This window comes from Bacillus sp. EB01 (assembly GCF_000613125.1).
In the GTDB taxonomy this organism is placed as follows: domain Bacteria; phylum Bacillota; class Bacilli; order Bacillales; family Cytobacillaceae; genus Bacillus_D.
Genome location: NZ_HG964497.1, coordinates 4,925,721 through 4,983,391, shown reverse-complemented (window position 1 = coordinate 4,983,391; position 57,671 = coordinate 4,925,721). Strand labels below are relative to the sequence as shown.

The following is a 57,671-nucleotide window of genomic DNA, read 5'->3' as shown; positions in this document are numbered from 1 at the left end:
GTCGCAAGTAAAGGGAAACCGTATTTAAATAGCGCATGCTTTGTTTTATGGCGGAAGTAATTCATTCCTATCGTTGCTCCAAATGCACCTCCAGCTAATGCTGAAAGCCACAGACTTTGTTCAGATATCCTGTATTGCCCGTTTCTTGCCCTTTTTTTATCAATTCCCATCAGCGCGAAGGATATGACATTTACAACAAGCAAATATGTAAAAAACACCTTCCCCATTGAATTTCCCCCTAACTTATGAAGAAAAAGCCATTCCCAGTTATGGAAATGGCTTTATATCATTAAGATTTACTTGTTGTATTGTGCTTTAGCAACATCAGCAAGTTGTGCAAATGCTTGAGCATCGCTTACTGCAAGCTCAGCAAGCATCTTGCGGTTCACTTCGACGCCAGCAAGCTTTAGGCCATGCATCAGGCGGCTATAAGAAAGGCCGTTGATGCGTGCAGCTGCATTGATACGAGTGATCCAAAGCTTACGGAAGTCGCGCTTTTTCTGGCGACGGTCACGGTAAGCATATTGCAGGGACTTCATAACCTGCTGGTTAGCAACTTTATATAATGTATGTTTAGAACCGAAATAACCTTTAGCTAATTTAAGAACTCTTTTACGACGCTTGCGCGTTACAGTACCGCCTTTTACACGTGGCATGTAATTTCCCTCCTATATGTGAATCATCGTTCGAGATTACTTGAGATTGTCAAGCATTTGACGAATACGTCTGAAATCGCCTTTGGAAACAATTGCAGATTTGCGAAGCTTACGCTTTGCTTTTGTAGACTTGTTCGCGAACAAGTGGCTAGTATAAGCGTGGGAACGTTTCAGTTTACCAGAACCGGTCTTTTTGAAACGCTTAGCAGTTCCACGGTGAGTTTTCATTTTTGGCATTGGGATGTCCTCCTTGTTACTTTTCGATTTTAGGTGCTAAGACCAGGAACATGCTCCGGCCATCCATTTTAGGATGGGATTCAATCGTAGCAACTTCCTTGCACTCTTGGGCAAAACGGTCCAGTACACGCTGGCCGATTTCCTTATGTGTAATCGCACGGCCCTTGAAGCGGATCGATGCTTTAACCTTATCGCCCTTTTCAAGAAACTTGATTGCATTGCGAAGCTTGGTGTTAAAGTCATGCTCATCAATTGATGGGCTCAGACGAACCTCTTTAGTCGTAATGATCTTTTGGTTCTTTCGAGCTTCTTTTTCTTTCTTTTGCTGTTCGAACTTGAATTTGCCATAATCCATAATCCTGGCCACAGGTGGCTTGGCGTTAGGTGCGACAAGCACCAAGTCAAGATTTACGCGGCCTGCGATTTCAAGCGCTTCAAATTTCGATTTAATTCCCAGCTGCTCGCCGTTTTGGTCAATTAGGCGAACTTCGCGAGCACGAATGCCTTCGTTCAACAACATTTGGTCTTTGCTAATAGTTAGACACCTCCAGGGTTTAATAAACGAATACGCTGCCGCCGGCGTGCCGGACAGGTTTTTTTTTCAATAAAAAAAGTGCGGATGCATACACCCACACTTACGTACATAAATAAGGTTTGAATCAAACCATAACGTAAAACCTGCCAACAGCCAAGTGCGTCAGCCAGGTGAGAAGCGGGTGCTTCTTCTTCCCAACAATTCGTATTCTTTTTTCACCTTAGTAACTATATCACATGCCAAACCCTGTGTCAAACATGCTGTAGTTTTCTTGGCAACATACTGTATTGTATCAGACCACAAAACTTAATTCAACATGAAATTATTTTTTTCTTTCTAAAATTGTTTCCCAAAATATGGACAACCTTCCAACTATCGCTTGTTTTTCTATTCCTGATGGCGGGAATAGACTCATACGCCCCTAAATGGCGGCGATGAATGGTTACTAGGAGGTAGATTCAAATGGGTAAGCGTGTAGTTGGTGTTTATCACACAGAAGAGGAATTAATTGAAGCTGTTGAACGATATCAAAATGACGGAAACAACCTTACTAATCTTTCGGTGTATGGAAAAACGGATGGATCTATGTCCCATCTTGGCAATTTAACAGGTGTATCCGAGGCCCAGATCGTTCAGGACGATACCGATACACATAAGGATAAGGGGTTCTTCGAAAGTCTTGCCTCTGCATTTGATGGCGGGACAGATAACGGCGAATCTACCTATTATGATCGGTTAGTAGGCTATGGACTTAGTGAAGCTGAGGCAAGGGAATATGCAGGTGATCTTGAATCGGGCCGGATAATCCTGTTCGAGGAAACCGGAGGAGCTTTTGATAGCAGTCTGAAACAGAGTGGAACAAATATTGCTTCAACCACATCTGGCACACTCGAGACGGATGATGAGCGTACATTGAGACTGCGGGAAGAGCAGCTTGATGTCCACAAAGACCGCGTCCAAACGGGTGAGGTTGAAATTCGTAAAGATGTCGTCGAAGAACAAAAGACAATCAATGTTCCTGTAACAAATGAAGAGGTGTATGTTGACCGGCGCCCGGTTGATGGCAATGAGGCTAATCTAGATGCTGGTCCTATCGGTGATAACGAAACGATTCGCGTTCCTATCGTCGAGGAAAAAGTCGAGGTTACGAAAAAACCTGTTGTCAATGAAGAACTTGTTATTGGCAAAAAAGAAGTCCAGTCTACAGAACAAGTGGTTGAGAACGTTAAGCGTGAAGAGGCTCATATTGAATCTGAAGGCGACACGGATATTGATAAAAGACGCAAAGACAGGTTTTAGACTCACCTTTTAAAATAAGATGGCTGCAGGGAAAAACCGGCAGCCATCTTTCTTTTATCATCTTTATAACTAAACAGGATACTCCCCGATTAGTTTCTGTTTACTTCATTCTTTAACTGAGAAAGGAAATCGTCAAAAGACATAGTTTCTGACTTCTGCTCTCCGTATTTGCGGACATTAACGCCTTCCTCTTCTACTTCTTTGTCCCCGACAACAAGCATATAAGGAGTTTTTTGCATTTGCGCTTCACGGATTTTATAGCCGATTTTTTCATCACGGCTGTCAAGTTCGACACGGAACCCAGCTTCCTGAAGCTGCTCCTGTACCTTGCGGGCATATTCACTATGCGCAACCGGTGAAACTGGAATTACCTGTACTTGGACCGGTGCGAGCCATGCCGGGAATGCACCCTTGTATTCCTCAATCAGGAATGCGACAAAACGTTCCATTGTGGATACAACGCCGCGGTGAATAACAACCGGGCGATGCGGCTTTCCATCTTCACCGACATAAGTAAGGTCAAAGCGCTCAGGCAGCAAGAAATCAAGCTGGACAGTTGACAATGTTTCATCTTTGCCAAGGGCTGTCCTAACCTGAACGTCAAGCTTAGGCCCGTAAAAAGCAGCCTCCCCTTCAGCCTCAAAATACTCCAGGCCAAGATCATCCATTGTTTCCTTGAGCATTGACTGTGCTTTTTCCCACATGTCGTCGTCATCGAAATATTTCTCGGTATTTTCAGGATCCCGGTAAGATAATCTGAAGGAGTAATCCTTCAAATCAAAATCCTTATAAACACCTAGGATAAGATTTACAACCCGTTTAAACTCTTCCTTGATTTGGTCAGGTCTTACAAAGATATGAGCATCATTCAGAGTCATCCCACGTACGCGCTGCAAGCCGGATAGCGCTCCAGACATTTCATACCGGTGCTGAAGGCCAAGTTCAGCAATCCTTATCGGAAGCTCACGGTAGCTGTGCATCGAGTTCTTATAGACCATCATATGGTGCGGGCAGTTCATCGGGCGAAGAACCAATTGTTCATTGTCCATTTCCATTACAGGGAACATATCCTCCTGGTAATGGTCCCAGTGCCCGGAAGTTTTATACAGATCCACGCTTCCCATAACCGGAGTATAAACATGGTTATAACCAAGCCGAGTTTCTTTATCAACGATATAGCGTTCAATGATCCGGCGGATTGTCGCACCTTTTGGCAGCCAGATTGGAAGCCCCTGGCCTACTTTTTGAGAAGTAGTAAACAAATCTAGCTCCTTGCCTATTTTTCTGTGGTCGCGTTCTTTTGCTTCTTCCAGCAGACGAAGGTGCTCTTTCAGGTCTTCCTTCTTGAAGAAGGCAGTCCCGTAGATGCGCTGAAGCATTTTATTGTCGCTATTGCCCCGCCAGTATGCTCCGGCGATACTTAAAAGCTTAAATTCCTTCAGCTTGCCAGTTGAAGGGACATGAACGCCGCGGCAAAGATCAAAGAATTCTCCCTGATAATAGATTGTTACTTTTTCGTCAGCAGGAATCGCCTCAAGAAGTTCAAGCTTATATTCATCATCAATCTCTTTATAAATCTTCTCTGCTTCAGCCCTGCTAACTTCCTTGCGTTCAATATCCAGATTTTCATTGATGATTTTAGCCATTTCTTTTTCAATGGCCGGAAGATCTTCCGGAGTGAGGGACTTGTCAAGATCGATATCATAATAGAAACCGCCTTCGATAACCGGTCCGATTCCTAATTTCACTTCAGGATAAAGCCTCTTGATTGCCTGGGCCATCAAGTGTGCTGTACTATGGCGGAGAACCTCCAGTGCTTCAGAAGAATCCTGTGTGATGATTTCTACTGAAGAATCCCCTTCAATAGGCCTCCTCAGGTCATACATTTGCCCGTTTACTTTACCGGCAATTGCCTTCTTCCTAAGGCCCGGGCTAATGGATTGTGCAATATCTTCAGTTGTCGTACCTTGTGGAAACTCCTTAACTGCTCCATCAGGAAACGTAACTTTTAGCACTGACATAACTTTTCCTCCCTTTCTGCCGAATGTATACTTTTTAGCCGGCAATAGTTTTAAATAAGGTGGTGGAGCGGAGCTAAGCTACCTATCTTTCTTGTACATATCTCATAATACGTGAAATGTATCATTCGAAAAATTCGAAGCTCCGCCCCTTTCCTCCAAATAAAAAAAGCCCGTCCCTGGAAAAGGGACGAGCTGTTACACACGTGGTTCCACCCAATTTTTCATATCCTTAAAAACCCTGTGGGCAGGAGTATGACTTTGGACAGATAACGGCTGCGGCCGCCAGCAATTACTAATCCGTAAAGGACTTTTCACGGCTGGAGTTTAAAGGTGGTAAGTATTTCTTACGTGTTAGGAGGTTTGCACCGAGCCCTCCCTCTCTGGAAACCATATAGAAATACCCATGTCCTTATCATTACTTTTGCTAAGTTTAATTGCTATGTACGTTATTATAATGATTCATCTTTGAAAAATCAAGCAGTCTGAGCTTTCGTTATTAAAAAGCCCAAATTTAATTGCTTCTCCTCAATGGAAACTCCTTAATGCCTAGCAGTAAGACTCTTTCCTCAAATATATTCGCCAGCGTCCGGACTAGCGGCTCATCCTGGTCCTCAGTATAAAGGACTATTTTCTTGGGGGCAAGCGAAAGCAGTGGAGCTATTGCTACAGAATCCACATATATTGGATGATTGATCAGCAGCTTCCTGTCAATCATTTTTGCAAGCTCAGCTTTTTTTACTTCCTGCATATTCACATCATAGAAGGTGACTCCATCTTTTGCGAGCAAATGGATTTCATCTATTTTCGGGGGTCGGCCAGCCAAAAATGCTCTCAGTGATTCAATAAAAACCTGATATTCCTGTTCCATTTTGTATTCATCAATGGCCACAGCAGCTAGTTCACGCAAATACTCAAAAACTGGCCTGAGCCTGAACTTCGTAATCGAATCAAAAGAAAGCAGTGCTTCCGCACCGATAATTTCGTCAATCGATTTCCTTACTTGTTCACCTGGAAACGGTTGTTCAATAAATACAGTCAGATCTTGTCTTTCCCCATCAAGGATGGAGTACATAATATCGGTAATATGCTGCTCTTCTGCCTGATCCCGAAAAAAATAGGTATCCCTTACAATGTCCCTGAACCATTCGTCCAATTTTACAATCATAATAAATTCATAAAACGCATCTTTTAATGTATGAAGATACTCCCCCAAAGGGGAATGTATTAATAGTTTTGTGTGTTGCCGCTCTTCATGCTGCTGCATCTCTATATAGACTTTGTGTTTTTGTATATGTTTTTGCAAAAGCTGCTGAAAGCATTTTGCATCCAAATTGCTCCGGAAGTTGATCTCCGCCAACCAAATCCCCCCTATTCCTAAGAATTCTATTGTTATATATATGGGGGGCTGTCCTTGATTAGAAGAACAACGAAAGAAAACTCACTGATAACAAGCTTTCCGCAGACATACTAAATACAAAAGAAGCCACCGCAGGCCGGCAGCTTCAACATTTGTTGGGTCTATTAAGCTCTTCGGTTAGGGCCATCAAGCATAACCGGCTCGCTCAAATACTTGATCCGTTCCATAATCCTGCGGGCTTTCATTTTTTCTTCTTCTCCGCGCTGGCTATATGTTAAATGATGCTCTAACTGATCCAGATTAAAGTTTGACGTGAAGAAGGTGGGAAGCTTCTCGAGCATCCTGAATTGAAGGATTGGCCCTAGCACTTCATCCCTTGTCCAGCTCGACATCGCCTCTGCCCCGATATCGTCGAGCATAAGGATAGGTTCCTTTTTTAAAGCCTCGATCTTCTCGTTCAAGGTGTTATCACCAATCGCGCTTTTCATTTCGCGCAATAATTCAGGCACATAAACAATCATTGAAGAAATTTGCTTCTTGGCCAATTCGTTCGCTAGCGCTCCAAGAAGGTAGGATTTGCCGACACCAAATTTGCCATACAAATACAAGCCTTTTGGATTATTCCCATCGATGTAGTTCATCGCAAACATGGCAGCCTTTTCTGCTGCATCAAGACGTCCCGGTGAACCGCCAATATCCAGGCTCGCAAATGATGCTTGGAGGATTTCCCTTGGAACATGAAGGCTGCGGATCAGCTTTTCATTCTTCCTTTTCTCATCATCCATCACTTTGCGAGGGCACCTATCATATTGAACATCTATTGAATTACGCGAAAGGACAAGATCAGGATGATAGCCCTGGATAATATTCCTGCACGACTCAAGGCTTTCACAATCCCTGCATTGCTTACTTTGGCTTGTGTATTCATAGAGCTTGACAAGGCTTCTTTCAACCATTCCATCCGTGATATCGAGCTTGTTTTTCTCAAGAAATGCTCTTACATCAGGGTCTGTAACAACCTGTTCTTTCATCTGTTCATACCGCTTCATAAAGCTTTCACTTGATGCAAGCCGTCTTAACGTTTTGTCTATGCGTTCCATAAGTTCCCCTCCCTTCTGGGTATATAAGCGAAACTTCTATTACTTAATCAACAAGCTTACTAATGCCGGGTATCCTACTCCCTAAAGGCCTTTAGTTTCTCTTCTACTTCCTTTTTTCGGGCTTCAAGTTCTGCTGAGGACTCTTTGCTTTCAGGACTGGCTTTGCTTGACTCCTCATCAAACCAATCCGGAAGTATTTCCTGACGGATTGTATTTTTCTTTGGCTGGCGCTTTGTCCCGGTGGAAGCAGGTGAGCCTGAGTTTTTCCATTCAAGGTACTTTTTGTGTTCCTTCCTTGAAAGATCTACTGCTTCCTTTGCAGTCTTTAGCTGCTTCCTCGCCCAATGGCTAGCAATCCGCTCAACATAACTCTTCGTCATCTTCATATCGCTTTTAATCATAACTGTTTGAATCAAAGCATTGATAACTCCAGGCATTAGCTTCTGATTGAACATGACATCCTCGATGATTTGCAAATCAGCTTTGGATGGCTCCGCTCCTCCTGATAAATCTCTTAAAACCTGAAGTGGGGATGCCGTCTCGAAATAGTGAATTAATTTTTCATCCTGCGTCTTTGGTTCTTCAAGCTGCTCTCTGTATGCGGGAGGCTGCACCCGCTCAACAAGGGCTGGCAATTTGTCGTAATGGACGAATTGGTACCAATCCCGGGCAGCCTTCCTGAGCTCTTCCAGATCAATTTCATCATTTTCATTTATAGCGCTTAGGACTATATTCTTCATTTGCATAACATCGATTGAATACAGGAAAGCCAAATTGCTAATGGCATCCTTTACTTTTTCATTGAGTGCCTTTTTAGGTAAAAGGGAATCACTTAGGCCTGAAATAAGCAAATTGAAGTCAAACGTTTCTTTTGGAATCTGAATTGGATTAGGTTCATTCCTGCCTATGAATGTTTGTCCCTCTTCAGCATTAAGGTCGACAGCATGGTCCTGAAGGTAATGAATAGCGTCCGGCGGTGCCGAAGAGTAGACTTCCTGAAAGGCTTTTGTCACGTCCCTATACCCTTCATTCACGTCCATTGCCTTGTCACAGAAGAACTTCTTCAGTCTGGCAAAATTATTTTTTCCTATTTTCCTGTATAAATAGACATTCAGCATTCCATCCATAAAAAACTGTTCTGGACTAAGAGGCGGCTGCAATTCGTAGATAAACGAACGGGTTCCTTCTTCACTCTTTACATACGTCTTTAAAAGGCCAATGCCCTCAAGCTTTAGCCTCGCTTCATAAATTCCTTTTAGGTTCATTCCTGTCATATTCATCAGGAAATGGTGGGTCGAGGAATCAGCCCACAGCCGGTTTTCCTCCAGTTCTCCCCAAAGAGTCAAATAGACACTGAAGCAGTCCGGCCCTATCAGAGGCTGATAAAGGAAGGAGAGTATTTTTCTGTCATAATCATGAAGCAGTCCATTGGAAGCCACGACATAATGGTCTACCGGGACTAATTCCTGCCAATGTTGAGCCATATACCTTCACCTTCCAACCTAATCTATAAGTCCAGCAGTGGCAAACTTCTGGAGAAAAACGAGGCATCCGCTTTCGATTGCGAATGCCTGCAGAGCGAAGGGAAAAGAGTTCCCTTAGAATACTTATTTCTGTTCCTTTTTAATCAATTCTTTCAGCTCATCAATAAAGACATTTATATCCTTGAATTGGCGGTAAACAGATGCGAAACGGACATAGGCGACTTCATCAATAAGCGCTAGCCTATCCATCACCATTTCACCGATTGCCTCACTTTTAATTTCCGAAACACCCTGGCTCCGGAGTTCCTTTTCAACATCTGCAGTAATATCTTCAATCTCCTTGAGTGGCACGGGCCGCTTTTCACAGGCTTTTATCAGCCCACGCAGTATCTTGTCGCGGCTGAATTCTTCACGGGTTCCTTCCTTTTTTACAACAATCAAAGGGATTTCTTCCACCTTTTCAAATGTTGTAAACCGATAGCCGCACTTTTCACATTCACGACGCCTTCTTGTCGAGCGTCCTTCATCAACAGGCCTGGAGTCAAGTACACGGGTACCGCTATTTTGGCATGCCGGGCATTTCAAACTAAATCAGCTCCATCATTCCGGCCCTTCTCAAAAAAGGAGACCGGCGGTGATATTTAAATAGTTTCATCACCTTTAATCTTATTAAAAACAAACTTAATGTACAAGATTTATTCCGCGTTTTTCCCAGCGCCAATATATGTATGCGCCTTGTCTAGTTCTTGATACAATTCAAGAATTACCTTTTTCAATGCTGGATAGTTACCCAAAGGTGAAAACCGTTCAGTGGATAGATGAAAATCGACCGCGGTTTCAAATGGCCTGACAGTTACAATAGTCGCAATCAAAAATGAAGCAAATGGATTGGTTATATCAGCAGCAATTTCACCACGCTCCTTCGAGGAGTCCGTAATGACCGTGCCCTTTCTTTTCTTTATGATGCCTTCAACTGTGACGAATAGCGTATCCTTATTGGCACGATAGTAATGGGTACGCAAATCAGCATCCCCATGGCCTTCATTTGTTTCACAGCTATTTCGAAAACGCGCAAATAACTTCAAGGTTCCTACCTCCATGTCTCTCTCGGGCTGAAAATATATCAGCAACATTTATATAATAAGTGTAACTCATTTTACCAATAAAATAAAAAGAGGCGCCTTCGTTAGCGCCTCGAATAGTAGTAGTTATGAAGTTACAGGGCTTTTGCCTGTTTAATCTGGACAGGGCCCATGCCACGTGGAAGCTCAATATTCTCCCGGGTTTTTGCATTCAAGGCGGCAGCAATATAATCTGCGGCAACATTTGGATTCAAATCTCCACACGTATATACATCAATGCTTGCATAGCCGTGTTCAGGAAAACTATGAATCGTCAGATGAGATTCGGAAATAATGACTACGCCACTTACTCCCTGCGGAGCAAACTTATGGAATGCCACCTCACGGATTTCCGCACCAGACCTTAATGCAGCTTCGACAAATGTTTGTTCAATGTAATCCAGGTTGTTCAATTTCTCAAAATCGCATCCCCAAAGTTCAGAGATCACATGTCTACCTAGTGTTTCCATATTCATTATCCCCCTCTAACATTTTTGCTTCCTTCCAGAAACTTTGTGCTGACGGCAACCGGCCATTACCACGGGGGAAAGTTAGTCCAATGAGGTCCTAACCCTTTAAGTAATGAATGGATACCAGTTCCAAGAAGTTCACGATGACTAGTATACTTCCTTTATATTCATTTTGCAACCTGAGAAACTACAATACTTCGGTTTTTATTTCCTCTTTCATTCCTGCTTCTTATGAATGACATTTTGTCTTTCTGACAATGCTGAACTTCATCGCCCTTATAAATAAAACTTTGTTCTCCTGGCACCCGTGAATTGTCATTCTTCACCCTTATAAATCCCACTATGTATAACAAGAGGATTTTTTATCGCACATCAACTTGTCCAAAAAAATAAAGCTGCCGACATGTGGCAGCTTTTTAATAGCGAATTAGAGTTGAAAAGGCAGTGAAGGTTAACCAACTTTCATTTCGGACTTTTTAGAAATTTGCGATGCGACGAATTTTGCCAGTTCGACTACCCTTGAGGAATATCCCCATTCATTATCATACCAGGCTAGCACCTTTACTTTTCGGCTTCCCATTACCATGGTGGACAGCCCGTCAATGATAGCAGAATGAGGATTCGTATTGAAATCAATGGAAACCAGCGGCTCCTCAGTATATGACAAAATCCCTTTTAATTCTCCATTGGCCGCTTCAATGAACGCGGAATTTACATCATCTATAGTGACATCCTTGTTGAGGTCTACAACAAGGTCAACCAGCGAAACATTCGGAGTCGGCACCCTTAATGCCATACCATGAAGCTTGCCTTTTAATTGCGGCAGCACTAGCGCAAGAGCTTTGGCGGCACCTGTGGTAGTCGGAATAATAGACTGGCCGCACGCACGGGCCCTTCTCAGATCCGAATGTGGATTATCGATATTTTTCTGGTCATTTGTATAAGCATGTACAGTTGTCATCAAGCCATTATCAATACCAAATTTCTCATCAAGAATTTTGGCAACCGGCGCGAGGCAGTTTGTTGTGCATGAAGCATTAGAAATAATATCATGCTCATTAATGTTAAATGCTTCTTCATTCACACCCATTACAATTGTGACATCCTCATTTTTACCAGGAGCAGACAAAATAACTTTTTTCGCCCCAGCATCAAGATGGAGAGCTGCTTTTTCACGGGAATTGAATTTGCCAGTAGCTTCAATCACAATATCAATATCCAATTCACCCCATGGCAGCTGCTCAGGGTTTCTGTTAGCCAGCAATTTAACCCTTTTACCATTCACAATCAATTCGTTTTCAAGAGGAACTATGGAACCATCGAATGTACCATGGTTTGTATCATATTTTAGCAGGTGAGCCAATGTTTCCGCAGGATAACTGGCATTCACCGCGACAATTTCTATATCATTTTCAAGGATTGCTTTCCGGAAAACCATTCTTCCGATTCTTCCAAATCCATTTATTGCTATTCTCGCCTTCATGTAACGGCCCCTTCCTTCATTTATGTTATACTTTTAAAGTGGTTTTTATAGAATTAGTATAACATATTTATCAATAAAGGTGCCAAATAAAGTGTCTTTTTTAAAAAGAATTCTAAAAATAGTGTAACGTCTAGGATATGTTTAAAACTAGTCAGAATACCATGAATAGTATAACCAATTTTCCTTGACGAGTATAGTATAACCTTTGCTATATGAGGCTGGGGCTGTCCAAAAATGATGTATTGGTAACGTTTTAGGTTCTGAGGACATGCGAAATGTAACCAATAAGGTGCATTAGTAACGTTTCATGCTCTAGAGAAAGGTGAAATGTAACCAAGGAGGTGTATTGGTAACATTTTGGGGGCTTAAGAGATGTGAAATGTAACCAATAAGTGAGTTGAACATTTCCAGTCTCAATCAAATAAAAATGAGGCCTCCAAAAGTTACTTTTGGGGCCTCTTAAACTTAATATCCTGCCTGCCACCTTTCAAGTATCTCCAATAGCTGGCGTTTTGTTTCCTCTATTGTACCATTATTGTTGATGACAGCATCAGCCATGGCAGCTTTTTCCGAGAGCGGCATTTGCGAACCGATGCGCGACTCCGCCTCTTCTTTGGAAAAAGCATTCCTTTCCATCAGCCGGGTTAGCTGAACTTCACGATCCACATAAACAACAACCGTTTTATCAGCCATATACTGCAGCTTGCTTTCAAAGAGGAGCGGGATATCAAGAAAAACCGTTCGGGCTCCAACTTTTAAAGCATCCTCCTTTTTACCAAGCATCCTTCTCCTAACTTCTGGATGTACAAAAGAATTTAATAACAGCCTTTTTTCTTCATTATTAAACACAATTGAACCAAGTGCCGGCCGATCTATTCCGCCATCAGGCAAGAGAATGCTTTTTCCAAAGCTGGATACTATTTTTTCATATGCAGGTTCACCTGGCTCTACGGCGAGGCGTGCCTCAACATCGGCATCAATAACCGGAATTCCCATTTCCATACACATCCGGGAGACTGTACTTTTGCCGCTCGCGATTCCGCCAGTTAATCCAATTGTAAGTGTCACACTGTTCCCCCTTCATCCTGAAGTCTTTGGCAGTTAGGGCAAAAATGAGTGCCCCTTCCTCCAACAACACTCTTCGAAAGCGGATTCCCGCAGGCTTTGCATTCTTCATCCTTCCGTCCGTAAACAAGCAACTCCTGCTGGAACATGCCCATCTGCCCTTGAGAATTTACATAGGATCGGATTGTACTTCCACCCTTTTCAACCGCTTCCCCAAGGGTTGCGACAATCTGGACGTAGAGAACCTCAATTTCTTCCTCTGTAAGGGAGCTAGCGAGGCGCTCCGGATGAATTCTTGCCCTAAACAGCGCCTCATCTACATAAATATTGCCGAGTCCGACCAGTATTGTCTGGTCTAATAGAGCCGGCTTAATCTTTCGGTTGGTTCTTGCTAGCTTTCCTGCAAGATATTCCGGAGTGAATTCTACTGAGAAAGGCTCCGGTCCAAGCCCAAATAATGGCGCTTGTTCAAATTCTGATCCTTTAAGGAATAAATGCATCGTGCCGAATTTGCGGACATCCCGGTACCTTAGTTCGAATCCATCTTCAAAGTGAAAAATTACGTGGGTATGCTTATTAACAGGTTCCTCAGCCGAATCAAGCGAATATTTTCCCTCCATGCGCAGATGGGAAACTAAAGTAAAGTCATCAGTATAAAGAAGCAGGAACTTTCCCCGTCTGCCGATTTCAAGAAAGCTCTGTCCCATTAGGGCATCAGTGAACTGTTCTGTATCCACTGGATTTTTAACCATTTTCGGCCAAAATACCGATACATTTTTAATTGTTTTACCAATAATTAAATGTTCAAGTGTTTTTCGGACCGTTTCTACCTCTGGAAGCTCAGGCAATCGGGCACCTCCTTTTATGAAGAAACTGATTCATTATTTTGCATCGTACCATGACGGTCCGTATGAATAATCGACCTTTAGAGGCACCTTTAATTCGATTGCATTTTCCATAACTTCAGGAACAAGCTTTTCAAGTACTGTAATTTCTTCCTTGGGTGCTTCAAAAATCAATTCGTCATGTACGGAAAGAAGAAGGTTCGACTTCAGACCTTCTTTTCTTAATGCATCAGCCATCTCAACCATCGCTTTTTTAATAATATCTGCAGCAGTTCCCTGGATTGGAGTATTCATGGCTGTCCGCTCTGCAAAGCTTCTAAGGTTGAAGTTGCGGCTTGTAATTTCGGGAATATACCGCCTTCTGTGCAGCAAAGTGGTCACATAGCCCTGCTGCTTGGCGATTTTGACGATATCCTCCATATAGTCCTGGACACCCGGGTAGCTATGCAAGTAGCGTTCAATGAACTGGCCTGCTTCCTTCCTGGTAATCCCAAGGCTCTGGGAAAGACCGAAATCACTTATACCATATACAATCCCAAAGTTAACTGCCTTGGCATGGCGGCGCATATTAGAAGTGACCTCATCTGCCTCGACATGGAAAACGGCCATCGCCGTTTTCGTATGGATGTCTTCCCCAGATTTAAACGCCTCAATGAGCTTCTCATCATTTGCAATATGGGCAAGCACTCGCAGTTCAATTTGTGAATAGTCAGCAGCAAATATGACCCATCCTTCTTCAGATGGAACAAATGCTTTCCGGATTTTCCTGCCTTCCTCAAGACGGATTGGAATGTTCTGCAGATTGGGATCCGTTGAGCTAAGCCTGCCTGTAGCAGTTAGCGCTTGATTAAAGCGGGTATGGACTTTATCGGTTTTAGGGTCAACGACTTTCAAAAGCCCGTCAATATAGGTTGATTGAAGCTTTCCTAACTGTCTGTAATCAAGGATCAGCCGGATAATTTCATGATCCGCAGAAAGCTTCTCCAAGACATCAGCTGAAGTGGAGTAGCCTGTTTTTGTTTTTTTGCCATGCGCCATGCCGAGTTTTTCAAAAAGTATCGTGCCAAGCTGTTTTGGCGAATTGATGTTAAACTTCTCGCCAGCCATTTCATGGATTTGTTCTTCTATGACAGCCAATTTTTCGAGAAGCTCTTTGCCCATCGCTTTCAATTGCCCAAGGTCCACTTTTACGCCCGTAGATTCCATATCGGCAAGCACAAGCGTCAATGGCATTTCGAGCTCTGTAAAAAGTTCATACTGCCCGTTTTCCCGCAAGTCCTTTTCTAAAAGAGGCTTTAGCTCACGGATAGCAATACCTTTCCGTACAAGGTGGCCAGCAAGTTCTGCCTGTTCCGGAACTTTCCTTTTTGCCCCCCGTCCATAGAAGGTATCATCAGCTTGAACATTCTTTAACCGGTATTTCTTTTCAATTGCAGAAAGATCATCAAAGCTCGCGGTTGGGTCGGTAATATAAGCGGCAATGAATACATCGAATACGACACCCTTCAAATGAATTCCGCGGCGCCTTAGTGCAACCTCAGTACCTTTTGCATCGTACACGACTTTAAGGCTGGTTTCATCCTCTGCCCATTCCTTAAAAGCCGGCGATTTGAAGGCAATTGTTGAAGGAATAAAATAGTTTCCCTTTTCATTTACAATTGAAAAACCAATGATATCTGCATAATGGTAATTATCATCAAGAATCTCGACATAAAGCGCTGAATCATCTGTTAATAAATCAGGGGTTATTTCCGCAGGTATTTCATACTCAACCTCGGAAAGCTCAGTGTCATCCGCTCCGCCACCTTCGTCTCCCCCAAGTTTTTCTAAAAGCGAATTGAAGCCAAGCTCTTTATAAATCGAAATAAGTTTCTCCCGATCATAGCCCTCAAATGAAATATTATCGAGTTGGATCTCAACGGGAGCTTCTCTTGTAATTGTGGCCAATTCCTTGCTCATGATTGCCTGCTGCTTGAATTCTTCAAGCTTTTCACGCAGCTTTTTCCCGGAAACCTTGTCGGTCGATTCCAGTAGCTTTTCAAGCGTTTCAAATTCTTTTAACAGCTTGATTGCTGTCTTTTCACCTACACCTGGAACCCCTGGAATATTATCTGAAGAATCTCCCATAAGCCCCTTCATATCAATTATTTGCCACGGCGCAAGCCCGTATTTTTCTTTTATATGTTCCGGAGTATACTCCTCAATATCGGTGATACCCTTCCTTGTAATTCCGACAGTTGTTTTATCAGAAGAAAGCTGGGTTAAATCCTTGTCTCCGGAAATGACCCTGACATCATACCCTTCCTGTTCCGCCTTTAAGGAAAGAGTTCCAATGATATCATCCGCCTCATAATTTTCAAGTTCATATCGTGGAATTTGGTAGGCATCCAGCAATTCACGGATGAATGGGAATTGTTCGGAAAGCTCTGGCGGTGTTTTTTGCCTGCCTCCTTTATACTCGCTGAACGTGCTATGGCGGAAGGTTGTCTTCCCGGCATCAAATGCTACGAGCATATGAGTCGGTTTTTCATCCTCAAGTATTTTGTTCAGCATCATTGTAAAACCGTACACAGCGTTTGTATGGATGCCTCTTTCATTGTTGAGGAGCGGCAATGCAAAAAAAGCACGGTAGGCAATGCTGTTTCCGTCAATTAAAACTAACTTTTTCTTTTCCAAATCAATTCCTCCTCATTTCGCAAAACCCGCCAGACAACATAGCACGTTAAAAATTCGATCCTTAAACGGTCATCTTTTAGATCTGCCCCTGAATGACTTCCTAAACTCGAGAATGAATTCACTTCCTTGGCCAGGGTTGCTCTTCACGATAATTTTCCCATGATGGGCTTCCACAATATGCTTTACAATCGCAAGGCCAAGGCCAGTTCCGCCTGAATTCCTGCTTCTGTCCCTATCTACCCTGTAAAAACGTTCAAATATCCTTGGAATCTCGGCCTGTGCTATTCCCATACCATTATCCTTCACCATCAGCCTTACCCTTTTCCCGGTATCTTCAACAGTTACTTCAATTTGCCCGTCCCGAGGAGTATATGCAATGGCATTTGACATTAAATTGATGATAACTTGCTTGAGCCGGTATGGATCACCTTCCATCTCCAGTTGTTCTGGATCATTGAAGACGTCAACCGTAATATTTTTTTCGGTTGCCCTTCCTTCAAGGAGAGTCGTGACCTCCTTCACAAGGCTTACGACATCAAATTTAGAAATATCGAGCCGGAAATTATGCTGTTCTATTTTTGATAAATCAAGCAAATCCTGAATTAGATGCTGAATCCTGTCGCTTTCCTTCTGTATAATCGAAAGGAAATCCCGAAGTGCTTTTTCATCGTTCATTGCCCCGTCAAGCAATGTTTCAGTAAATCCCTTAATAGATGTAATCGGTGTCTTTAACTCGTGAGATACGTTTGCAACAAAATCCTTGCGCACTTGCTCCAGCTTCTTTAGCTCAGTAATATCATGAAATACGAGCAAGACCCCTTTCCAGACACTATGGGTACTGATAATCGGGAGTGCTGATACATCAAAATGTCTTCGTTCAATCGAGATTGGAAGGACGACCTGGGCTTGCTGCTTTTTCTCAGTGATAAAGATAGTTTCAATCATTTCATTAATTTCCGGGTATGGAATCGCCTCATAATATTGCTTATTAAGAACATCTGCCGAATCGACATCAAAGATATCGCTATATCCCCGGTTTATTAAGTTGATAAATCCGCGGCTATCAATAAGAACCAGCCCGCTTCCGATATTTTCAATCAGGGTGGTCAGCCGTTCCTGCTGCATTTCCTGAGATCTGGCCATATCCTCGAGATTCCTGGCCAAAACATTGATAGAAGAACTCAGCAGCCCTGTTTCATCAACCTTATCTTCTACATAAGTGCGTGCACGGTAATTCCCTTTGGCAAGCTCCATAGCAACATTAGCAGCCGATTCGATGGGCTTTGCATACCGCTTGGTGATTCTCATCCCCAGAAGCGTTATGATAATAAGAGCAAGGAAAAGGCTGATGGAAAGAAGCCACCATATATTTTTGTACGCATCTTTTAACTCACTTGATGCAAGACTCAGAAAAAGGTAGCCTTCGGTTATGTCCCCATTTCTTATTTCAGTCCAATAATAATGTGTATCTTGATCATCTTTTAAGTTAAAGAAACGCTTCCGCTCCTTCTTACCAGAAATGGCGTCCTTTACCATTCCGGCAGTGTTTAAAGCTGCTTCCCTGCTGCTGTATAAAATATTGCCCTTGCTGTCAGCCAGAATAATACCTGCTCCCAGATCATCGCCAAACCTGCCCAATTCCTGCTTATCGGTGCCTTCAAGGCCTCCATAGTCTTCTATATAACGGCTGACAAGGTTGCCTTCTTTTTCGAGGCGCTCATAGAACGAGTCGATATAATAATCCTTGAACAACTGTCCGAGTAAAAGTCCGAGACCAAGCAGAACTACAACAATCAGGAAGACAAGTGCAATTAAAAGCCTTGTCCTATATTTTGTCATTCTCCTTTAGGCTCCTCTAGTTTATAGCCCAACCCCCGGATTGTTTTAATATATTGCGGCTTTTTGGTATCTGACTCTATTTTTTCCCTAAGATGAGATATATGTACATCCACAATCCTTGTATCTCCTGCGAAGTCATAATTCCAGACCGTGCTAAGAAGCTGGTCTCTAGTCAGAACACGGTTTTTGTTCTGTGCCAGGCAATTGAGCAATTCGAACTCTTTAAGAGTCAGTTCGAGGACCTCTTCATTGAAAAACGCTTCAAACCGATCGGGGTAGACCTTCAATGCCCCAATCTGTATTGCTTCCTGTTCGACAGGCTCCTCCTGTTGCTTTTCCTGGAATTGAGCGGATCTTCGGAGAATTGCCTTGACACGGGCAAGAACCTCCCTCGGGCTAAATGGCTTCACCATATAATCATCCGCGCCAAGTTCAAGGCCAAGAATCTTATCAAGTTCATCATCCTTCGCTGTCAACATGAGGATGGGAATCATAATTTTTTGCTGGCGCAGCTGTTTGCACACTTCAATTCCGTCTATGCCAGGAAGCATGAGGTCCAGAATAATCATGTCCGGTTTTTCCCGCAAAGCTGTTTCTCGGCCTTCTTCTCCATCCATAGCGGTGATTACTTCATAGCCGCCTTGCTCAAGATTGTACTTCAATAACGTAACAATAGACTGTTCATCATCCACAACCAGCACTTTTTTCTTCATAATGTCCCCCGGTTCTTTTATTGTTCTTCTACTTTTAAAGTTTCTATCAATTCTATAGTATAGGAAAAAAATAATGGCTTCAAGAAAAGCGAAATCTCCTGCGTATCGCAAAATAGGTGCTGCTTTATCCAGGTTTCCTTTCTGTACACATGTTAACCAAGTATAAAGAGACTTATCGAGATTATCAGATTTCGATTATTCAGAGGGCTTAGTGTCCTCCGCTCCTTCAATAAAGGCCCTGCCCTTTGGCAATTCTTTAAGCTTTAATAGCATGGTTTAACTTCTATTTTTAGCTGAAGTGTTAGCAAAAATGCCTTCGAAATCATATGAACTCCAAACTTTTCCAAAAACAAAGAACAAAAGCGCAAGCGCCTTCGTGACAGGCAAAGTGCCGCCTGTCCCTGCGATGATTATTCTAAGGAGCTTTCCTTAGTGGTCATCGCCGTACAAACTGGAGGGACTTCGACTGAGATAAAATGAACCTTCCATCAGCGTTTGTTGCTGATGGTTAGGTGAATGAATCGGACCTTTAGGGACAGTTGACGACGTAGGAGGCCTACTGTCCTTTAAGGTGGGGTAAAGGAATCACGAAAAGCGTTAGCGATTCGATGATGACTTATCGTAGGAAGGAGGCCTGAAGTTTGCGCACGCGTAGGCGCTCCTCATTACGCTATCGCGTAATTTCGTGCGATGCTTATGCTGCCGATGCGTTCCTTGTGGAGCTAGACGTAGATACGCTCAGTAATAAAAGTTATCCACAGTCGCGAAATCTATAATTCCCTTAAACAAGAAAAAGACAGCTTTTTAGCTGCCTTAAAAGTTTTCAAGTACGCTGCCATCCATATCCGCAAGAGGATGGGGAGGACAGACTTTCACTTTTCCTGTTATAACCGGCTCTTTTTTTTCATTCGTGCCTTCAATAGAAATGGTAATCGCATGCTTCTTCTCATCTACCTCAATCACTTCAAGCAGAAAATCTACGGTTCCATAATGGTAGACTGGCTTTGGAAACTCAAGTTCCTGGGATAAGATGTGGCTTCCAGGCCCAGGAAGGTATTTTGTTATAGCTGAGGTAATAACTCCTATCAGCATGACTGCTGGAACAATTGGTTTTCCATATGGTGTTTGCGATGCATAGTCATGCTGAATATAAAGTGGGTTTGCATCATTTGTAAGGCCGAGATACAGAAGCAAATCCCTATCCTCAATTTTTTCGGTAAGGGCCAATTTTTCGCCGGGTTTTATTTCCTCAATCCTTCTGCCTAATTTGCGCTTTTTTCCTAAAATCACTGTTTGGCACCTCCAGCGGAAGCGGAATTTGGTCTTAATGCTTTTTAATGGGTGTAAGTAATTATTTTACCCAAAAGAACGACATGCATTTTAGAAAGCTGTGTTAATGTATTTTGTTTATTTATTGGAATTGTTGGTTGTACCGAAGACTCGTTCGAAAATGCATCCGCATTTTCTCCTGCGATGTCTCTACAATGAAGTCCTAACGGGAGAATAGGTTAATAAACCTTTATTGACGACTCTGCCCTTCAATTCTTTACCCGCAAAGTCGTTAAGAACCTGTATTGACGACCGTACCCTTTATCTCTTTACCTTCAAAGTCGTTAAGAACCTCTATTGACGACCGTACTCTTCATTTCTTTACCTGCAGGGTCGCCAAGAATCTCTATTGACGACCGCACTGTCCATTTCTTTAACTGCAGAGTCGCCAAGAACCAGACAAACCACGCAGACGCTAGCAGCGAAAATTAAGCGAGTTATTTCAATGCCTTTAGAAAAATTAATTTTATTCTTTTAGTGGCCTTTTGATACACAATACTATAGAAAACTTTCAAGTTAGAAAAAAATTCGGGGGCTGCCCCCCGAATTTTGTTAGGTCTGGATTTATGCTAGAACAGTCATGACATTTCTGACAGCCTCGGCAGACTTATCAAGTGCAGCCTTTTCCTCTTCCGTCAACTCAAGTTCAATAACTTTTTCGATACCGTTAGCACCAAGGATGGTTGGTACACCAAGATAGATGCCTTCATACCCATATTCGCCTTCTAGATAGGCAATGGATGGAAGAACACGCCTCTGGTCTTTCAGGATAGCTTCACACATTTCTACAAGGGAAGCGGCAGGAGCATAGTATGCACTCCCATTTCCTAAAAGGTTAACAATTTCACCGCCGCCTTTGCGAGTACGCTCTACGATACTATCCAGGCGTTCCTTTGGAATGAGCGTCTCTAGCGGAATGCCTCCAGCATAGGAATAACGGACAAGAGGTACCATTTCGTCTCCATGCCCGCCAAGAACGAAACCGGTAATATCTTTAACAGACAAGTTCAGTTCCTGGGCAATAAAGGTGCGGAAACGGGCTGTGTCAAGGACGCCGGACTGGCCAATGACTCGGTTCTTAGGGAATCCTGTTTCCTTGAATACAGTATAGGTCATGGCATCGACTGGGTTGGTCAAAACAACGATGAAACTATTTGGAGAATACTTGACGACTTCCTGAGCAACGCTTTTCATGATTTTCTGGTTTGTTTGGACAAGATCGTCACGGCTCATGCCGGGCTTACGGGCAATGCCTGCAGTAATAACGACAATATCGGAATCCTTTGTGTCTTCATAGCTTGATGTACCGGTGATGTTCGCATCAAAGCCCTGTACCGGACCTGCCTGAAGCATATCAAGAGCTTTTCCTTTAGTCGGGTTTTCCATTTGTGGAATATCAACGAGAACTACATCTCCCAATTCCTTCTGTGCCAACAGGAAAGCTGTAGTGGCACCCGTGAAACCACTTCCGATAACCGAAATCTTTTTGCGTTTCAGTGACATGAAAATATCCCCCTTGTTCTCCGCTTTTTTTAAATTGACCAACAGGCGGACAAAGCCGCCTGCTCCCATCCCTATTCCATGTTCTTAATCAGTTCGTCGCCAAATTGCGAAGTTTTAACTTCAGTGGCGCCTTCCATCAAACGAGCAAAGTCATATGTGACAACCTTGGAGGCAATAGTTTTCTCCATAGATTTTACGATTAGGCTGGCCGCTTCATTCCAGCCAAGATGTTCAAGCATCAACACACCGGATAGAATGACTGAAGAAGGATTCACTTTATCGAGACCCGCATATTTAGGTGCTGTTCCATGAGTTGCTTCAAAAATGGCGTGGCCAGTTTCATAGTTGATGTTTGCGCCAGGTGCGATACCAATTCCGCCAACCTGTGCAGCAAGAGCATCGGAAATGTAGTCACCGTTCAGGTTCATCGTTGCAACAACGTCAAACTCTTTTGGACGAGTAAGAATTTGCTGTAGGAAAATGTCAGCGATAGCGTCTTTCACGATGATTTTGCCTTCTGCTTCTGCATCAGCCTGAGCCTTATTGGCTGCTTCGGTTCCCTGTTCATCCTTGATGCGGTCGTACTGTGCCCAAGTAAACACTTTATCTCCGAATTCTTTTTCAGCCAATTCATAGCCCCAGTTCTTAAAGGCACCTTCTGTGTACTTCATGATATTACCTTTATGTACAAGTGTAAGCGACTTACGGCCTTCCTTGATTGCATAATTCAGGGCAGCACGTACAAGTCGTGTTGTACCTTCTTCCGAAACAGGCTTGATGCCAATACCGGATGTTTCCGGGAAACGGATTTTGTTTACACCCATCTCATTTTGCAGGAAGTTGATCAGCTTTTTGACCTCATCGGAACCGCTTTGGTACTCAATACCCGCATAAATGTCTTCCGTGTTTTCACGGAAAATTACCATATCAGTATCTTGGGGACGCTTAACAGGCGATGGAACACCCTCAAACCATCTTACAGGACGTAAACAAACGAACAGGTCTAGCTCCTGGCGTAGTGCAACGTTCAAGGAACGGATTCCACCACCGACTGGGGTTGTTAAAGGACCTTTAATTGCAATAAGGTACTCGTTGATTGTCTCAAGAGTTTCCTTAGGAAGCCATTCACCAGTTTGATTGAACGCTTTTTCCCCAGCAAGAACTTCCTTCCAAACTATTTTCTTTTCACCCTTATATGCTTTTTCAACCGCTGCATCAAGAACCCTTACAGACGATGCCCAGATATCAGGGCCAGTTCCGTCTCCTTCAATGAATGGAACTACTGGATTGTTAGGTACGTTCAATACCCCGTTTTGTACTGTAATTTTTTCTCCTTGCATCCTAAAAACTCCCTCCATTGTTCAAATACTAAATCAACTATTGTTTCGCCCATCATAAAGGTTAGAAGCCAAAGCTTCTAACCTTTACGGCTGCGAAGGGAACCCGGTTAAAAACATGAGTCCCTGCTAATCTATTACACCATGTGGAAACAGGAAAGTAAAATGTTCAACAATCGTTAACGCAGGCCGATTGGCACATACTTCTGCATTCCAGGGCCGTTATAATCGGCGCGCGGGCGGATTAGCCTGTTATTTTCATATTGTTCGAGAATATGGGCAAGCCAGCCTGAGACACGGCTTACTGCAAAAATAGGTGTAAACAAGTCATGGTCAATTCCAAGACTATGATATACAGAAGCGGAATAGAAATCGACGTTTGGCGGCAGATTCTTTTCGCCCGTTACAATTTCTTCAATGCGTGTACTCATCTCATACCAATGAGGCTCTCCAGTAAGCTCAGTCAACTTTTTCGACATGGCGCGAAGATGTTTTGCACGCGGGTCACCCTGGCGATAGACACGGTGGCCAAAGCCCATGATTTTCTCTTTATTCGCCAGTTTGCCCCTGACATAAGGCTCCACATTTTCAAGCGTTCCAATCTCTTTCAGCATCTTCATAACCGCTTCGTTTGCTCCCCCATGAAGAGGGCCTTTCAATGCACCAATTGCCGCTGTAACACCAGAGTAGACATCAGAAAGGGTTGCCACACAAACCCTTGCAGTGAATGTTGAGGCATTCAATTCATGGTCTGCATGGAGGACAAGTGCTTTGTCCAGGGCTTCTACAGCAATCGCATCTGGTTCATTTCCAGTAAGCATATATAGGAAGTTCGCCGCAAAGCCAAGATCCTGCCTTGGCGCTACAGGCTCCAGCCCTTTTCGAATCCTGGCAAACGCAGTAATAAGTGACGGCATTTTAGCTTGCAGCCTGACCGCCTTCCGATAGTTTGCCTCCTGATTCATGAGGTCTGCTTCTGTATCGTACAATCCTAGTAGTGAAACCGCGGATCTTAGGGCTGCCATTGGATGCACTGATTGAATTGGATACATTTTAAAATGGTCTAACACTTCCTGCGGCAGGCTTGCTTCGGCAGCCAATTGGCCCCTCAGCACTTCTAGCTCTGTTTCTGTAGGAAGTTTGCGGTGCCATAGCAAGTAAATAACTTCTTCGAAACTAGCATTCTCTGCTAAATCATCGATATCAAATCCTACATACGTCAATGTATCGTCGATGATTGAGCTGATGGAAGAGGTTGTTGCAACAACTCCTTCGAGACCGCGTGTAACTGACATCTCCAATCTCTCCTTTGCCTTTTAAATTTTCCCCATGCCTCTGTCCTATAGTGTTTATGGAATAAAAACTAAAGTTTGAGCGCTCGCTCGGAACGTCCCCGAAAAAATCAGCATATGCCGTTGGGCACATGCCAAACTTTATGGTAGCCCTTCCAGTACTGGATAGGTGCCTGCCTCATTCCTTTCCACTATACACTATACACAATTATTTAATCATAACAATAGGTTATATGTAAAAAAGATTGCGCTTACACGTTCTATTATAAACAATTATCAGATTTTTGTGAACGAAAAGGATTTGGAAAAATTAAAATTACTATATTAGTAGAAAAAAGGGCTGATAATTTAATTGCAAATGATTTACTATTTCTTCTTCCTCCCTAATATCTTTTCAAAAATTGGCTGTTCTGTATGGACAACCTGTCATATCTATTCTGATTGCCGCATATAAGGGAACAAGGGTTCATCTTCTATAGATGCAAGGCTATATTCAAAAAGTATTCTCACCGCCAATCTGCAAGTGGATCATTGATAAAATGAGCAAATCCACGAAAAATCGGGGTTAATACTCCATTTGCAAGCGTTCTTCCCTGGTTGGTCATAATTGGGCATTTAATCCCCCACTTCCTTCCTCGCATATTCGGAACTTGAGGTGGGGGTCTAACTGCCTTTTAACGAGGGATAAAATCCAGCAGCTTCATAGCTGCATATGCAATTCCAGCGCCAATTAAAGGTCCTACAGCCACCCCATTGAAAAGAGAGACGGCAAGGATTGTGCCTAATACAAGCGCAGTCGTGATATGCGGGTCTTCTGCAAGAAGCGTTACTCCACCTTTAGCAAGCATTGCTACCAGCAGACCGGAAAGCAATGCAATCCAGGCGTATGGGGATTTGAAAGCTCCTCCTAAATCCTTAAATCCTATGGTGCCATTTGCAATGGGGGCAAGCACTGCAATCGTAATGATTGTTACACCCCAATTAATGCCTCGAGTCTGCAGGTAGGAAAAAGCTTTTCCATCAAGGCCAATCATTTTTAATAAAAGCAAAACAGTGATAGCAATCATAAGCGATTGATTTTTTGCTGCAAAAGCAATGCCGAGCAGCAGAAACAAGAATAAATATGCCTGATACATGATAGGTCTTCCCTTCTTTTGGAGGTACCGAGCATTGACCTCCACTTACTTTATCTTGATTATTCAAACACTTGCGCTCTAAAAATAATCAAGATGTTTAGATTAAATCTAACCGTTGGGTATCGATATTAAACACTCTTGCCAAACGAGCCAAATTACTTACATATCCGAAAGACTACTCACACTAAATTTCAAGTTTACGCTTTATAAAGGACGACTAAACCCAGGGAGGCAATGTCATTGAACTCCGTTTATCTTAACCGGGCCATCAAATTATTATTTATTATCGTAATTTCAGTGCTTCTACTTATTTCAGTTTATTATGTGTCTGTTATTGCCTATCCGTTCCTTATTGCATTCATTATTGCTTTTCTGATGAATCCGGCTGTTAATCTTATGGAAAAAAAGGGGAGAATGCCAAGGCCGGTTGCCGTTCTTCTTACTCTCCTTTTGTTAGTTTCCATATTTGCGGGAATCATCACCCTTTTAGTCGCTGAGATTGTAAGTGGTGCCACTTATTTGGCCGCTGTGCTTCCATCCCATTTGAATACGCTTGTGCGGTTTAGCGAGAACTGGTTTGCTTCACAGGTAATCCCTCTTTACAACCAGGTGACAGGAATGTTCAACGATCTTGATGCCGGTCAGCAAGAAACTATTTTGAAAAACATTCAAAATGCAGGCCAAAAGTTCGGAACAACAGTTGGAGATTTCCTGCAAGGTTTTTTTGAAAATATACCTGCTATTCTCGGGTGGTTTCCAAATGCAGCAACTGTTCTGATCTTTTCTTTCCTTGCAACCTTTTTTATTAGTAAAGACTGGTACCGTCTTACAGCTATTGGCGGACGCCTTGTGCCTGGAAAAGCCTGGACAAGCAGCAGAAAAGTGTTTGTTGATTTAAAAAGAGCCCTTTTCGGCTTTGCAAGGGCGCAGCTGACTCTAATCTCAATTACAACAGTTATTATTTTAATCGGGCTGCTTTTCCTTCGAGTTGATTACGCAATTACAATTGCACTTGTTGCCGGCCTTGTCGATATTATTCCGTACCTTGGGACCGGAGCAGTTTTCGTTCCCTGGATTTTATTTGAAGTCATTTCGGGCGATATCAGGCTTGCCATTGGCCTTGGTGTTCTCTACATCCTTGTGCTAGTCCAACGCCAAGTCATGGAACCTAAAATTCTGTCTTCAAACATCGGGCTGGATCCACTGGCGACATTGATAGCTCTATTTGTAGGCTTTAAAATGCTAGGGTTTCTAGGACTTATCGTTGGTCCAGTTGTGCTCGTAGTTATAAACACATTAAGACGAGCAAATGTATTTAGAGATATTTGGACCTATATCAAAGGCAATCAATCTGGAAACAAGTGAAATAAAAAATATAAAAGCCGGATCTCTGTGGATTCCGGCGTTTGTTTTATTAGTAGAAAATATATCTTATTTTCAGAACTGTCTAACTTCAAAAGCAATGCTCCGGCAGGATAAGTATCGCAGAGAGACAAATAAAAGCTCCCTTGAATTAACAGCGCAGACGGCTCTTTACCTGGAACGTGGTGCCTTTGCCCGTCACAAAGGCACTTGCGATTTTGTTGTTCATCTTATTATTTTTACATTGCCTTTATTTATCCAACGTTTAATAGCAAGTGCCAGCCATCGTTTTAAAAACTTCCTGGTTAACGGCAATAGCAGGAGAATCCCGAACACATCACTAAGAAAGCCAGGCGATAGCAGCATTGTACCCCCAATCAGGATGCATATCCCGTCCAGAACAGCGTCACCGGGCATTTGGCCATAGTTGAGCTGCTGCCTTGCCTGATTGATAATCTTCATTCCCTGGCTTCGTGCCAGATACGTTCCGAGAATACCTGTCAAAATAATAAGCAGTACAGTCAAAGGGACGCCAATCTGTTTGCCTGACCAAAGCAATACACCAATTTCAGCTGCTGGTACAACTATAATTAAGATAAAGAACCATATTCGGAACAAGCGAGGCCCTCCTATTAAAATAACTTTTTATCCTTTAAGCAAGTATAACAAATATGAATGATTACGGTTATTGGCCGCATTGGCACTTTTGTAAAGCGTCAATTAGCAGGGATATCCCTGTTAACGGCCACATGCCCGTGATTTTTCTCGTAATGTGTTAAGGGAAAACGGGAACGGCGCATTCATGCGAATAAACAAAAAGAAGGGAACTCCCCCTTCTTTTTGTTTAGAATATTGTGTTAGAACTCAATAGTCTTCTTAAAGTACGCTTGCATGTCCGTCATAGATAAATCCAGTACTAGCATCTACTGTAAGTTCCTGGCCATCCTTAAAGATCGAAGTTGCGTTTTCGACACCAACGATAACTGGAATACCTACATTAAGGCCCACAACTGCTGCATGGCTTGTCAGCCCGCCTTCTTCAGTAATAAGCGCTCCGCATCTTTCAATTGCAGGCATCATATCACGATCGCTGCCGAATGTGATAAGGATATCGCCTGGCTGTACTTTTGCGTTTGCTTCCTCTGCATTTCGTGCAACTACAGCTCTTCCATAGGCTGATTTTTTGCCAATGCCCTGAGCTTTTGCAAGAATATCACCAACGATATGGATTTTCATCATATTTGTGCTTCCAGCTTCTGCAACTGGGACACCTGCAGTAATAACAACTAAATCGCCATGCTTTACAATGCCGCTGTTTAAGCTTTCGCCAACTGCAATATCGAGCATTTCGTCAGTACCTTTAACTTGTCTGCCCAACTGAGGATAAACACCCCATACAAGCCCTAGACGCCTGCGTACGCCTGCATCTGATGTTACGGCTACGATTGGAGCCTTTGGACGGTATTTGGAAACCATTTTTGCAGAGTGGCCGCTTACCGTAGGAGTGATGATAGCACTTACCTCCAGGTTAAGGGCGGTATGTGCAACCGATTGAGCAACAGCATCAGTAGTATTGTGTTCAGTATCTTTGCTGCGTGCTGTTAAGATTTCTTTATGGTTTAGCGCTTCTTCAGCTCTTGAAGCGATGTTATGCATAGTTTGGACAGCTTCAACCGGGTAAAGTCCAGCAGCTGTCTCGCCAGAAAGCATGATTGCATCTGTTCCGTCGAAAATCGCATTTGCAACGTCACTCGCTTCAGCGCGTGTTGGCCTTGGGTTCCTTTGCATAGAATCCAGCATTTGCGTAGCTGTAATAACCGGTTTGGCTTCAGCATTACATTTTTTGATGAGCAATTTTTGGACAAGCGGTACTTCCTCGGCAGGAATCTCAACACCAAGGTCTCCACGCGCTACCATCAATCCATCTGAAACTTCAAGGATTTCGTCAATATTATCAACGCCTTCCTGGTTTTCAATTTTAGGGATGATGTGAATGTGGGAAGCGTTGTTATCTTCTAGAAGCTGGCGGATTTCAAGAACATCTTTTGCCCTTCTAACAAAAGAAGCAGCGATGAAATCAATGCCCTGGCTAATACCGAATAGGATATCGTTCTTATCCTTTTCAGTAATTCCCGGTAAATTTACTGAAACACCCGGAACGTTAACACCTTTTTTATTTTTTAAAGTGCCGCTGTTCAGAATTTTTGTTTTGATTGTTTGCTTCTCTTTATTGATCTCGAGTACTTCCAGACCAATTAAGCCATCATCAAGAAGAATCCTCGAACCTGGGTGCACATCGTCAATAAGGCCAGGATAAGTTACAGAAAACATTTCCTCTGTACCTTCAACTTCAGTCATTGAAACAATGACTTCATTGCCTGATTTTAACTCAATTGCGCCATCCTTCATGTTATTGGTCCGAATTTCAGGACCTTTCGTATCCAATAGGATTGCAACATTTTTATCGGTCTTTTCAGCTGCTTCACGGATTCTTGAAATTCTAGCACCATGCTCCTCGAAGTCACCATGAGAGAAATTCAAGCGTGCTACATTCATTCCTGCTTCCATTAATGAACTGAGTTTTTCAACACTCTCACTTGCTGGTCCAATTGTACAGACAATCTTAGTTTTGCGCATTTTAGTTCCTCCTGTTAGCTAACCTTAAATAGACAATTCCTGTGATAATTTATAAATATCCAAATCACAGACATGTTTCTTTTCTTCCAACACTTCAATAATATCGTAATCAACAATGCGATTTTTTTCGATACCGACTGCCCTTCCGCCTTTTCCTTCAATTAGAAGCTCAACTGCCCTGGCACCAAGCCGGCTGGCAAGAACGCGGTCCCTGACCGTTGGAGATCCGCCGCGCTGGATATGTCCAAGAACGGAAACCCTTGTATCAAAATCGGTTAGTTCTTTTAACTCCCGGGCCAAGTCAACTCCGCTGCCCACTCCTTCAGCAATAACGATGATACTATGTTTCTTGCCTCGTTCACTGCCTCGGCGCAGCTTATCAACGATATCATTCACATCATATTTTTCTTCCGGGATCAGGATAGTTTCCGCACCTCCCGCAAGTCCAGCCCAAAGAGCAATATCACCAGCATCACGCCCCATTACTTCAATAATGAAAGTGCGTTCATGTGAGCTGGCAGTATCCCTGATTTTATCTATTGCAGCTATAACTGTATTAAGTGCTGTATCAAATCCAATCGTAAAGTCGGTGCCGGGAATATCATTATCAATTGTTCCAGGTATACCTACACACGGAAAACCTTGTTCTGTCAGAGCTTTTGCTCCACGGTAAGAACCATCTCCGCCAATGACAACCAGGCCTTCGATTCCAAACTTCTTCATTTGTTCAATTCCCTGCTGCTGACCTTCTCTTGTTTTAAATTCCAATGCTCTTGCAGATTGGAGAATCGTTCCCCCTCTTTGAATAATATCCCCAACCGAACCTATTTCAAGCTTATGGATGTTCCCGTTCATCAATCCGGCATATCCGCCATAAATTCCGTACACTTCAAGCTCATGGTAAATACCTTTACGTACAACCGCCCGAATGGCAGCATTCATTCCTGGAGAATCCCCACCGCTTGTCAGAACACCAATCTTCTTCATCCAATTCACCTCTTATCCGTTTTTAAGCATATGTATTTTTTATTTTGAAGCTATCTGAGTTATTATTCACATTTAACCCAAGGATAACTCTAAAATACCACTAAGTATGAGGTCTAACAACTTTATCGGCGGAAAAAACCAAAACACAGAATTATCCGCAAAGTGAAAGCGTTTTATTGCTATTGTTTACAAACTGGCCAAAAATATCGCAAAAAAATGGACGTGCTAAGAAAGCACGCCATTAATTTACCCCGATAAAGTTGTTTAAAAACGAATATTCGCCAATTGCCTTATATTTGTTATAACGATCGACGGTTAGTTCCGTTGGTGATAGTTTTGATAGTTCTTTTAGAGAACGGAACAACGCTTTTTCAATTTCAAGCGCCTGGCTTTCAACATCACGATGGGCGCCGCCTCTTACTTCCGGTATAATCCCATCAACGATGCCAAGGCCCTTTAAGTCCGGTGCGGTTATTTTCATTGATTCTGCAGCACGCCTTGCTTTGGAAGCATCCTTCCAAAGAATAGAGGCAGCTCCCTCTGGTGAAATAACAGAATAGGTAGAGTTCTCAAGCATAAGGATATGGTTGCCTACCCCTAGCGCCAGGGCTCCACCACTTCCTCCTTCACCAATTACAATGCAAACTATTGGAACTTGCATACTAGCCATCTCGAAAAGATTCCTTGCAATTGCTTCACTCTGGCCGCGCTCCTCGGCAGCTTTCCCGGGATATGCGCCCTTTGTATCAATAAAACAAATAATCGGGCGCCCGAACTTTTCAGCCTGCTTCATAAGCCTTAATGCCTTCCTATACCCTTCAGGGTGCGGCATGCCAAAGTTACGGCGGATATTTTCCTTTGTGTCCTTGCCACGCTGATGGCCAATGACCGTTACCGGCTTCCCCTTGAACTGTGCAATTCCGCCAACAATCGCTTCGTCATCGCCATAAAGCCTATCGCCGTGGCATTCAAAAAAGTCGGTAAACAAATAGCCAATGTAATCAAGTGTGGTCGGCCTGGACGGGTGCCTGGCAATCTGGACACGGTCCCATGGCTTTATATTTGAATATACATCATTTTCAAGCTTTTCAAGGCGGGCTGAAAGCCTGTCTATTTCTGCTGTTAAATCAACATCGGTTTTTTGGGTATATTCTTTAAGTTCAGTTATCTTTTTTCTAAGTTCTATTATAGGTTTCTCGAATTCCAGCTCACCTACCATACGAGATCCTCCCTGCCCTGATGCATTTCCAGTATTACACCAATTCTATCTTTCAAATCATGCCTGCTGATAACAGCATCAAGCTGGCCATGCTTTAACAAAAACTCTGCGGTCTGAAAATCTTTTGGAAGTTCTTCTCTGATTGTCTGCTCAATAATCCGTCTGCCCGCAAAGCCAATTAACGCACCCGGCTCAGCGATATTATAATCCCCAAGTGATGCAAAGCTGGCCGAAACCCCGCCTGTTGTCGGATGAGTCATAATTGAAATAAACAGTCCGCCCTCATCGCTGAACTTCTTTAGTGCGACACTTGTTTTAGCCATCTGCATAAGGCTTAGAACACCCTCTTGCATTCGGGCACCGCCAGAAGCAGTGAAGATGACAAAAGGAACTCGTAATTCTCCCGCCTTTTCAACGGCCCTGGTGATTTTTTCACCAACTACAGAGCCCATGCTCCCCATCCTAAAGGTGGAATCCATGACAGCCAGTACAATTTTCAGGCTATTAACCTCGCCGATTCCAGTAACAACTGCCTCATTTATATTTGTGTTCTTTCTATCCTTTTCCACTTTTTCAAGATAATCCGGAAAGTTTAAAGGATTGACAGAAACCATGTCTGCATTGAATTCATCAAAACTTCCTTCATCCAGGAAGCTATTTACCCTTTCACGGGCATTCATTGGAAAGTGATGACCGCATTGGAAACAAACTTTCAAGTTCTTTTCCAGTTCACGGGTATAAACAATTTTCTTGCAACCAGGACATTTTGTCATGATGCCTTCCGGAACATCCTGTCTAGCTGCTTCGGAAGGTATTGCTGCATACTTTCTTTTTTTGGATTTTGTTAATAATTCCTTTAGCAAGTTCGTACCTCCCTAAATAGTAACGGAATAAAAAGTTTCGCCTTCTCATGTACTTGCATCAATATAAGGCCGAACCTAAAGTGGCCAGACCACTAACCTGATTAAAAAGGCCCGGCTCTGCCTAAGCTTGCTTGACCTATAATACTATAGTTGATTTCTTATTAAAAAGATGCCGGTTCCTGTCGGCCATTAACTGACAAATTCCTCATTTTTCTGTATTGCCCAAGAACGGAAGCCTCATCCCCGGATTCAAGTTCTTTAACCAAAAGGGCATATTCTTCAGGCTTCGCGGAAAATCTTTCAAAATCCTGAGAATTATAATAGTCCTTTAAAATAACCCATATTCTTAAGAACAAGTGATTGTCTGCAAGAAGAACGACATTACGGAAAAACTCATCATCATTGACTTTTTTCTCTTTCGCCAGAGCAGCGAGTATGCCAAGTGACTGATTAGCCCCTTTTTGCAGGATGATTCTAAGGCAATCCATTTCGAGGAAGTATTTCGTTTCCCTGACATCTCTCTTGGCCTTGTCATCCTGAAGGACAAAGGTACTTAATAACTGGACTAGCTGGTTGCCTTTGAAATCACGGATAAAGGTTCCTTCGCCTCTCCGTGTTTCAATTAATCCAAGCAGCTCCAATGCCCGAAGTGCTTCTCTAACGGAGGAACGCCCGACATTCAGGCGCTCCGTTAATTCCCGTTCAGAAGGTATTTTATCTCCAGATTTAAGTCCATCCGCAGTTATCATCTCTCTTAGCTGCCTGACTATTTCGATATAAACCTTAGAATTCTGCTTGGTATCGGTCACAGGTATATTCACTGTCCTTTACTTATCATCGAAAGACGTGCAGTTCTTTCCTTAACCTCTTCGGGATCTACCTTGATTCGGGCAACGCCTGTTTCCATAGCAGCCTTTGCAACCGCTGCTGCAACCTCAGGAGCAACCCTTGGATCGAATGGGCCAGGAATAACATAATCCTCATGAAGTTCTTCCTCACTGATAAGACTTGCAATTGCTCTGACCGCGGCAATTTTCATTGCTTCATTTATATGAGTCGCGCGGGCATCAAGTGCTCCCCTGAAAATCCCGGGAAACGCCAGGACATTGTTCACCTGATTAGGGAAATCGGAACGTCCTGTCCCTACCACCCTTGCACCCGCAGCCTTTGCTTCATCAGGCATAATTTCCGGAACAGGATTGGCCATCGCAAAAATAATTGATCCTTCGTTCATCGAAGCAACCATTTCTTTTGTCACTGATCCAGCCGCGGAAACTCCAATGAAAACATCGGCGCCTTTGATAACATCAACAAGCTCCCCATGAATTCTATCACGGTTCGTGAACTTAGCGACCTGGTCCTTTATCTTGTTCATCCCAGTCGGGCGTCCTTCATAAATGGCGCCTTTTGTATCGCACATGATAATATCACGTACGCCATAATGATAAAGCAATTTAATAATGGCTATACCGGCCGCACCCGCACCATTAGCTACGACTTTAATTTCAGTCATCTTCTTGCCTGTAAGCTTCAGTGCATTCACAAGTCCCGCTGCAGTAACAATCGCAGTGCCATGCTGGTCATCATGGAATATTGGAATATTTGTTTCCTTTTTAAGGCGTTCTTCGATTTCAAAACAATTTGGCGCTGCTATGTCTTCAAGATTGACACCGCCAAAAGTTGGCTCAAGCAGCTTGACAGTTTCAATAATTTTTTCAACATCTGTTGTATTCAGGCAGATGGGAAAGGCATCGACTCCGGCAAAGCTTTTGAAAAGCACAGCCTTTCCTTCCATAACAGGAAGAGCAGCTTCAGGTCCAATATTGCCCAGGCCGAGTACTGCGGTGCCGTCGGACACGACAGCAACCATATTGCCCTTCATTGTATAATCATAAACAGTTTCGGGTTTATCATAGATTTCTTTGCAAGGTTCTGCTACTCCTGGTGAGTATGCAAGGCTTAAATCCCTGGCATTTCTTACTTCAACTTTCGACTTTGATTCCAATTTTCCTCGATGAAGGCGGTGCATATGAAGGGCTTCTTCTCGCAATGTCAAGGCAATTCACTCCTCTAGAAATGTCAGGAATTATATAAATTATTTATTCAAAAGTGGTCAGACCACGCTGTCTCTTAAACACTATACCATATCTGTAACCCTTGTAAAGTGTAATATTATTAGCTAAACAAATTTTCAAGAGAAGTCTGGGGCCGCAATTAATGGATGGGGAAACAGGTTAAGCTGCCGAGCTGATAAATAGACGGAGAAATTCAGCCTAATTAGTTCATATCGTTGAAAATGACTTGAATAAACGGAGAGATTCCGACTATTAGCCCAAAACATATGAAATTGGCTACTTTTGCTTTTCATAACCGGAAAATCTCCACTTATATACACTGATACGAGCTCAAATCCCCATCTAAGCGGAAAAGTTCCTCTTATTTTACTTTCTCTGGATACTCGATAAAAGGACCACAGTGTAAAAGTAATTTAGGATATGGTTTTTCGGTTAGGCTGTCCAATTAATCAGCCAACAGCAATACCCTCCAGTTTAGGTGGCATGTTTTTGTCGTTAAATATCCAACTAATTGTAAAGGATTGTGCTCCACATTTCATCAAGGCTTCTGTTTTAGCGGCGGGTGGTTGACGACAACATTTTCTTCACCAAGGAACCTCTTCAGCTCCTCGAGGAGTGAATCGGATGGGGTGACCTGGTGTTGCGCCCCAAGCTTCACCGTCTTATTGGCACCGTCATAATGGAGGATCACTTCGGTTGTACCTTTGTTTGAGGAAAGGATCTCCTTTAGTTCAGATAGGCGCCCAGTCTCCTGATTATAGGCAGTCAGCCTAAGGTATAATCGTTCCTTCCGATGATTTTGAAGCCATTCATCTATGTCAGCCGAATTCCGAATAATAAATTGAAGCTTGCCATTTCTTTCTTCGGTTTTCCCTTCAATAACAGCCATCCGCCCCTGGTTCAACTGCTTTGAATGTTTCCTGTATACATCCGGAAATGCGACCGCCTCCATATCACCACTCGAATCATTTATAGTCAAAAAGGCCATCGGCTCACCCTTTTTGGTACGGATTACTTTGGAACTTGTTATATAAATCCCAGCCGCAGCAAAGCCTGTTTCTTTCGCCAGCTCTGTTATGGATTTTGCCCCACACTCCTGCAAGGCCTTCTCATGCATGGAAAGAGGATGGCTGGACAGATAAAAGCCGAGCACTTCTTTTTCAAAAGCTAGCTTATCCTCTAATCTTATAGGATCTACTTCAACATATTTTGGCTCTGGCATAAAATCCTCTGTAGAAAAAAGGCCAGCCTGTCCATCCTCCTCAGGCCTCATAAGCTGTGCATGCTCGATGGCAATATCAAGGCTTGCGAGCAGCGAAGCACGATCCATTCCAAATTCATCGAAACTGCCCGAATGTACCAGCGCCTCAAGTGTTTTCCGTGAAGCGGACTTTTGTGGAAGGCGAATGCAAAAGTCAAAAAGACCCTTAAAAGGCTTTCCTCTCCTCGCCTCCGCTATATCCCTCACGACCGTCCCGCCAACGCCTTTAATACCTGCTAATGCATAACGGATCTTTCCGGATTCAACATGAAAGGAATATTTGCTCTTGTTAATGGAAGGAGGCAGCACTTCGAGTCCAAGGCCTTTCAGTTCCCTGATATATTGAGCAATTTTTGTATCATTTCCGAGGGCTGAAGTCAGCAGTCCTGCCATAAAATGAGTGGGATAGTGCGCTTTCAGGTAGGCCAGCTGGCACGATATGACACTGTACGCAACAGCATGGCTCTTATTGAAACCGTAATTGGCGAACCTGACGATTAAATCGTATACTTCGTTCGCAGCTGAAGCATCGTAACCTTTTTTCAGGGCTCCAGCCACAAAATGCTCTCTTTCTTTATCAAGTACGTCCTTTTTCTTTTTGCTTACAGCTCTTCGGAGCAGGTCGGCTTCCCCTAGTGAAAAACCAGCCATTTCCGAGGCAACCTGCATGATCTGTTCCTGATAGACTATGACACCATAGGTTGGTTCAAGAATGGGCTTGAGCACCTCATGGGGATAAGTGATTTTTTCGCGTCCATGCTTCCTGTCTATGAACAGCGGGATATTCTCCATTGGTCCAGGACGGTACAAGGCATTGACCGCGACAATATCCTCAAAACGGTTAGGCTTCAGGCGGACAAGCACTTTTCGCATGCCTTCCGATTCAAGCTGAAATATCCCTGTTGTTTCGCCTTTTGCCAGCAAGCTGAAGGTTTTTGAGTCATTAAGCGGGATTGAGCGTATATCAAGCTTCTTTCCGGTGTCCCTTCTGATTGAATCCGCTATCGCCTCCAATAAGGTCAAATTGCGAAGCCCCAGGAAATCCATTTTCAATAACCCAATATCCTCAAGGTGCTCCATCGAATATTGAGTCAGATATACTTGATTGTGCCCTCCTTGAATCGGGATGAGGTCAACAAGCTGGCTTCCAGTAATGACGACACCGGCAGCATGTGTCGACGTATGGCGCGGTAAACCTTCGAGCTTTTTTGCCGTGTCAAAAAGTTTTGTATAAGTCGGATTTTCAGCAATGATATTCCTTAGTCTTGAAGACTCGCGATACGCTTCCTCAAGCGTTATCCCATTTCTGGATGGAATGGACTTTGATAGCTGATCCAATTCTTTTGTATTCAAGCCGAATGCCCTTCCAACATCCCGGAGAGCAGCCTTAGCTGCGAGAGTCCCAAAAGTAGTAATTTGTGCAACATGGAGTTCGCCATATTTTCCGGCAACATATGCAATCATTTCATCGCGCCTGTGGTCCGGAAAGTCAATATCAATATCGGGCATAGTGATTCGTTCAGGGTTCAGGAAACGCTCGAACAAAAGCCCATGCTCAAGCGGATCGACATCGGTTATGTAAAGGGAATAAGCAACTAGCGATCCGGCAGCCGAGCCACGTCCTGGTCCAGTCAGAATGCCGTGATCACGCGCGTACTTCATAAAGTCCCAAACAATCAGGAAATAATCGCTGTACCGCATTTTCTTTATAACATCAAGTTCATAACGAAGCCTTTCAAAATACTCCTCGCCGCAGCCCGGAAGACGTTTGTTTAACCCTTCCAGGCAAAGGCTCTCCAGCTTGCTTTCGGGAGACCCCCCCTCAGGAAGAGGATAGTCAGGCATATGGAATTTTCCAAACTCGAATTCAACAGAACATTTCCCAGCAATCCCAATGGTATTTTCCAAGGCATCGGGATAACCGGCAAACAGCTCGGTCATTTCCTTTGGCTCTTTAAGATAGTATCCTGTTCCCTGCAGTTTTGGCCTGTCATCGTCCTGAAGCTTGGCCCCATCCCGGATTGCAAGCAGGCATTCATGGGCAAGAGCATCCTCAGCACTTAGGTAATGCACTGAATTGCTAGCAACGGTCCCAATTGAAAGTTCTTTAGCAAGCTCGGACAGCTGGTAGTTCAAGGTATGCTCCTGTTCAAGGCCATGATCCTGCAGGGAAAAATAAAACTCATTATTAAAAAGTCCTTTAAACAGTCCTGCAAGTAAGGCTGCCTCATCTCTTTCCTCCTTAAGAAGGAGCGTTTCAATTTCTCCTTCCAAACCAGGAGTCAGGGCAATTAGGCCAGCGGCATAAGATTTTAGCCATTTCATAGGCAATCCTTCCGCAGATTTTGTTTGAACCGCACTTGATATTTTAAGGAGATTTCCGAAGCCCAGCCGGTTTTTGGCGAGCAGGACAAGCGGAAACGCCTCTCCTTCGTTAAGGTCACTCAACACATCAACTGTAAGCCCCAAAATTGGCTTTACACCATTTTTTTTGCATTCCTTATAAAATTCAATTGCCCCGTACAGGACGTTCCGGTCGGTAAGGGCGAGTGCAAGATAGCCTTTCTTCTTCGCATCCGCCACGAGACCCGGAATAGAAGCTGTGCTTGTGAGAAGGCTGTATGCGCTATATGTTTGGAGATGGATAAACGACATAGATTCACGCCCTTATGTTTTTTCTTACTCTTATTATAGTTGTTCAGCTAGGGAAAAGAAAATATATGTTCCCCTTTTTTTACTGAGAGCTATTGAAAGTTAAAAGGTTAGGTTTGTCTCATATTGGCTCACTTCAGCCCATAAGATTAAGTATGGGATCTGGCAATGCGGTTATTTTCACCGCTATTAGAACCGCCCGCGATCTCAAAAGCGCCTCATGATATGGATTTTAAAAAGTTAAGTTTATTCTACATAGTTTAAACTTAATTTCCTCCGTCATTTCCGCTCCACAAAGGAAAGCTCCTTTGAATAATCATCCTTGAGAAAGCACCGCAGGAGAAAATGCATATTTCGGATTTCCGAACGAGTCTACGTGCCTTCCGCTCCAATTAATTAAGTACCTTCGCTTCTGTAATTATTTAGTTTAACGTATTTAGTCAGCCAATAAAAAAGGATGGATTCTATGAATCAGGCAGGTTTCTTCCCATCATTTATTGAAAGTTATTTCATTGCTCTTGGAGTTCTGCTCGGTGGTGCTATCATTGGGGGAATTGCTTCGTTCCTGACTGGACAGCCGGCACTTACGGCGATTACAAGGTTGTCATCCTCATTGAGGATATGGGCCATTGTTGCTGCAATTGGCGGTACCTTTGATGCAGTTTACCAATTTGAAAGAGGCATATTTGAGGGGCAAACTCGGGACATTTTTAAGCAAATCTTAGTAATTCTGTCCGCGCTTGGAGGAGCTCAAACCGGGGCACTCCTAATTGAATGGTTTACTCAGGAGCATATGACACCATGAGAGTTCCGCCATTGTATAATGACAGGTCCTGGCAAAGGTTCTTCGCCGGAATGGCGATTGGGGCAGCTATCAGCTGGTCTATATTCATTTATATAAACGGAGTATTTCAGGAACAGCAATCAATCCTTGTAAAGGACCAGCAGGATGAAATAAAGAAGCTCCAGGATGATATTGCTATTTGGCAGGAAGATTACAAGAACTTAAACAAGCAAAATATCGAACAGCTTCTTATCCAGAATATCCAGGTCAAAATAACAAACCATCAAAAATATCGGCTCGATCTCCTCAGCGTCCACGAGACAGAGGACGCTGTCATGGAAGATTTAAAAACTTTGAAGACAAAGGATCTGGAGGTTGCTTTTAAAAACAAAGAGTTAATAAAAAGGGTTATTGAGAATAGAAGAGTGACCATTAACGACAAGAAATATCGGCTTGAAGTGACTGAAATAATTATCTATACAACACTCGTTATCCAGCTTCATATCAATCTGGATAGATAGAAAAGCTCCAGCGCCTTGACCAGCGCCGTATGGACTGGAGGGCCTCGAAGGAGATAAAGGAAACACGATGAGCACTAGCGAATCGATGTTGACTTATCGTAACGAGAGGACCGAAGTACACTAGGCGCTAGGCGCTGGAGCTAGACAAGAAAAGCGCAAGCGCCTTCGTGACAGGCAAAATGCGCCTGTCTCTGCGATGTTAATTCGCTGGAGCTTTCCTTTGTGTCCCTGCGATGATTATTCTCAGGAGCTTTCCTTAGTGGCCAGCACCGTATGGACTCCTCGAAAATCCTCATTACGCTATCGCGTAATTTCGTGCGATGTAATTTCGAGGGAGCTTTCCTTGTGCTATCACTTTTTCTCCGTGCGATGCTGATGCTGCCGAAGCCTTCCTTGTGGAGCTAGACAGTTCTCAAAGAAGATATACTTTCTGATTTTATTAAAAAGGCTCTCGCATTTTTAGCGGGAGCCTCTATTGTTTACAACTAATTTTCCTTACAAACTTCTTTAAGCTCGTGGAGGACACTGTCTTTCTCGTTCCAAGAATAGATGGAAGCTCCTGCGGCGAGCGGGTGGCCGCCTCCATTGAATTTCTTTGCCACCCCATTGATGACAGGACCTCTGGAGCGAAGCCTTACCCTTATTTGATCTTCTTCTTCAATAAAAAACACCCACGCTTTTACACCTTCAACATTCCCCAGAGTGCTGACAAGCAGAGATGCCTCCGAAGCAACAGCGTTAAATTCAGCAAGAAGTTCCTTTGTTAAATCCACTGAGGCAACACCGTGTTCATGCATCCGGAAATGCTGGAGAATGTAGCCGTTCAGTTTTATAATAGTGGGGCTGAGCTCATACATTTTGTCATACAGCTCATTTCTGGAAAAACTGTAGCGGATCAATTCCCCGGCATAAGCAAATGTCTTATTCGTTGTACTTGGATAAAGGAACCTTCCTGTATCCCCAACAATCCCTGCGTATAACCGCCGCGCTGCTTCATCATTCATTTTCAGGCCGCGATCCTTGCCTTCCAGATAAAGCTCATAAATCATCTCGCTGGTCGAGCTTGCACCGGTATCTACCCACATGATATCACCATATTGATCTTCGTTTGGATGGTGGTCAATTTTAATTAGCATTTCACCATTTCTATACCGTTCATCACAGATGCGCTCTGTATTCGCAGTATCACAAACAATCACCAATGCTCCTTTGTACATTTCATCAGGAATTTGATCTGGCTCAAATAAAAACGACAGTGTTCTTTCCCCTTTGCCGGCAAGGTAAATTGATTTATTCGGATAAGACTCCTTAAGGATTTCAGCCAATCCCCCCTGTGACCCATAAGCATCAGGATCAGGCCTGACATGTCTATGAATAATGATTGTATCAAACGTTTCAATTGCATCAAAAATTTTAGTTTTCATAATAAACTCCTTTTCCTTATGCTTCCTCTCCAGCGAGATGGAAAGTGCATGGTAGCGCTCATCGTCATTTCCGGTTAAAATGGTATATAAAGTGAAACTTCAATCAGTGGGGGGCTTCATCCACCCACTGATTGTTAGTCGCGCAAAGCCCGATTGATTTTTCTAAGGGCTGAAGCCCCAAGAAAAATCTTATTTCACCAATCGGGCTTTTACGGGCTTTTATCCCCACCTTTGCTTCTTCGATTCCTCTAAGGTCTTGAGGTGGGGGTCATACAGCCCGTTAATGCGGGATAAAGCTACTTTTAATGGAGGTTCTCACACCATGCCTGTTCTTGTTTTCATCATTATTATTTCTTTTGTCTTTTATGTTTATTTCAAAGTCAAATATGTAAGAAGCAGACGTCCCGCGGAAAGACTTTGGCTCACATCCAAATCAGGGATTGCCCTGGGAATCTTTGTATTGGCATTTGGCATAAACCAATTATTTCTGTTCAAAACAACTGTTACATATATTGTTGCTGCCGTCTTTATTTTTCTGGGAGCAATTAATATCTGGTCTGGTATTAAGTCGTATAAATTCTATCTTCCCCACGCCATCAAGGAGGCAGAAGGAGAGAATGCATAACTTGAAAAATGCGCCAGCTGGCGCATTTTTCAGTTCTAGTCCGTGCTTAATGCTTTTGAATCTTAATGCCTGTCTATAAGCTGGCACATCATCATTGCTTTTCCAACGAGGACCCCTTCGTTGAATACCTCGATATCCACCTTCCCGAATTTCCTTCCTACTTCAAGAACTTTCGGATATATTTCAAGGCTGCTTTCAATTTGCACGGGCCTTAAAAAGTAGATAGTCATATTCTCAACAACAAGGTCACCTTTTTTGTATCCTCTTAATACCCTGCTTGCTGCTTCTGTAACAATCGTAGTGAATACTCCATAGGAAATTGTTCCGAGATGGTTTGTCATCTGCGGGCTTACCTCTATCTGGTAAAAGTCATCCCCTTTTGTTTTGCCTGTGGAAAGGGTCATCTGATTCGTGACAATATCATCTAATGTTTCTCCCACCTGCGGTTGGCGTTGAATCATTTGCAGAGCTTTTAGGACATCTTGCCGGCTAATGATTCCCTCAAGCCGGTTGGAATCATCGACGACAGGAAGAAGTTCAATGCCCTCCCATACCATCATATGGGACGCTGATGCAACACTGGTCTTGCCGCTGACCGTCATCGGGTTCTTAGTCATCACTTTTTCAATCAGTGTATCAGGATCATGGCCTATGACGTCCTTTGCAGTAACCATTCCTTGGATTTTCATGCTTTGGTCCACAACGGGATAACGCCCATGTTTGGTTTCCCTGTTAAACATATGCCATTGGCTTGCCCTGTCGGTTGTTCGCAAATAGACGGTTTCCGCCAACGGTGTCAGAATATCCTCGACAAGGGTGATTTCCTTTTTAATCAACTGGTCATAAATCGCCCTGTTAATCATCGTTGCAACCGTAAATGTGTCATAGCTTGTGGATATGACCGGCATCTGCAGCTTGTCCGCCAGGCGCTTAACATGCTCTTCGGTATCAAAGCCACCAGTAACCAGTACTGCCGCTCCTGCTTTTAGTGCATGCTCATGGGCCTTTATTCTGTTTCCGACAATCAATAGATTTCCGGCGCCAGTATAACGCATCATCGCTTCAAGCTTCATCGCGCCGATGACGAATTTATTCAATGTTTTGTGCAGGCCGGCGCGCCCTCCTAAAACTTGCCCTTCGACTATGTTGACGATTTCTGCATAAGTCAGTTTCTCTATATTTTCTTTTTTCTTCCGTTCAATCCTGATTGTGCCGACTCGTTCAATCGTACTGACATATCCTTTGTTTTCCGCATCTTTTATCGCCCTGTATGCTGTTCCCTCACTTACATTCATCGCCTTGGCGATTTGGCGCACTGAAATTTTTTCTCCGATAGGGAGCTCGTCTATATAATGCAGGATTTGTTCGTGCTTAGTTGCCAAGACCTTCACCCTTTGCTTTTGTTTCCGCTATCCATTGCGGGTTTTCCTATTATTTATTATAAGGTTAATAATTTCCCGATTCAATGAAGGATAGCCGAAAAAACATAGGCTAAAGACTTTTGCCCCGGGCTTGAATTCTTTTCCTGCTTGTTTGCAATGCCCCCTTATCTTGTTTCTTGCTCTTTCTTACAAGTCCTGCCAAATTCCCGCTAATGATAAGCAGCGCTGCAGTTGACCAGGCAGCGGTAAAGGCGCCTGCTTCACTGGAAAAATCGAGCGACAGCTGGGGAGCCGCATAATAAACCATCAATACCGCTAAAAGCAAACAGATAAGCAAACGATTTTTCTTCATTCCGATTCCTCCACTTCACTATGCTAGTTCCATTATTATGCTATAGCGAAGCAAATAAGACGGCTTTCCATTGATTGAGGATGAAACCTTATCAATCGTTCTATTGGATACATTTCGTATGTCTCTGGAACCCAAAACATTTCCAATACCGCTTATTGGTTACATTTTGCATGTGTTCTGAACCTGAAACGTTGTCAATACGGCCTATTGGTTACATTTCGCGTGTTTTCTGATCACAAAACGTTGCCAATACAGCTAACACCTGCATGTCCCCAGAAACTTGAAGAATATTATAGATGGTTCCCTGGAGGTAGGCCTCACAATTCCAGCGAATCACCCGGTTCCATTACCCTCCCATTTTCCCCCTTAAGCAAATCTACAAAAGCATGCGGATCCTGCTTAATTGGCGGGAAAGTATTGTAGTGCATCGGTACAACTAGTTTTGCATTCAACAGCTCAGCCGCATAGGCTGCATCCTCCGGTCCCATTGTAAAGTTGTCTCCGATGGGAAGAAAAGCCAAGTCAATAGGGTGCCTTTCGCCTATTAATTTCATATCCGAGAATAATCCAGTATCCCCGGCATGGTAAAGGGTCTTTCCTTCAGCCATAACCAAAATGCCGGCTGGCATTCCGCAATAAACCAACTGCTTATCATTTGTTTCATAACTTGAACCATGAAAAGCCTGGGTAAGCTTTACCCTTCCAAAGTCAAATTGGTAAGAGCCGCCGATATGCATTCCATGGGTTTTTACTCCCTTCCATCCTAGGTAAGTTGCCAGCTCGTGATTTGCGATTACGAGGGAATCATTCTTTTTTGCGAGGCTGACGGTATCGCCAACATGATCGTTATGCCCATGTGACAGAATAATAACATCTGGTTTTTCTTCATCCGCCTTCAAATCTGTCAGACCGTTAAAGCTGATGAACGGGTCTACCAGGATGGTCTTGCCTCCGGTTGTAATTTTCACTACTGAATGGCCATGATATGAAACTTTCATGTTATAATCCCCTTTCTCCTTGTTTATTAATATTTTTCCATTTTTTTCGGCTATTTCCTGCCGCTATTTCCTTATACCCTTAATTTTAGGCACTACCACCCAATATCACTTAGAAAAATTGGTATAATAGTATGGTGTACATAGAAATTGACTGGAGGTTTCATAATGAATCAAAGATTAGCAAAGCTTTCTACATGGATGAAAGAACAAGGAATAGATGTTTGTTTTTTAACATCTCCTGATAACGTCTTTTATTTGTCCGGATATTACACAGATCCGCATGAACGGTTATTGGCATTGGCTGTATTCCAGGAGGAAGAGCCTTTCCTCGTTTGCCCAGCCATGGAAAAAAACGATGCCAGGAATTCAGGCTGGCAAAATGAAATTATCGGCTTTAACGATACGGATAATCCATGGGCAATGATAAATAAGGCAATTGCCGCCCGGACTTCCGCCTCAATCCGCAGGGTTGCAATTGAAAAAGAGCATATGAATGTGGAACGATACGAAGAAATTCAACGCCTTTTCCCGGATGCCTCCGATATTCTTTCCGCTGAAGAAAGAATGAGAACACTCAGGCTTGTAAAGGACGAACGTGAAATGAAGTCGCTACGCGAAGCGTGCTCCCTTGCAGACTATGCAATCGAAGTTGGCAGCAGCGAAATACGCGAGGGAAAAACCGAGCTTGAAGTGCTAGCCGCGATTGAATATGAATTAAAGAAAAAGGGCGTTAGTCAAATGTCCTTTAGCACCATGGTCCTTACAGGTAAAAACGGCGCATCCCCACACGGTAATCCTGGCCAAACCAAAATCCAGAAAGGGGACCTCGTCCTTTTTGACCTCGGGGTGGTGGTAGACCGCTACTGCTCAGACATTACTAGGACAGTTGCCTATGGAGATATAAACGACAAGCAAAAGGAAATCTACGATACTGTTTTAAAAGCAAACTTGGCTGCCATTGAGGCATCCCGTCCTGGTGCACCATGTTCCGAGGTGGACCTTGCTGCCAGGAACGTAATTGCCGATGCGGGCTATGGTGAATACTTCCCGCACCGCCTAGGACACGGGCTTGGAATCAGCATTCATGAATATCCTTCACTGACATCAACAAATCCGCTTTTAATTGAAGAAGGCATGGTATTCACAATTGAACCAGGCATCTATGTTCCTGAATTGGCTGGAGTCAGGATTGAAGACGACGTTTATGTAACCGCTGGTGGCGTGGAAATATTGACTAAATTCCCGAAAGAATTACAGATAATAAAGTAACAATCAGCGAAAGTAAAAAAGCAGGATGTTGGCTTAATTAGTCGGCATCCTGCTTTCTCTTTTATTTAAGTTGTTCAAGAAGGCTTCTTGTATTATTGAATTCTAATCCGTGCGCTTCAGCAACAGCCTCATAAGTAACGAATCCATTCAGCGTATTGATTCCCTTAAGCAACGCTTCATTATCAAGGCATGCCTGCTTGAAGCCTTTATTGGCAATTTGAAGTGCGTATGGGACAGTCACGTTTGTTAAAGCAATTGTCGAGGTTCTCGGTACTGCACCTGGCATGTTTGCGACCGCATAATGGACAACCTCGTGCTTGATATATGTTGGGTTATCATGTGTAGTGATTCTGTCGGTTGTTTCAAAAATACCGCCCTGGTCGATAGCGATATCGACGACGACACTTCCTGGCCTCATGGACTTAATCATTTCTTCAGTGACAAGCTTTGGCGCTTTCGCACCTGGTATCAGTACAGCCCCAATGACCAGATCGGATTCTTTAACAGCTTCGGCAATATTAAGTGGATTGGACATGAGGGTAGTAATTTCCGAACCAAAAATGTCATCCAATTGGCGTAGACGATCAGGATTAAGGTCGATGATGGTAACTTTGGCGCCAAGTCCGATTGCCATTTTCGCTGCATTTGTACCGGCAACCCCTCCGCCAATAATTGAAACCGTGCCTCTTTGAACCCCAGGGACACCAGAGAGCAGGATTCCTCGTCCACCATGGAATTTTTCCAGAAATTGAGCCCCTATTTGTGCCGCCATCCTCCCAGCTACTTCACTCATTGGGGTCAGAAGCGGCAAGGCTCCATTTGGCAGTTGGACAGTTTCATACGCAATCCCGACTACCTTGCTTTCAATTAACGCTTTCGTCAATTCTGGTTCCGGAGCTAAATGTAAATATGTAAACAAGATTAAGCCTTCATAAAAATATTTGTATTCTTCAGGAAGCGGCTCCTTAACCTTCATAACCATTTCCTTTTCCCATGCTTCTCTGGCTGTTGGAACAATTTGTGCCCCAGCAGACAGGTAATCCTCATCAGTAAAGCCAGAACCCAGGCCTCCACCTGATTCTATATAAACTTCGTGGCCGAACTTTAGCAGGTTGACAACTCCCGCCGGTGTCATCGCAACTCTGTTTTCATTGTTTTTTATTTCTGCTGGTACTCCAATTTTCATCCCATTGCCTCCTACGTCATTTTCATTGACAAGCACTGCAATCCTTTTTATTTTAACAAAAGAAGCTATCGCAGGGAAATTTTATAATTAAAGCAAACAAACGGAGTGCCTGCTGAAGCCAGGCACTCCACTAATTAGATTTACCAGTAGTAAGGATATCCGTAATAAGGATACGGGTAATAAGGATACGGATAAGGATAAGGATAGCCATATCCATATCCAGGTCCAATCAGGGCACCAGCCGCAAGTCCGCCAAGGAAACCACCAAGGAATGGTCCTCCAAATCCAAATCCCCATCGACGCCTACCCCAACGTCCAAACCCCCAAGGTTGGCGCATATCATTCATATCATGCTGGCCATGGACACCAAATGCCTGGGGCTGAGCAGCCATTAATTGATAGTCATTATTCAACTCATTTCCTCCTCATTTATTTCTGGGTACACTAAAGGATATGCACGGGACACAAGATGGTATTGGGTATCCGCCCTGACTGACAAAAAAACCGGGCATAGTTTTCCGTCTATACCCCGACCTGTTATAAAACTCATGATAAAAACCAAGGCGGCGGAGTGGAGAATAGCCAAACATCGTTTTTATAGGTGGACATATCGACCCCTGCACAGAACAAAAGCGCAAGCGCGTTCGTGACAGGCAAAGAACGCCTGTCCCTGCGATGATTATTCTAAGGAGCTTTCCTTAGTGGTCATCGCCGTACAAAATGGAGGGACTTCGACTGAGATATAGGAATCACGAAGAGCGCTAGCGATTCGATGATGACTTATCGTAGGGAGGAGGCCTGAAGTTTGCTAGGCGATAGGCGCTGGAGCTAGACGTAGATACGCTCAGTAATAAAAGTTATCCACAGTCGCGAAATTTATAAATTCCTTAAACATAAAAAAAGCTGCCTCGGCAGCTTTTTTGTTATTCTCCTTTAGATTGGAGATTTTCCTGCGTCCTTGTCTTTGCTTCCTGCTCTCCCATAAATCCGCTGTTGTAGGAATTCATGATCTGGGTGCTGACTTCCTCTAGCCCTTTTTCCTCAATAGTAAAACGGCTGCGCTCATTCTGGTTCTTGTCCTTCATTAGAAGTTTCCTCCAATTGTTCTTTTCGTCCATATCATTAGATTACTTCTTTATTTTTTCGAATTTCCCAACACATATGCACTGTTTTTTATGTATAATTTGGTTTATATAAACATGCATCTCGTCACTTCGGAATTATGTATGTTTGCACTCTCATTTTTTGGGGGAATGTCCATGGCGAACCATTATCAAAAAATCCTTGTGGCGGTTGACGGCTCCAAGGCAGCGGAACTGGCTTTTAAGAAAGCTATTGGGATAGCATCGAGAAATCAAGCCAGATTGCTCCTCGTTCATGTGATTGACACACGTACATTCTCATTAGTTGAAGCATATGGTCAAGGACTTGTTGACAGAGCTGCACAAAATGCCAACGAATTGTTGGACATGTATAAACAGCAAGCCAGATCAGCCGGTATTGTTGACGTTGACTATATCATTGAATTCGGTTCTCCAAAGTTAAGGATTCCAAAAGATATTGCCCAAAACAATAATATTGACCTTATTATCTGCGGCGCCACTGGTATGAATTCGGTAGAACGTTTCCTGATTGGAAGTGTCTCGGAGAATATTACTCTGCACGCGCCATGTGATGTCCTTGTGGTGAGGACAGAAAAGGAATTTACGTAGAATTATAAAACCCTTGCCTATAAGGATAGATTGGAGGAAGAGAATGGAACAGTTTTTCAGTTATGATAGCAGACTTGGTATACCTTTACCACGCCTTGAAAAAGATTTTAGCCAATATGATAGGGACATCCGAGAAAAAATTCTTTTCTCCTGGGAACAAATACGCGGTGCGATTCCCGACCGGATTAAGGAGCTTGAGCTTCATATTAATGAAAAACAAGCAGCTCTTTCAAACGAAGGCAGCTTCACTAAATCCTGTGAGCTGAATAGTGAGATTGCGGAGCTAGCCTCTATTATCAATGATCTATGGTTGTGGTACAGATCAGCCGATTCATTAGAAGAAACAAATAAAATGCACTCGTAATGGTGAGGTCTGAGTTGATTGTGTAATTGATTTATTATTTGGATTCCGCCCATTATGTTGTTTTTCTTAAACGCTCCAATGAGCTTGAGACGGTAAAAAGCTCCCGCATGGTCGAGAGCTTTCTTTATTTTCTATTATTTTAAATCCTTTTTCAGTTCCCTTACGACATGGCCAATTTCGGGCAAAATTAATTTTTCCATTGCCAGCCTTACCGCCCCGGTGGAACCAGGCGTTGAAAAAACAGCTCGGTTGTTGACGACCCCGGCAGCTGCGCGAGAAAGAATCGCAGCTGAGCCAATATCTTCCTGGTAACTAAGCATTCTGAATAATTCTCCGAACCCAGCAATCTCTTTTTCGAATAGCTTCGTAACCGTCTCAATGGTTACATCTCTTTTCGCAATCCCTGTACCGCCATTAGTCAGAATCACATCGATTCCTTGAGCTGAGGCCCCCTTAAGGACTTCCGCTTTTATCGCTTCATCTTCATCTTTTACAATTACATAATCGGCAATGGTATGCCCTTGAGATTCAAGAAGGCTAATCATTAATTTCCCGCTTTTGTCTGTATCTTTATCCCTAGTATCACTAACGGTAATAATTTTGCAAGAAACCGTATTTGGAGCCTCTGTTTTATGCTCACTAACACTCATAAAATGTCCTCCTTATTCATCAAGTACCGAAGCCGGTAATAGTTATGGGAAAAATCGGTCACTCTTCTGGTCAATTGATAATTTGAAACGGCCCCTACCGCCATACTGACAATAGGAAGGCCCTGTATCAGTTTTTTCCTGAAAGCCGCTATTACAATTGCCTTAAGAAGCTGCCGAATCGGCTGTTCAAGCCAGGAGGCATCTGTCAATCTGTCATTCCCCTGGTAAAAATAGCGGTCATCCTCACTATTCAGGTCCTGTTTAAGCGAATCCCAGCTTTCAGCCTGAAGCCTGGGAGGCAGTGTTGCAGTATGAAACACTTTCAAGGCGGTCATCATTTCAAATGGGGTATTTACTTCTATTCCATATGTCATCGATAGCAGCTGGACAGCACGAAGATTAATGACAGCCATTGCGGGGATGTCGATTCCAAGCAGTAAACTTCCTCCAGTCCCTGACATTCCTCCCTGTGCGAAGGAATACATCCTGTGCCGGGCAATTTGCTGTTGAGCAATAAAATTCAATTCGTCAATGTCCAGTTTTCGCAAGTCTTCAATTCTCTCGATATCATGATTGAATACTCTTGCTGAAGCAAGGATTCGGTCTTTAGCATCCAATTGGAATTGTGCTCCTAATATCATCGCGTGGAGATGAAACATCCAAGTATCAACAAGTGAAAAAAACTTAGTCTGTACATCTTTAGGAAGCATTGAAAAACCAGCTTCCAAATATTTTTCATACGTAATTTGAAAATCGTTCGGCTCATAGGCCTGCATACGATTTTCCCAGTCTTTTATCTCTGCAAGGACACTCTTTTCCCGATCTGTCAGTACCATAGCCAGCCCCCTCATATGGACTTTTCAACAGTATAGCATAACTGGCAGAAAATAGAGAAAATCGAAATAAAAGCATACGTGAATTCGTGCCAGGCTGGAGTTCGAGGTTAGACAAACTCAATACATTCACATTGGCCAATTAATAACTGCAAAAAAGCTGCACCAGTTGCCTGGCGCAGCTTCTTAATATTCCTATTGAATATTACCTAGACGCAATACGTCACGGGCAATCATTACTTCTTCATCTGTCGGAATGATAATAACCTTAACAGGAGAGTGTGGATAGTTGATAAATGCCTCTTCTCCTCTTACCTCGTTTAATGAAGGATCCCAATAAACACCCATGAATTCGAGTCCGCGAAGTACCCTCGCGCGGATTGAAGCACTATTTTCACCGATACCAGCAGTAAAGATGATTGCGTCTACTCCATACATACGGGCAGAATAAGAACCGATGTACTTATGGATTCTGTTTGCAAACACTTCAAGTGCTAGCTCGGCACGGTCGTTACCTTTTTCAGCTTCAAGTTCGATATCCCTAAGGTCGCTTGAGAATCCGGAAACAGCAAGCATACCGCTTTTCTTGTTCAGAACATCAAGAACTTCTTCAGCCGTTTTCCCAGTCTTCTCCATGATGTATGGAATAAGGGCAGGGTCAATGTTACCCGAACGAGTACCCATTGTTACACCAGCAAGTGGTGTGAAGCCCATTGAAGTATCAATCGACTTCCCGCCTTCAATAGCAGCAATGCTGGCACCGTTGCCTAGATGGCAAGAAAGCAGCCTTAGCTGTTCAATTGGGCGTCCCAGCAATTCAGCAGCACGCTGGGAAACATATTTATGGGAAGTTCCATGGAATCCATATTTCCTAATACCGTATTTTTCATAATATTCGTATGGCAGGCTGTATAGATAAGAGCTTTCAGGCATAGTCTGATGGAACGCTGTGTCAAAAACGGCTACAGCAGGCACGTCAGGAAGAACCTGCTGGAATGCACGGATACCTGTAAGGTTGGCTGGGTTATGCAATGGTGCAAGTTCAGATAGTTCTTCGATTTTATTCAATACTTCTTCTGTAATAAGCACTGAATCAGTGAATGTTTCTCCTCCGTGAACTACTCTGTGACCAATACCGCTAATTTCATCAAGTGACTTAATAATGCCTGTTGATGTAAGCTTGTCCAACAAAATTTTAACGGCAACTTCATGATCGGGAATTTCTGTAACTTCCTTGATTTTCTCACCGCCGACACTGATAGTAAAAATAGCATCATTAAGGCCAATCCGTTCGACAAGGCCCTTTGTGATAACTGTTTCGCTAGGCATTTCAAAAAGCTGGAACTTCAATGAAGAACTGCCCGCATTAATCGCAATAACTTTTGACATTTAATAAACGCTCCTTTTTTATTGCCTTTCAAAACCAGAATTTCTTTACTAAACTGCAGTCCATCTGGGTTATTTTATACCACAAGACAATATTATATGTTCTCTTTAACCATTGTACCCACTCCTAAAACCGATTATCAAGGTCTGAGAGTTATTGCAAACGTTTTCCGAACAAAAGTAAATATATTCAGACTTTTCATTCGTATTTCAGTCACTTTTCCGACACATTTTTTGTAATTAAATGGTCATTTTTATAAAAAAAGCACCCTCCTAAAAGGAAGATGCTTAACATTATTTATTCTCTGCAATCCATGTATTGATATTCGTCAAGATTGCTTCAGTCCCCTTCTGATTTGAAAGTGAAGGAAGTTCTGCAAGCAGGACCTGTTTTGGCGGTTTCGTGCCCGCTCCTGACTTTTGAAGAATCAGAATGCTTTTAGCAGATTGCTTTGATTTGAACATCGAGAGCGGGAGCTGGAGAAGGCCTTGTATATGGGCATTTCCCTTTAAGTATTCATTAAGCGTTGGTGCTTCCGGACTTTCAAACAAACCATTTGGGATTACAAAAAATAAATATCCTCCCGGTTTTGTCTGATTCATGGATTGCTCAATGAACAAGTGATGGGCATATGAATGGCCTTCCGATGCGGAAAGTTCATATTCAGAAGCGCGCTCATCATCTGGATAATATCCGACCGGCAAATCGCTTACCACTGCATCAACAGGTTCAATAAACACTTGTTTCAGGCTGTCCTGGTTAAAAAGCTGGACAGCATGCTGCTGAAGATTTGCATTTACATATGCAAGCCGGATGAGCACATCATCAATCTCCAGCCCGACAGATTCAACCTGTTTATGTATTTGCTGGTTGATTACGGTGGTTAGTAAGTTGCCTGTTCCCACCGCTGGATCAAGCAGCCTGAAAGAAGTATTCCGGACAAATTTTAGGACAAGGTAACCCATAAGCATCCCGACGGAATCTGGTGTCATTTGGTGGTTGGTCTGGACATTCTCTTTCATTCCTTTTAAAATCGCAAGCTGAAAAGCCTTTCTCCGCTCTTCCTTAGAAAAAGATTCAAGCCTGATGGATTCATAACTCTTTTTAAGCCTCTTGCCATTAAGCTCACTCACTTCATCCTGTAGAACCGTTCCGTGGAACAGATTTTCTCCCGTTTCGGCAAGAGCTTCTAAATATGTGCAAGATAACTCCTCCTGCAGGACGGTTGTTGTTTCATTAAAAACGGCAAACAATTGTTCAACCGGAGATAGTTTCATATATAAGCCTCCGTTATTTCATTCTTTTTCCCATTGTAGCGGCTTTTGCCCTCATCCACAAGGGAGAGGAATTAAGAAAAGCGAAAGCGCCTTGACCAGCGCCGTATGGACTGGAGGGCCTCAAAGGAGATAAAGGAAACACGATGAGCGCAAGCGAATCGATGTTGACTTATCGTAACGAGGGGACCGAAGTACACTAGGCGCTAGGCGCTCCTCGAAAAACTACCCCTTTTTCTTCGTGCGATGCTTATGCTGCCGAAGCATTCCTTGTGGAGCTAGACAGTTCTCAAAAATATTACTTTTATTAAAATTATAAAAGCCCCGGAACACCGGGGCTAACAGTAAACTGCCAGCTTCAATTCTACTGTAGCAGCCTGATTAGGGACAGTCCTATTCTACATCCCTTGACTATTGAGCTTTTTTGGCAGCTTCAAGAGCCGCTTCATAATCCGGGTGTGTTGTTCCTTCGCTTACATACTCAGCATATGTAACAGTATCGGAAGAATCTACAACAAATACAGCGCGGGCAAGCAATCTTAATTCCTTCATAACAACTCCGTACGCTTCTCCAAAGGAAAGGTCGCGGTGGTCGGAAAGAGTTTGTACGTTTTCAACACCAGCAGCCCCGCACCAGCGCTTCTGTGCAAAAGGAAGGTCAACACTAATCGTTAGGACTTTCACATTGCCAAGGCTGCTCGCTTCTTCATTAAAGCGGCGCGTCTGTGCGTCGCATACCCCTGTATCAAGTGATGGCACAACAGAAATTAGCCTTACTTGTCCCTTAGTATCCTCAAGAGTTACCTCGCTCATATCATTAGCAAGGACAGTAAATGCAGGTGCTTTGTCCCCTACCTTTACTTCACTTCCAACCAATGTTACCGGATTGCTTTTAAATGTTACAGATGCCATTCCCAATTCCTCCTTCATCGTATGGTACAATATCCCTGTACAAGTTAACTATGTACAGAGTAAATATAACTTTCCCACCTACTTTTTGCAAAAAATATAAACTTTAGTTTTCTCGATTACAAAAATAGGAAAAGAAATAAAAAACTAAGGGAGGCAGCTGCTTTTTGAAATATAGTTGGGACCATACAATTCAGCACGTCAATAATCTTGAAAAAAGCATTGATGTATTTGGCGCCCATGGGCTTAAGGTATTTATAGGCGGCTCACATACCAATTGGGGAACCTACAATGCACTCAGTTATTTCGGGCTTTGCTACATTGAATTCCTCGGCATTGAAAATCTAAATCTTGCAAAGCAAGTAGAAGAGCCCATCTTGTTTGTCAAGGATTGTCTTGAACTGCTTCCAGATCAAGAGGTTTTTGGCCGGGTTGCCCTCCGGACAGATGATATCGAAAAAGCAGCCCAGTTATTGAAGGAAGAGTCTCTATCTGTATCGGACATTTTTGAAGGAAAAAGGCGGAATGCCCAGGGACAATTGATTGAATGGAAAATGCTGATGCTTGAAGGTAACTTTGAAGGACTTATGTATCCATTCATCATTCAATGGAGGGATACTGATGATTCCAGGAAAAAGAATTTGATGGACACAGGAGCCATTTGCCCCCACCCAATTGGTTCAGTGGATCTCTCCAGTGCTATTTTTTCAGTAGACAATCCAGCCGAGGCTGCCAGCCACTGGAGCAAGCTGTTCAGATTTTCGGTTGAACATATAAACGATCAATCCTCGGTTCTTTCTGTCAACGGCAAATCCTTTCTCTTTCAAAAAGGAGCCGCCAACCGTCTGACCGAGCTCCTTTTTACAACCGATAATCAAGCCATGAAAGGCAGGACCATCACTCTCGGAAATGCCACTTACAGATTTAAATAAGAAAAGGGCAAGCCTGTGCGCTTGCCCTTTTCTATAATTAAAATTTTAGATGTTTTCACCATTTGAACGTCTAGCTACAGCGCCTACGCGTGCGCAAACTTCAGGTCTCCTCCCTACGATAAGTCATCATCGAATCGCTAGCGCACTTCGTGATTCCTTTATCCCACTCTTAAGGCTCAGTAAGCCTCATCCGTCGGCAACTGAACCTAAAGGTCCGATTCGTTCAACTAACCATCTGCAAAAATCGCTGATGGAAGTTTCACTTTATCTCAGTCGAAGTCCCTCCATTTTGTACGGCGATGACCGAGGCGCTTCCGCTTTTGATCCTAGAAATCCAAATCCTCATCGTCAGATTTGCTCTTTTTCTTATCGCTGTCTTTGTTCTTTTCTTTGTCCTGAGCTTGCTTGTCACTTGAACCGGATTGGCTCTTCTTGGACATCATTTGCTGAATCTTATCCACGGCCTGCGGAGCCGTTTCAAGAATCCTTTCAAGCAAATGGGTGCTCTCATCAAGATGGAGCATCTTAACTCCCTGTGAGTTTACGATGAGAAACGCAATCGGCGTAATCGATACTCCTCCGCCGCTGCCTCCTCCAAAAGGATGCTTACCGGACTCCTGACTACCTTCGCCAAACTCAGTGCCCCCTGCTGCAAATCCAAAGCCCACCTTTGAAACAGTAAGAATCACACTTCCATCAGGAGTTTCGACCGGATCACCAATGATTGTATTCACATCAATCATTTCTTTCAGGCTTTCCATCGCGGTCGTCATCAACCCCTGAATAGGATGCTCTGACATAAAGGTTCCTCCTTATTATAAAAAATCATTATTCCTCATTCGGCATAACCTGCATTGATTTTGAAATAATCTCACTTTTTTTGCCTTTCCAATGTGTAAAAATCCTGATTCCTGCTGAAATAGCTTTCCCAGCCCGGAAGGTAAACATACACGCTAACATTGTTCCTGCTATCCTATATTGAAAGTACGGCGTTACATGCAGGGAGGGCTTAACCTTCAATTTCATATGATGATGCACCAGGCCCGCAATGCTTCCTTTCACAGCCCAAACAGCACCAGCAAGCATGCCAGTTATAGCAGCATCCCCAGCACCAATTGCGGTTTTCCAGTCGAATTTCCTTACCGTAATTTGCGCAAGAAATTCCACTAAAATCGGCTGCACACCAATGATTCTATTTATGATTTCCTTTCCTTTTTCCAGCATTGATAGAAGTTCCTCAGCAGATAGCCGGCCTCCTGTGTCCTCTATTTCCTTGCCGCCTTTTTCACCCTCGGCTTTAAGAGCGGGTGGATTAGTTTCAGCCTCAATGACTGGAATTTTCACTGTATAACGAATCAGTCCGAACCAGGCCCGAAGCTGAATGTGGAGCTTATTGTTACCGCTATAATTCTCATATTCAACATTTATGGTAATTCGGGTCATCCAGATTAGTATAATTAGCAAAATAATACCAATTAAAATAAGAGAGAGCCAAAGCACGTTTGTTCACGCCCTTTCAGCCTGTTAGTATTTGCCATTAAACAAAAAAATAAACCTGTCCCCCCATGGGAACAGGTCTCTAATGAATTATTTATTAACGATCAACATGAATCACAGCTGTGTCCGCAAAGATATCATGCAATGCCTTCTTTTGTGGATGAAAAGCTGGTATAAGATACAAAACAAATATAGTCTTTGAAATAAAGCGGCCAATCCATTCTCTAATCAGGACATCCTGCCAGCTCAATTTCCCATCCTTCAGGTCGATGACAGCCAGTCCAAAGGCCATTTTACCCAGGGTCTGCCCCAGGAATTTGGTCATCAACACAAAGTACAAATAAAATAGAACCGCAGTAGCAATAGTTTCCGGAGAAAACAAACCTCCTGACGAGGGGATCCCGATAAGCATAAACACCGGCGAAATAATGATACGCCCAATGCTTCCAACCACTAGCAGATCAAGCAGGTATGCCCAAAACCTCATCCAAAATCCAGCTCTTCTGACTGGGTACCTTGGAACCGTTTCAGTTTGATGGATACCATTCAGTGAGGATCGCTTCCGATGGTGTTCTGCAGCGAGAGGGTTCGTCTCAAATGCTTCCTTTGTCTCTCCCCGTCTACCATCGCTAGCTGTTTCCGTTTCACCCAGGCGGTCATGCTTTTCGTCCCCCAGCACTCCCTCATGGAGGGGCTGGTCAGCCTCCGTTTCTTGATTCTGAGGTCGGAAGCCGTTTTCTTCTGGTTTATCATTTCGTTCCATTAAGCTTCCTCCCTTATTCAGAATACAAATACATTAGCCGCGGGGAATTGGTTTTGGAAATAATGTCCAAAAGCCCCTGAATTTCAATATCTCCGCCAAACACTTTTTGAGCTCCCATGCTAAAAAGAGATCCAAATCCCATGCCAGTGGCATAGCGGACCACTTGGGCATCACCTAGGTCCTTGTCCTTCTTCATTGCATCAATTACATCATCAAAATAGCCAAACGCATCAATTAGGCCAAGCTCCTTTGCCT

The 57,671-nt window shown here is 43.3% G+C and carries 55 protein-coding genes and 2 other annotated features (2 of these 57 cut by a window edge); of the genes, 9 read left to right on the top strand and 46 right to left on the bottom strand.

Features of this window, described 5'->3' with window-relative positions:
* The 4 genes from TY16_RS23545 to infC all read right to left on the bottom strand — a co-directional run.
* Positions 1–227, bottom strand: the 5' portion of a protein-coding gene (locus TY16_RS23545; RefSeq protein WP_043934150.1) for a DUF1294 domain-containing protein. The gene continues 46 nt to the left of window position 1, outside the view; the window shows 227 of its 273 coding nt (coding positions 1–227); it begins with the start codon at positions 225–227; its stop codon lies off the left edge, out of view.
* Positions 228–296: 69 nt separating this feature from the next.
* Positions 297–656 (bottom strand): 50S ribosomal protein L20, encoded by a 360-nt coding sequence (gene rplT, locus TY16_RS23540; RefSeq protein ID WP_043934149.1) that lies wholly within the window; start codon positions 654–656, stop codon positions 297–299.
* A 36-nt stretch (positions 657–692) separates the two neighbouring features.
* Positions 693–893, bottom strand: a complete 201-nt coding sequence (gene rpmI / locus TY16_RS23535) for a 50S ribosomal protein L35 (protein ID WP_043934148.1) — start codon at positions 891–893, stop codon at positions 693–695.
* A gap of 16 nt (positions 894–909) precedes the next feature.
* Positions 910–1,413, bottom strand: a complete 504-nt coding sequence (gene infC, locus TY16_RS23530; RefSeq protein WP_043934147.1) for a translation initiation factor IF-3 — start codon at positions 1,411–1,413, stop codon at positions 910–912.
* A gap of 81 nt (positions 1,414–1,494) precedes the next feature.
* Positions 1,495–1,627: a sequence feature (ribosomal protein L20 leader region), on the bottom strand.
* A 263-nt stretch (positions 1,628–1,890) separates the two neighbouring features.
* On the opposite strand from infC, the gene TY16_RS23525 reads away from it, so the two are divergent.
* Positions 1,891–2,727: a YsnF/AvaK domain-containing protein gene (locus tag TY16_RS23525; RefSeq protein ID WP_043934146.1), complete on the top strand. Its 837-nt coding sequence runs from the start codon at positions 1,891–1,893 to the stop codon at positions 2,725–2,727.
* An 89-nt stretch (positions 2,728–2,816) separates the two neighbouring features.
* On the opposite strand, the gene thrS is transcribed toward TY16_RS23525, so the two are convergent.
* The 18 genes from thrS to TY16_RS23435 form a co-directional block, all read right to left on the bottom strand.
* Positions 2,817–4,748 (bottom strand): threonine--tRNA ligase, encoded by a 1,932-nt coding sequence (thrS, locus tag TY16_RS23520; protein ID WP_043934145.1) that lies wholly within the window; start codon positions 4,746–4,748, stop codon positions 2,817–2,819.
* A 180-nt stretch (positions 4,749–4,928) separates the two neighbouring features.
* Positions 4,929–5,173: a binding site (T-box leader), on the bottom strand.
* 86 nt (positions 5,174–5,259) lie between these two features.
* Positions 5,260–6,105: a putative sporulation protein YtxC gene (locus TY16_RS23515; protein WP_043934144.1), complete on the bottom strand. Its 846-nt coding sequence runs from the start codon at positions 6,103–6,105 to the stop codon at positions 5,260–5,262.
* 164 nt (positions 6,106–6,269) lie between these two features.
* Positions 6,270–7,205, bottom strand: a complete 936-nt coding sequence (dnaI, locus tag TY16_RS23510) for a primosomal protein DnaI (protein WP_043934143.1) — start codon at positions 7,203–7,205, stop codon at positions 6,270–6,272.
* 74 nt (positions 7,206–7,279) lie between these two features.
* Entirely contained in the window at positions 7,280–8,689 is a 1,410-nt protein-coding gene (locus TY16_RS23505) for a replication initiation and membrane attachment family protein (RefSeq protein ID WP_043934142.1), read from the bottom strand.
* A 123-nt stretch (positions 8,690–8,812) separates the two neighbouring features.
* Positions 8,813–9,274, bottom strand: coding sequence for a transcriptional regulator NrdR (nrdR, locus tag TY16_RS23500; protein WP_043934141.1), 462 nt, complete (start codon positions 9,272–9,274; stop codon positions 8,813–8,815).
* A 110-nt stretch (positions 9,275–9,384) separates the two neighbouring features.
* A complete protein-coding gene (locus TY16_RS23495) occupies positions 9,385–9,774 on the bottom strand; it encodes a hypothetical protein (protein WP_052342842.1) in 390 nt (129 codons plus the stop codon).
* Between the two features lie 131 nt (positions 9,775–9,905).
* Positions 9,906–10,280 (bottom strand): adenosylmethionine decarboxylase, encoded by a 375-nt coding sequence (speD, locus tag TY16_RS23490; protein ID WP_043934139.1) that lies wholly within the window; start codon positions 10,278–10,280, stop codon positions 9,906–9,908.
* 451 nt (positions 10,281–10,731) lie between these two features.
* Positions 10,732–11,763, bottom strand: a complete 1,032-nt coding sequence (locus tag TY16_RS23485) for a glyceraldehyde-3-phosphate dehydrogenase (RefSeq protein WP_043934138.1) — start codon at positions 11,761–11,763, stop codon at positions 10,732–10,734.
* Positions 11,764–12,228: 465 nt separating this feature from the next.
* On the bottom strand, positions 12,229–12,831 hold the full coding sequence (gene coaE / locus TY16_RS23480; RefSeq protein WP_043934137.1) for a dephospho-CoA kinase: 603 nt from the start codon (positions 12,829–12,831) through the stop codon (positions 12,229–12,231).
* On the bottom strand, positions 12,828–13,676 hold the full coding sequence (gene mutM / locus TY16_RS23475; protein WP_043934136.1) for a DNA-formamidopyrimidine glycosylase: 849 nt from the start codon (positions 13,674–13,676) through the stop codon (positions 12,828–12,830). Before mutM ends, coaE begins: the two co-directional genes overlap by 4 nt.
* A gap of 33 nt (positions 13,677–13,709) precedes the next feature.
* Positions 13,710–16,349, bottom strand: coding sequence for a DNA polymerase I (polA, locus tag TY16_RS23470; RefSeq protein WP_043934135.1), 2,640 nt, complete (start codon positions 16,347–16,349; stop codon positions 13,710–13,712).
* Between the two features lie 69 nt (positions 16,350–16,418).
* Positions 16,419–18,188, bottom strand: a complete 1,770-nt coding sequence (pnpS, locus tag TY16_RS23465; protein WP_043934134.1) for a two-component system histidine kinase PnpS — start codon at positions 18,186–18,188, stop codon at positions 16,419–16,421.
* On the bottom strand, positions 18,185–18,901 hold the full coding sequence (locus tag TY16_RS23460; protein WP_043934133.1) for a response regulator transcription factor: 717 nt from the start codon (positions 18,899–18,901) through the stop codon (positions 18,185–18,187). Before TY16_RS23460 ends, pnpS begins: the two co-directional genes overlap by 4 nt.
* 813 nt (positions 18,902–19,714) lie before the next feature.
* A complete protein-coding gene (locus TY16_RS23455) occupies positions 19,715–20,191 on the bottom strand; it encodes a MaoC/PaaZ C-terminal domain-containing protein (RefSeq protein WP_043934132.1) in 477 nt (158 codons plus the stop codon).
* A 603-nt stretch (positions 20,192–20,794) separates the two neighbouring features.
* Entirely contained in the window at positions 20,795–21,733 is a 939-nt protein-coding gene (gene mdh / locus TY16_RS23450) for a malate dehydrogenase (protein ID WP_043934942.1), read from the bottom strand.
* A 71-nt stretch (positions 21,734–21,804) separates the two neighbouring features.
* On the bottom strand, positions 21,805–23,073 hold the full coding sequence (gene icd, locus TY16_RS23445) for an NADP-dependent isocitrate dehydrogenase (RefSeq protein WP_043934131.1): 1,269 nt from the start codon (positions 23,071–23,073) through the stop codon (positions 21,805–21,807).
* 176 nt (positions 23,074–23,249) lie between these two features.
* Positions 23,250–24,365 carry a citrate synthase gene (citZ, locus tag TY16_RS23440; RefSeq protein ID WP_043934130.1) on the bottom strand — a complete coding sequence of 372 codons (1,116 nt, stop codon included), beginning with the start codon at positions 24,363–24,365 and terminating at the stop codon, positions 23,250–23,252.
* A gap of 671 nt (positions 24,366–25,036) precedes the next feature.
* Complete coding sequence (locus TY16_RS23435) at positions 25,037–25,498, bottom strand: DUF441 domain-containing protein (protein ID WP_043934129.1); 462 nt, start codon at positions 25,496–25,498, stop codon at positions 25,037–25,039.
* Positions 25,499–25,738: 240 nt separating this feature from the next.
* Here TY16_RS23435 and ytvI point away from each other — a divergent pair, with 240 nt between their 5' ends.
* A complete protein-coding gene (ytvI, locus tag TY16_RS23430) occupies positions 25,739–26,863 on the top strand; it encodes a sporulation integral membrane protein YtvI (RefSeq protein ID WP_043934128.1) in 1,125 nt (374 codons plus the stop codon).
* Positions 26,864–27,085: 222 nt separating this feature from the next.
* On the opposite strand, the gene TY16_RS23425 is transcribed toward ytvI, so the two are convergent.
* From TY16_RS23425 to dnaE, 8 genes are all read right to left on the bottom strand, one after another.
* Positions 27,086–27,478 (bottom strand): FxsA family protein, encoded by a 393-nt coding sequence (locus TY16_RS23425; RefSeq protein WP_081773088.1) that lies wholly within the window; start codon positions 27,476–27,478, stop codon positions 27,086–27,088.
* Between the two features lie 258 nt (positions 27,479–27,736).
* Positions 27,737–29,497, bottom strand: coding sequence for a pyruvate kinase (pyk, locus tag TY16_RS23420; protein ID WP_043934127.1), 1,761 nt, complete (start codon positions 29,495–29,497; stop codon positions 27,737–27,739).
* A gap of 24 nt (positions 29,498–29,521) precedes the next feature.
* Positions 29,522–30,484, bottom strand: a complete 963-nt coding sequence (gene pfkA / locus TY16_RS23415; protein ID WP_043934126.1) for a 6-phosphofructokinase — start codon at positions 30,482–30,484, stop codon at positions 29,522–29,524.
* Positions 30,485–30,725: 241 nt separating this feature from the next.
* On the bottom strand, positions 30,726–31,703 hold the full coding sequence (accA, locus tag TY16_RS23410) for an acetyl-CoA carboxylase carboxyl transferase subunit alpha (protein WP_043934125.1): 978 nt from the start codon (positions 31,701–31,703) through the stop codon (positions 30,726–30,728).
* Positions 31,697–32,566, bottom strand: a complete 870-nt coding sequence (gene accD, locus TY16_RS23405) for an acetyl-CoA carboxylase, carboxyltransferase subunit beta (protein ID WP_043934124.1) — start codon at positions 32,564–32,566, stop codon at positions 31,697–31,699. Before accD ends, accA begins: the two co-directional genes overlap by 7 nt.
* Positions 32,567–32,727: 161 nt before the next feature.
* A complete protein-coding gene (locus tag TY16_RS23400; RefSeq protein WP_043934123.1) occupies positions 32,728–33,315 on the bottom strand; it encodes a GntR family transcriptional regulator in 588 nt (195 codons plus the stop codon).
* A 68-nt stretch (positions 33,316–33,383) separates the two neighbouring features.
* A complete protein-coding gene (locus TY16_RS23395) occupies positions 33,384–34,622 on the bottom strand; it encodes an NAD(P)-dependent malic enzyme (RefSeq protein WP_043934122.1) in 1,239 nt (412 codons plus the stop codon).
* 557 nt (positions 34,623–35,179) lie between these two features.
* Entirely contained in the window at positions 35,180–38,557 is a 3,378-nt protein-coding gene (dnaE, locus tag TY16_RS23390) for a DNA polymerase III subunit alpha (protein WP_043934121.1), read from the bottom strand.
* 463 nt (positions 38,558–39,020) lie between these two features.
* Here dnaE and TY16_RS23385 point away from each other — a divergent pair, with 463 nt between their 5' ends.
* Positions 39,021–39,359 (top strand): YtrH family sporulation protein, encoded by a 339-nt coding sequence (locus tag TY16_RS23385; RefSeq protein WP_442853238.1) that lies wholly within the window; start codon positions 39,021–39,023, stop codon positions 39,357–39,359.
* A complete protein-coding gene (gene ytrI / locus TY16_RS23380) occupies positions 39,356–39,859 on the top strand; it encodes a sporulation membrane protein YtrI (RefSeq protein ID WP_043934119.1) in 504 nt (167 codons plus the stop codon). Before TY16_RS23385 ends, ytrI begins: the two co-directional genes overlap by 4 nt.
* A gap of 485 nt (positions 39,860–40,344) precedes the next feature.
* On the opposite strand, the gene TY16_RS23375 is transcribed toward ytrI, so the two are convergent.
* Positions 40,345–41,283, bottom strand: a complete 939-nt coding sequence (locus tag TY16_RS23375) for a DHH family phosphoesterase (protein ID WP_043934118.1) — start codon at positions 41,281–41,283, stop codon at positions 40,345–40,347.
* 322 nt (positions 41,284–41,605) lie between these two features.
* Between TY16_RS23375 and TY16_RS23370 the strand changes: the two genes are divergently transcribed.
* Complete coding sequence (locus TY16_RS23370) at positions 41,606–41,908, top strand: YtpI family protein (RefSeq protein WP_043934117.1); 303 nt, start codon at positions 41,606–41,608, stop codon at positions 41,906–41,908.
* A 62-nt stretch (positions 41,909–41,970) separates the two neighbouring features.
* Here TY16_RS23370 and TY16_RS23365 read toward each other — a convergent pair whose 3' ends face one another.
* The 3 genes from TY16_RS23365 to TY16_RS23355 form a co-directional block, all read right to left on the bottom strand.
* Positions 41,971–43,290, bottom strand: coding sequence for a CBS domain-containing protein (locus tag TY16_RS23365; protein WP_043934116.1), 1,320 nt, complete (start codon positions 43,288–43,290; stop codon positions 41,971–41,973).
* 109 nt (positions 43,291–43,399) lie between these two features.
* Positions 43,400–43,642 carry a hypothetical protein gene (locus TY16_RS23360; protein ID WP_043934115.1) on the bottom strand — a complete coding sequence of 81 codons (243 nt, stop codon included), beginning with the start codon at positions 43,640–43,642 and terminating at the stop codon, positions 43,400–43,402.
* Positions 43,643–43,959: 317 nt separating this feature from the next.
* Positions 43,960–44,640: a metal-dependent hydrolase gene (locus tag TY16_RS23355; RefSeq protein ID WP_043934114.1), complete on the bottom strand. Its 681-nt coding sequence runs from the start codon at positions 44,638–44,640 to the stop codon at positions 43,960–43,962.
* Between the two features lie 165 nt (positions 44,641–44,805).
* Between TY16_RS23355 and TY16_RS23350 the strand changes: the two genes are divergently transcribed.
* Entirely contained in the window at positions 44,806–45,909 is a 1,104-nt protein-coding gene (locus tag TY16_RS23350; protein ID WP_043934113.1) for a M24 family metallopeptidase, read from the top strand.
* A gap of 61 nt (positions 45,910–45,970) precedes the next feature.
* On the opposite strand, the gene ald is transcribed toward TY16_RS23350, so the two are convergent.
* From ald to TY16_RS26440, 3 genes are all read right to left on the bottom strand, one after another.
* Complete coding sequence (gene ald / locus TY16_RS23345) at positions 45,971–47,095, bottom strand: alanine dehydrogenase (protein ID WP_043934112.1); 1,125 nt, start codon at positions 47,093–47,095, stop codon at positions 45,971–45,973.
* A 140-nt stretch (positions 47,096–47,235) separates the two neighbouring features.
* Complete coding sequence (locus tag TY16_RS23340; RefSeq protein ID WP_052342885.1) at positions 47,236–47,442, bottom strand: hypothetical protein; 207 nt, start codon at positions 47,440–47,442, stop codon at positions 47,236–47,238.
* A 576-nt stretch (positions 47,443–48,018) separates the two neighbouring features.
* Positions 48,019–48,180 (bottom strand): hypothetical protein, encoded by a 162-nt coding sequence (locus tag TY16_RS26440; protein ID WP_155922309.1) that lies wholly within the window; start codon positions 48,178–48,180, stop codon positions 48,019–48,021.
* A gap of 174 nt (positions 48,181–48,354) precedes the next feature.
* Here TY16_RS26440 and TY16_RS23335 point away from each other — a divergent pair, with 174 nt between their 5' ends.
* A complete protein-coding gene (locus TY16_RS23335) occupies positions 48,355–48,807 on the top strand; it encodes a universal stress protein (protein ID WP_043934111.1) in 453 nt (150 codons plus the stop codon).
* 43 nt (positions 48,808–48,850) lie between these two features.
* Positions 48,851–49,171: a hypothetical protein gene (locus tag TY16_RS23330; protein WP_043934110.1), complete on the top strand. Its 321-nt coding sequence runs from the start codon at positions 48,851–48,853 to the stop codon at positions 49,169–49,171.
* A 134-nt stretch (positions 49,172–49,305) separates the two neighbouring features.
* On the opposite strand, the gene TY16_RS23325 is transcribed toward TY16_RS23330, so the two are convergent.
* The 5 genes from TY16_RS23325 to tpx form a co-directional block, all read right to left on the bottom strand.
* Positions 49,306–49,821 carry a MogA/MoaB family molybdenum cofactor biosynthesis protein gene (locus tag TY16_RS23325; RefSeq protein WP_043934109.1) on the bottom strand — a complete coding sequence of 172 codons (516 nt, stop codon included), beginning with the start codon at positions 49,819–49,821 and terminating at the stop codon, positions 49,306–49,308.
* Positions 49,818–50,657 (bottom strand): EcsC family protein, encoded by an 840-nt coding sequence (locus TY16_RS23320; protein ID WP_043934108.1) that lies wholly within the window; start codon positions 50,655–50,657, stop codon positions 49,818–49,820. The genes TY16_RS23325 and TY16_RS23320 overlap by 4 nt, the downstream gene beginning before the upstream one ends.
* A gap of 192 nt (positions 50,658–50,849) precedes the next feature.
* Complete coding sequence (locus TY16_RS23315) at positions 50,850–52,043, bottom strand: acetate kinase (protein WP_043934107.1); 1,194 nt, start codon at positions 52,041–52,043, stop codon at positions 50,850–50,852.
* A 291-nt stretch (positions 52,044–52,334) separates the two neighbouring features.
* The gene (locus TY16_RS23310) at positions 52,335–53,318 is read right to left on the bottom strand and encodes a class I SAM-dependent methyltransferase (protein WP_043934106.1); all 984 of its coding nucleotides are present in this window, start codon (positions 53,316–53,318) and stop codon (positions 52,335–52,337) included.
* A gap of 408 nt (positions 53,319–53,726) precedes the next feature.
* Complete coding sequence (tpx, locus tag TY16_RS23305) at positions 53,727–54,227, bottom strand: thiol peroxidase (protein WP_043934105.1); 501 nt, start codon at positions 54,225–54,227, stop codon at positions 53,727–53,729.
* Between the two features lie 164 nt (positions 54,228–54,391).
* On the opposite strand from tpx, the gene TY16_RS23300 reads away from it, so the two are divergent.
* Positions 54,392–55,156 (top strand): VOC family protein, encoded by a 765-nt coding sequence (locus TY16_RS23300; RefSeq protein WP_043934104.1) that lies wholly within the window; start codon positions 54,392–54,394, stop codon positions 55,154–55,156.
* A gap of 326 nt (positions 55,157–55,482) precedes the next feature.
* Here the strand turns inward: TY16_RS23300 and ytfJ are convergent, their stop codons facing one another.
* The 4 genes from ytfJ to sppA all read right to left on the bottom strand — a co-directional run.
* Positions 55,483–55,956, bottom strand: a complete 474-nt coding sequence (gene ytfJ, locus TY16_RS23295) for a GerW family sporulation protein (protein ID WP_043934103.1) — start codon at positions 55,954–55,956, stop codon at positions 55,483–55,485.
* A 28-nt stretch (positions 55,957–55,984) separates the two neighbouring features.
* On the bottom strand, positions 55,985–56,656 hold the full coding sequence (locus TY16_RS23290) for a DUF2953 domain-containing protein (RefSeq protein ID WP_043934102.1): 672 nt from the start codon (positions 56,654–56,656) through the stop codon (positions 55,985–55,987).
* Positions 56,657–56,750: 94 nt separating this feature from the next.
* Complete coding sequence (locus tag TY16_RS27015; protein ID WP_081773166.1) at positions 56,751–57,140, bottom strand: RDD family protein; 390 nt, start codon at positions 57,138–57,140, stop codon at positions 56,751–56,753.
* Between the two features lie 289 nt (positions 57,141–57,429).
* Positions 57,430–57,671, bottom strand: the 3' portion of a protein-coding gene (gene sppA, locus TY16_RS23280; protein WP_043934101.1) for a signal peptide peptidase SppA. The gene runs 769 nt beyond the window's last position; 242 of the gene's 1,011 nt are visible here — the last part of the coding sequence; the start codon falls outside the window, past its right edge; it ends in the stop codon at positions 57,430–57,432.

Excerpts from the sequence above, each read along its gene's own strand:
- rplT (WP_043934149.1), bottom strand. The coding sequence starts at position 656 with ATGCCACGTGTAAAAGGCGGTACTGTAACGCGCAAGCGTCGTAAAAGA.
- rpmI (WP_043934148.1), bottom strand. The coding sequence starts at position 893 with ATGCCAAAAATGAAAACTCACCGTGGAACTGCTAAGCGTTTCAAAAAG.
- infC (WP_043934147.1), bottom strand. The coding sequence starts at position 1,413 with ATGTTGTTGAACGAAGGCATTCGTGCTCGCGAAGTTCGCCTAATTGAC.
- TY16_RS23525 (WP_043934146.1), top strand. The coding sequence starts at position 1,891 with ATGGGTAAGCGTGTAGTTGGTGTTTATCACACAGAAGAGGAATTAATT.
- thrS (WP_043934145.1), bottom strand. The coding sequence starts at position 4,748 with ATGTCAGTGCTAAAAGTTACGTTTCCTGATGGAGCAGTTAAGGAGTTT.
- dnaI (WP_043934143.1), bottom strand. The coding sequence starts at position 7,205 with ATGGAACGCATAGACAAAACGTTAAGACGGCTTGCATCAAGTGAAAGC.
- TY16_RS23505 (WP_043934142.1), bottom strand. The coding sequence starts at position 8,689 with ATGGCTCAACATTGGCAGGAATTAGTCCCGGTAGACCATTATGTCGTG.
- speD (WP_043934139.1), bottom strand. The coding sequence starts at position 10,280 with ATGGAAACACTAGGTAGACATGTGATCTCTGAACTTTGGGGATGCGAT.
- TY16_RS23485 (WP_043934138.1), bottom strand. The coding sequence starts at position 11,763 with ATGAAGGCGAGAATAGCAATAAATGGATTTGGAAGAATCGGAAGAATG.
- pnpS (WP_043934134.1), bottom strand. The coding sequence starts at position 18,188 with ATGACAAAATATAGGACAAGGCTTTTAATTGCACTTGTCTTCCTGATT.
- TY16_RS23460 (WP_043934133.1), bottom strand. The coding sequence starts at position 18,901 with ATGAAGAAAAAAGTGCTGGTTGTGGATGATGAACAGTCTATTGTTACG.
- mdh (WP_043934942.1), bottom strand. The coding sequence starts at position 21,733 with ATGTCACTGAAACGCAAAAAGATTTCGGTTATCGGAAGTGGTTTCACG.
- icd (WP_043934131.1), bottom strand. The coding sequence starts at position 23,073 with ATGCAAGGAGAAAAAATTACAGTACAAAACGGGGTATTGAACGTACCT.
- citZ (WP_043934130.1), bottom strand. The coding sequence starts at position 24,365 with ATGTCAGTTACACGCGGTCTCGAAGGAGTTGTTGCAACAACCTCTTCC.
- TY16_RS23435 (WP_043934129.1), bottom strand. The coding sequence starts at position 25,498 with ATGTATCAGGCATATTTATTCTTGTTTCTGCTGCTCGGCATTGCTTTT.
- pyk (WP_043934127.1), bottom strand. The coding sequence starts at position 29,497 with ATGCGCAAAACTAAGATTGTCTGTACAATTGGACCAGCAAGTGAGAGT.
- pfkA (WP_043934126.1), bottom strand. The coding sequence starts at position 30,484 with ATGAAGAAGATTGGTGTTCTGACAAGCGGTGGGGATTCTCCAGGAATG.
- accA (WP_043934125.1), bottom strand. The coding sequence starts at position 31,703 with ATGGTAGGTGAGCTGGAATTCGAGAAACCTATAATAGAACTTAGAAAA.
- TY16_RS23400 (WP_043934123.1), bottom strand. The coding sequence starts at position 33,315 with ATGATAACTGCGGATGGACTTAAATCTGGAGATAAAATACCTTCTGAA.
- dnaE (WP_043934121.1), bottom strand. The coding sequence starts at position 38,557 with ATGTCGTTTATCCATCTCCAAACATATAGCGCATACAGCCTTCTCACA.
- TY16_RS23385 (WP_442853238.1), top strand. The coding sequence starts at position 39,021 with ATGAATCAGGCAGGTTTCTTCCCATCATTTATTGAAAGTTATTTCATT.
- ytrI (WP_043934119.1), top strand. The coding sequence starts at position 39,356 with ATGAGAGTTCCGCCATTGTATAATGACAGGTCCTGGCAAAGGTTCTTC.
- TY16_RS23375 (WP_043934118.1), bottom strand. The coding sequence starts at position 41,283 with ATGAAAACTAAAATTTTTGATGCAATTGAAACGTTTGATACAATCATT.
- TY16_RS23370 (WP_043934117.1), top strand. The coding sequence starts at position 41,606 with ATGCCTGTTCTTGTTTTCATCATTATTATTTCTTTTGTCTTTTATGTT.
- TY16_RS23360 (WP_043934115.1), bottom strand. The coding sequence starts at position 43,642 with ATGAAGAAAAATCGTTTGCTTATCTGTTTGCTTTTAGCGGTATTGATG.
- TY16_RS23355 (WP_043934114.1), bottom strand. The coding sequence starts at position 44,640 with ATGAAAGTTTCATATCATGGCCATTCAGTAGTGAAAATTACAACCGGA.
- TY16_RS23350 (WP_043934113.1), top strand. The coding sequence starts at position 44,806 with ATGAATCAAAGATTAGCAAAGCTTTCTACATGGATGAAAGAACAAGGA.
- ald (WP_043934112.1), bottom strand. The coding sequence starts at position 47,095 with ATGAAAATTGGAGTACCAGCAGAAATAAAAAACAATGAAAACAGAGTT.
- TY16_RS23340 (WP_052342885.1), bottom strand. The coding sequence starts at position 47,442 with ATGAATGATATGCGCCAACCTTGGGGGTTTGGACGTTGGGGTAGGCGT.
- TY16_RS26440 (WP_155922309.1), bottom strand. The coding sequence starts at position 48,180 with ATGAAGGACAAGAACCAGAATGAGCGCAGCCGTTTTACTATTGAGGAA.
- TY16_RS23335 (WP_043934111.1), top strand. The coding sequence starts at position 48,355 with ATGGCGAACCATTATCAAAAAATCCTTGTGGCGGTTGACGGCTCCAAG.
- TY16_RS23330 (WP_043934110.1), top strand. The coding sequence starts at position 48,851 with ATGGAACAGTTTTTCAGTTATGATAGCAGACTTGGTATACCTTTACCA.
- TY16_RS23325 (WP_043934109.1), bottom strand. The coding sequence starts at position 49,821 with ATGAGTGTTAGTGAGCATAAAACAGAGGCTCCAAATACGGTTTCTTGC.
- TY16_RS23320 (WP_043934108.1), bottom strand. The coding sequence starts at position 50,657 with ATGGTACTGACAGATCGGGAAAAGAGTGTCCTTGCAGAGATAAAAGAC.
- TY16_RS23315 (WP_043934107.1), bottom strand. The coding sequence starts at position 52,043 with ATGTCAAAAGTTATTGCGATTAATGCGGGCAGTTCTTCATTGAAGTTC.
- TY16_RS23310 (WP_043934106.1), bottom strand. The coding sequence starts at position 53,318 with ATGAAACTATCTCCGGTTGAACAATTGTTTGCCGTTTTTAATGAAACA.
- tpx (WP_043934105.1), bottom strand. The coding sequence starts at position 54,227 with ATGGCATCTGTAACATTTAAAAGCAATCCGGTAACATTGGTTGGAAGT.
- ytfJ (WP_043934103.1), bottom strand. The coding sequence starts at position 55,956 with ATGTCAGAGCATCCTATTCAGGGGTTGATGACGACCGCGATGGAAAGC.
- TY16_RS27015 (WP_081773166.1), bottom strand. The coding sequence starts at position 57,140 with ATGAGGTTTTGGGCATACCTGCTTGATCTGCTAGTGGTTGGAAGCATT.